Origin of the sequence: Gracilinema caldarium (assembly GCF_029265695.1) — a bacterium.
GTDB lineage: Bacteria > Spirochaetota > Spirochaetia > Treponematales > Breznakiellaceae > Gracilinema > Gracilinema caldarium_A.
Map to the genome: position 1 here is coordinate 1 of NZ_JAJUHW010000019.1, position 51224 is coordinate 51224.

Here is a 51224-nt window from a genome sequence, read left to right on the forward strand (position 1 = left end):
CCACAGCGGAATCCGGATCATTAAACGGACCGGTAAAATTGCGGATCTACGGGCTATTGTTCCATCCAATTTGGAAGGCCATTGCGGAATCGGACATACCCGCTGGGCTACCCACGGCGGCGTTACCGATATTAACGCCCACCCCCATACGGATGCGAGCGGCAAGATTGCCGTAGTGCATAACGGCATTATCGAAAATTACAGCGCACTTAAGGCTAGCCTCGAAAAGCAGGGCGTTGTATTTACGAGCGAAACCGACAGTGAAGTGCTGCCCCATCTTATTGCCCATTATTATCAGGGGGACCTGGAAAAGGCTGTCCGGCTTGCGCTGCGGCAGGTAAAGGGTACTTATGGCATTGCGGTCATACATAATGATGAGCCCGGCCGGATTGTCGGTGCCCGGTATGGTTCTCCCTTGGTTATCGGAGTCGGTGAAGGGGAAATGCTTCTTGCCTCAGATGTGACAGCCATGATTGCCTACACTAAACAGGTTGTCTATCTCGAAGATGGCGAACTGGTTTCCCTTACTAAAGACTCGTATACCATCACCGATCTGAACGATCAGCAGGTGGACAAACAGGTTGATGAAATTCAATGGGATCTGGAGGCCATCGAAAAAGAGGGCTTCGCCTGTTTCATGGAAAAAGAAATTTTTGAGCAGCCCGAATCTATTGCCAGGACCCTGAGCGGCCGGCTGGACACCGAATACGCTACCGGAAAGCTCGGTGGCCTTAACATGACAAGCCGTGAACTGCTTGCGGTGAAACGCATCAAGATAGTTGCCGCCGGCACGAGCTGGCATGCGGGGCTTGTTGGCGCCTATCTTATAGAAACCCTGGCTCGTATTCCTGCCAGTGCAGAACTTTCCAGCGAATTGCGATACCGGAATTCAGTGGTTGAGCCAGACTCCATTTATTTTGCGGTCACCCAGTCAGGGGAAACCGCCGATACGCTCTATGCTATGAGGGAACTCAAACGGAAGGGTGCCCGGGTACTGGGTATCTGTAATGTGGTCGGGTCTACTATTGCCCGGGAATCGGATGGCGGCGTTTATACCCATGCGGGGCCAGAGATTGCGGTTGCTTCTACCAAGGCATTTACGAGCCAGCTTGCGGTCTTTTATGTCTTTGCCCTCCTTATGGCCCGGATGCGGGACATGTCCTTTTCTGCGGGCCAGCGCTTTGTAAAGGACCTCCAGGGAATCAGCGAAAAAGTAAAGGAAGTCCTCAAGCAGCGGGATCACATCCAGGCATTGGCAAAAAAATACTACAAGGTTCGGGATTTTCTGTTCTTGGGCCGTGGCTTGGAATACCCCGTTGCTCTGGAGGGGGCCTTAAAACTTAAAGAAATTTCCTATATCCATGCTGAAGGTTATTCGGCAGGGGAAATAAAACATGGCCCCATTGCCCTAGTTAACGAAGAAACGCCCACAATAATACTTGTTCCCCAGGATTCACTGCGGGAAAAGGTTATCTCCAACATGAAGGAGATTAAGGCCCGTAAAGGCCCCATCATTGCGGTCTGCACTGAAGGAGATGAAGAAGTCTCAGCCATTGCCGACGACATAATACCGGTTCCATCAGTGGATGAACTCTTTTATCCCTTTGTACTCATTGTACCCCTGCAGCTCTTTGCCTATTTCTGTGCCCTTGAACTGGGCCGAGATGTGGATCAGCCCCGTAATCTGGCAAAAAGTGTTACGGTAGAGTAAAATCATGTTGTATGAAGAAAATGTGCATATCCAAAAGCATGCTGGTCATGTCTTCGGCTGCCCTGCTTGCAATCAGCTTATATGCGGCTAGCCTTTTAAGCTGCGGATATTCAGGTTTTCTTTCTCAGACCATAGAACAGGGGCTTCGGTACAGCTACGACGCCGGAGCCCCGTCTCCTGGTTTTGATCATCTTATGAGCCCAGGAGCCCCCGAACGGGGAAGCTCCGCGGAAGGGGCAATTTTAGTGCAGGGCACGAAACCGGTGCGGGGCCTCCCCGGTTTTGGCCGTAATGCCATCCCCGGTCTTGCAGGTACATACTCTATCCGCAGCTCAGATGGCAATCGTTCTTTTGCAATACCGGTTTGGGCAAGCCAGGAGCAGCTCTATTTTAAGTCCCCCATTTGGAATAAAACCACAGCGCTTCCAAAAGATGTTTCCCGCGCATGGATACAGATTATAAGGGAGGAAAGTTTTATACCGGCTTACACTCTACAACCTATAGAGTATAACTCGAATCAGGCTCGTATCCGGGCCCTTGAACTTGCTTTCCCGGGGCCGCAAGCTTCCCAGTGGACCTTGCTTGTCCTTGAGCTTGCGGACACTGCTGAGGCCCAGAGCCTCTATGATCAGTTCTATAAAAAACTAACAGAACGGTTTATATACTTTTTAGGCACCGCCCGGCGGGTCGAAGATATCAGCCTGCCCGCAGTCGTTGTTTGGTAGTATTATATTTGGGACTCCCGGAGCCCAAATTGTTCCTGCGCATGCTTGTCTTCCTCTCCTGCAGGCTCAATATGGACTACTATATCGTAAACCCCTTCCACCGAGTCTTTAATTGCCCGCTCTACCTGGCATGCAATATGGTGTGCATCCCGAACCTTCATTTCTGGATCTACTTCTATATCTATATCGATATCCCAGAGCCCGGCAATGCGGCGCATCCGAGTCCGGTGGGGATTGATGGTGCCCGGCACGGTACGAACTGCATTAAACACCGCAGTATAGGGCGCCGTATCGGAGCTTCCGTCCATCAACTCCATATTGGCTTCTAGAAAAATACTCACCGACGCTCTGATGACCCACAGCCCTACAAGGACGGCTACGATGGAATCCAAAATACCGATTTTAAAAACTATTGATATTCCAACGCCAATAAGGACGCCGGAGGAGATGACCACATCGCCGACCATGTTTTTGCCGTTTGCCCTGAGCATGGCCGAATCTGCCCGTTTGCCGAAATAGTATTGGGACCAGGCAAGACAGAACTTCCCAATGATAGAAAAACCAGTAACCGCGAGGGCTAAGGGTCCGGGAGCTTCGGGAATAGAGGATGAAAAGATGGATGAAAGGGCCCGGATAATGAGTTGGCCGCCGGCAAAAAAGAGGATGAACGCGAGTATGGTTGTAGCGATCGTTTCTGCTCGGCCATGTCCCCAGGGATGCTCCGCATCGGCTGGCCGGGCAATGATTCCCGCCACTACCAATGACATCATAGCAATAATAACATCGGTGGAAGAATCGATGCCGTCCCCCACCACCGCAAGGCTCCCTGCAAGGAACCCTACGACAATTTTAAGAATTGCGAGAATCGCATTGCCAAAGAGGGCAATAAGGGATGCGGTTTTAATCAGTTTTGTTCTATTTGTGTCCATGTTTTAACTATGACCTAAACAATAAGGTTATAGCAAGCAAACATTTTATAGGGCCTGAAAGGTATCGGTGTTGTTACGTTTTCCGAGTAAGGCTATTCTCATGCCAATCTGGTCTAGATTGTCCGTTTTGAGTGTATATCGAATAACCCCATTTTCCAACCGGTCCTTATATAGCGCTTCTTTTTCGATATAAGGCCGATTTTTGCCTTCCTGGGTCCAGTGAACAAGGGAAATGCTGCCGCCATCCAGTTCAATGGCGGTTATACCGTGTTTTCCGGTAGCGCAGCCAGAATTAAAGAGACAGGGAACCAGGAGGGCATCAGTGCTGTACAAGCTGCGGGATATTTCCTTCTTTTTACCGTTTTTACTGATCCGTTCAAGCTCGCTGCGGTAAAGGTCTATGAGTGCCTTGATTTGGATTCTCCGGTCCGCTTCGGCGACCGCATATTCGCGGAGCAGTTCTTCAATGGACCAGCGAAGACTGTCATATTTAAAAAGGGACTCAAAAAGGGGCCGGTGGGTATGGCCGGTAATCGCCAGAACTCCCAAATCCCGTGCCGCCCGGTATATCTTTCGTTCCGTAGCAAAGCGTCGTTTTGAGTGATGGGCAATGCTCGTGTTTTTGATATGCAGGGGTTTTGCCATATACCGGACGATAAACTCGGATATATAGTCAAAATTGCTGAATAGCTTTGATGCTTGGTGGCCATGGAAAATACAGATAGAAGTGTCATCCTTGTATAGTGTTAATGCATGATGGAGCGGATAGGGGTAGTCTTTTTGCTGAAGCAGGGCTAGATCATGGTTTCCCACAATTTTCCGGAGCCGGTTGTCCTGGGCAAAATGGCTAAAGAGGGTGTAGAGCTTTGGCCAGGCCTTGCGAATTTGCGGATATTCAAATTTGTTGAGATCTTCTATGTCGCCGTTTAGTACCAGCTTATAATTATTGGAAAGATAAAATTGTTCCAGGGCAGTCTCTAGAATTGCTTGGTTGTGCTTTAAATCGTCCCGGGATCCGCCGTCTCCCATATGCAGGTCGCTCATAATAACATACCGCTGTCCGGGATCGAGGCGTTCTTTAGTAGCCTCTTTAATCATGCTTTTAAAGGAAATGTAAAACTCTTTAAAACTCATAAATGTAGATTATTCGTTTTTAATGAGAAAATAGTTAATGAAGTATTTGTATTTGGTTAAATGTTTTGCCTTAATGAAACCATTTTAAAACTCGATTATTATATGGGTGAGCTAGCTGCCTTTTTAGACTCGCCTGAAAGGCGGCTAGCCCGAAAGGCGGGCTAGTCCCTGTGAGCGGCTGAATCACTGTTACTCTTCGTTTTCGTTCCAATGGCCTATTTTTCTGATTTTCTGATTCCTATAGCGAACCAGCACCGCTGGGGGACGGTTGCAGAGATCCTGAAGGTCCCTCACGAGCACCTTCTTAATGGCCATGGCAGTGGCATCCGGATCGGTATGGGCTCCACCCTCTGGTTCCTGTATGATACCGTTAATGATCTTAAATTCCAGGAGGTCCTGGCTTGTTATCCTGAGCATAGCCGCCGCATCCTTTGCGCGGCTTGCGTCCCGGAGCAATATGGAAGCGCAGCCTTCGGGGCTTATGACCGAATAGACGGCGTTTTCAAGCATGTAAATCTTGTCCCCTACGCTAATGCCGAGGGCGCCTCCGGAGCCGCCTTCACCAATAATAATGCTGATGATGGGTGTCTTGAGCTGGCTAAACTCCATAAGGTTCCGGGCTATAGCTTCGCCGATACCCCGCTCTTCGGCCCCTAGTCCGGGGTACGCACCGGAGGTATCAACAAAGGTAATAATAGGCCGGTGAAATTTTTCTGCCTCTTTGGCCAGTCTCAGGGCCTTTCGATACCCTTCGGGGTTTGCCATACCATGGTTGCGCTTCATGTTTTCCTTAAGGGTCCTGCCCTTTTGGTTTGCAATGATGGTTACAGGCTGTCCGTTCAAAAAGGCAAGGCCTCCAACAATCGCCGCATCGTCGGCAAAGTACCGATCTCCATGGAGTTCGATAAAGTTATCAAAAATACGGGTGATATAATCTAGAGCATAAGGCCGGTCTGGATGCCGTGCCAGTTCTACCCGCCGCCAGGCCATTTCGGTCTTGGATGCGGCTTTAACTTTGGATTCAAGCAGGGCAATTTCATCGCTCACGTCCAGGCCGGAAGCCTCAGCCAGCTTTTTTAGCTCCTCAATTTTTTTGGTAAGTGATGTTGTGTGGGACATGTCTAGGCTCCTTTCTTAGCAGCCCCGTAGGGACGGTGCAGATCGATGAGCAGAGAAAGCAGATGGCGCTGTTCCTGCCTGCTTGCGATAATGTCCACAAAGCCCTTTTCCAGCTGAAATTCGGCCTTTTGGAATCCCTCCGGCAATTTCTGCCGTATGGTGCCTTCGATAACCCGGGGACCGGCAAAACCGATCAGAGCCCCCGGTTCAGCGATGATCACATCTGCCAGCATTGCAAAGCTGGCGGTAACACCGCCGGTGGTAGGATCGCAGAGAACCACGAAGTAGGGTACTTCTGCCTTGGCAAGCTCTGCTACGGCGCTGGATGTCTTGGCCATCTGCATGAGAGAAAATATCCCCTCCTGCATCCGGGCGCCGCCTGAGGTTGTATAAATAATGACCGGTTTCCGTTCCTCCGCCCCTTTAAGGAGCGCCCGGCTTACCTTTTCGCCTACCACCGAGCCCATGGAACCGCCCATAAAGTTAAAAGACATAACCGCCAGTACCGCAGGTTTCCCTTCTATGGTACAGGTACCGGTAATCACCGCCTCTTTCATGCGAGCCTTGGCTTCTGCTTCCGAAAGCTTTTCTTCATAGCCTTCAAGGTCAATAGGGTTCAAAGAACGGAGATTGGCCGAAAATTCCACAAAGGATCCCTGGTCCGCCAGGTAGGCGATCCGTTCAGCTACCTCCATGCGGTAGTGATAACCGCAGGACGGACAGGTTTTAAGTGCCGCCTCAATGCTTGCCTTATCGTGGACCGTGCCGCAGGACGGACAGGGTGTATCAGTGGACATGTTCCACCTCCTTTTCTATTTCGCCGTAATAGGCCGTACCGAATTGTCCTGAACGGAATTTTTCATGGTTGATGATCCACCGCTGTTGGCTGGCATTGGTCTTGATTCCCTCTATGACAAGCTCCTGCAGGGCCCGGTTCATGCGGGCCAGGGCCCGTTCCCTGGTAGGTCCGTGTACAATAAGCTTGGCAACCATGGAATCATAGTGGGGCGGCACGGTGCAGCCGTTATAGAGGAAGGAATCGAAGCGGACTCCGGGGCCTCCCGGTACTTCGAGCCGGCTTACCTTGCCGGGGGTCAGGGCGTTAATACGGCATTCGATGGACCAGCCGTTCAGACGCACCGAGGAGGGCTCAATTTCGAGTTTCCCTTCGGTGCAGGCCAGAATTTGCTGGCGGATGATATCCACACCGGTTACAAATTCGCTTACCGGATGTTCTACCTGGACCCGGGCATTCACTTCCATGAAATAGAAATCCTTCCCGGATACAAGGAATTCGATGGTTCCCGCCCCGCGGTATTTGAGTTCCCGGAACATACGGACAGCCCCTTCGGCCATTCGATTCCGCATGGATTCATCAACCCCTGGGGATGGGCTTTCTTCTATCAGTTTTTGGTGCCGTTTCTGGACCGAACAGTCCCGTTCTCCCAGGACCAGCACGGTGCCTTTACCGTCTGCGATGATCTGAAGTTCTACATGCCGGGGGTTTTCAAGATACCGCTCAATAAATACCGTGCCGTCTGCAAAGTTTGCCAGGGCTTCGCGGCTTGCGATTGTCAGGTTCTCTGGCAATTCCGCAGCGGATCGGACGATACGCATACCCTTGCCGCCGCCACCCGCAGCGGCCTTTATAATTACGGGAAAGCCTAGCTTTTCCGCCGCAGCGATGGCTGCAGCCGGATCAGAAACCGCCCCTTCAGTTCCTGGAGTGATTGGCAGTCCGTATTTTTTTGCCGTGTTCCGGGCCTGGACCTTGTCACCCAGGAGATCAATGACATCCGGATCGGGACCGATAAAAATGAGCCCCTCCTTCTGGACTGCCCGGGCAAAATCAGCATTTTCCGAAAGAAAGCCGACCCCTGGATGTATGGCCTGGCAGCCTGTTCTGAGGGCTGCCATAATAAGGTTTTCTTTAACCAAGTAGCTTTTTGCCGACGGCGGCGGCCCGATACAAACCGCCTGATCCGCCAGCTTTACATGGAGATTATCTTTGTCGGCGGTGGAGTAAACTGCTACGGTTTCTATACCCATTTCGCGGCAGGTACGGATGACCCGGACAGCGATTTCTCCCCGATTCGCAATCAGAATTCGTTGTATCACCGGACACTCCTAAAGCCGTTTTACTTCGAAAAGGGCCTGGCCGTATTCCACGAGAGAACCATTCTCGGCTTTTACAGAAAGAATCTCACAGTCAAACTCCGCTTCCAGGTGGTTCATCATTTTCATGGCTTCGAGAATACAAAGGGTCTGGCCGGCCTTGACCTTGCTGCCCACTTCTACGAAGGGCGGTGTGTCGGGTGATGCGGCCCGGTAAAAGGTAGCCACAATGGGACTGGTGATAATTTCTCCGGTAGCGGCGGGGCTTCCCGCATTGACCGGTAGTCCCAGATGTACCGCATGGTCAGCCTTATGTGCCTGGGACGGAGCAGCTGAATGACCTGTATCCGATGCCGCCTGATGGGCCTCTGCAGCAGCCCCGCCGATTGAGACGCCGTCTAGGGCGGTCCGGATAGCACTTTCTTTGCGAAGCACCAGGTGCATGGAGCCGTCATTTAGTTCAAGTTCCGCAAGCTGGCTGGAACCAAATTTTTCTACCAAAGTAATCAGTGTTTTATCGTCCATTATTGTACTCCTGTTATATAGTCGAAGGATCTACATCGGCCTCGTAATCGACGCCGGCCACATCAAAACCATGGGCTTCCAAAAAGTCGTGCTTAAAGCCCTCTACATCCGCTAGGGTAAAGAGGTTTTCTTCAGTAATTGCATCCATGCGTGCCTTGGTTTCCTTTTGGACGTCTTCACGCATTTCCCAGTCGTCGATACGGATGCGCCGGTCCGAATCAGTGGGGACCTTTGCCGGATCTACCGCGGCAGGTCCAGCATACAGCCGGTCCTTGTAGAGCCGCACAAGTTGTTCAATACAACCCTCATGGAGACCCTTTTCTTTCATCACTTTAAATAGGGCAGAAATATATAGGGGAATGATGGGGATTACAGCGCTGGCCCGGGTTACCAGGGCCTTGTTCACCGACACCCAGGCTGCACCGCCAGTTTGAGCGAGCCGTTCATGCAGGATGTGGCTCGTTTTTTCCAGGTGTTCCTTGGCTTTGCCGATGGTGCCGTTTTTATAGATAGCCCAGGAAAGCTCTGGCCCGATATAGGTATAGGCCAGGGTCCGAACTGTTGGGGATAGCACCCCCGCCTTGGAAAGGGCATCGATCCAGAGTTCCCAGTCCTCTCCGCCCATAACTTTTACCGTATGGGCAATTTCTTCTTCCGTAGCAGGATCAGCGCTGGCAATAGACAGTTTCCCGGTCAGCATATCCATAGTCTTGCCCGAATAGGCCTGACCTATGGGTTTGATGACCGAACGGTACATGACACCGTCCCGGGGGTCGGTACGAACCGGGGACGCTAAAGAATAGATAACCAGATCTACCTGGGCGGGAAGGCCTGCCTTGGCAGCGACCTCACGGATTGCCGCTATCGCTTGATCTTTCATTTCGTTAGAAAAGGCGTCTCCGTCCAATGTTTTGGACACAAGGCCAGCCTTGGCAGCCTCTGCATCAAAGGCCAGGTTATCGTACCAGCCAGGGGTCCCCGGTTTAGTGGGAGTACCGGCCTTTTCGAAGGAAATACCCACGGTAGCAGCCCCATAGCCAAAGGCGGCTCCGATCCGGCTTGCAAGGCCATAGCCGGTGGAACAGCCGATCACCAGAGCAAGCTTTGGGCTCCCTTCGGTTCCTGAAAGTCCCGCCATGTTCCGGCGGACATAGTCTATCTGGTTCTGAACCATTTTAGCACAGCCCTTGGGATGGCTGTTCAGGCAGATATTGTTTCGTATCATCGGTTTAATTTGCACAGTAAGCTCCTTATGTTTTATTAGCAGCGCTTTAGCCCCAGTAGCGCTTTAGCCTGCAGCGCTGCCTACCAGGCACAGCCACTCTGCTTCGGCGGCAAGTTCGGTTCCCACATAGGCCTTGCCGGCCTGCTTAATCATTTTGCCCGAAACCCGAAGATTTTCGATTTCCAGGCGTACTTCTTCGTTGGGGCGGACCTGCCGGCGGAACTTCGCCTTGTCTACCGTGGCGAGGAAAAAGAGGGCATCCCCGCCGAGCACACCGGATTTTCTGAGCCCCGCGCCGCCGGCCTGAGCCATGGTTTCGATCAGGATGACCCCGGGAACCACTGGATATTGGGGAAAGTGGCCTGCGAAGAAAAACTCCGTCTCCTTAAAAATATGCCGGGCCACAATACGCTCTTCCGTAATTTCATCGATCACATCGACAAATAAAAAGGGCGCGCGGTGGGGTAAAAGCTGCTCAATTTCGTTCATTTGCCGTACCTCTTAAAGACCACAACCCCGTTGTGCCCACCAAAGCCAAGGGAGCCCGAGGCTGCTGCATCAATGGTGCCGTACTGTACCTTGTTGGGCACATAGTCCAGATCGCATTCAGGGTCGGGGTTTTCCAGGTTAATGGTAGGCGGATAGTACCCTTCGGTTATGGCCAAAATACATGCGATAGCTTCGAGTCCGCCGCCGCCAGCGATACAGTGGCCGGTCATGCTCTTGGTACTGGAGACCTTCAGCTTGTAGGCATGGTCGCCGAAGGCGAGCTTAATCATTTTGGTTTCGGTGGGATCATTTATCTCCGTACTGGTCCCATGGGCATTGTAGTACTGGACCTCTTCAGGTCTTAGCCCCGCGTCTTCCAGGGCTGCCTTAATTGCCCGGGCTCCTCCCTCCCCAGAGGGATCTGGAGCGGTAATATGATAGGCATCGGCAGTGGCACCGTAACCTGCAAATTCGGCTAAAATCTTTGCTCCCCGCTTTTTGGCATGTTCTTCGCTTTCCAGAATAAGGATACCCGCTCCCTCGCCCATGACAAAACCGTCCCGGTCTGCGTCAAAGGGGCGGCTTGCCTTTTCTGGCTCGTTGTTCCGTTTGGTAGACAGTGCCTTGAGCATCTGGAAGCCGCCAATAGCAAAGGGCACAATAGCCGCCTCGGTGCCCCCAGCAATCACCACGTCGCAGCGGCCCGCGCGGATTAAGTCTAATGCTTGACCTAGGGCGTCTGTACCGGAAGCACAGGCCGTAACCTGGGTAAAGGCCGGCCCCTTAGTCCCGTAGATCATAGAAATGTTGCCCGCCGCTTCATTGTTAATCATAAGGGGAACCGTTAAGGGCAGCATACGGCGGGGGCCGGAGGCGATCATTTTGCGGAACGATTCTTCTACCACTTCCCAGCCGCCAATACCGTTGCCGAGCACAATGCCAGTTCGTTCGGGCGTGGTTTTAAGCCGCGGCTTTGCCCCCTCAGCGATCCCGTCGGCTGGGGTGGGCTCTACAAGACCTGCCTGTTCCAAGGCCTGGGCTGCCGCTGCGACGGCAAACTGGGTAAAACGGGCCATTTTTCGAGCGTCTTTTTTATCAATCCAGCGGGAAGGATCAAAGTTTTTTACTTCTCCGGCAATTTTTACGTCAAATTCGCTGGCATCAAAGAGGGTTATGGGTCCCACTCCGCTTTTGCCCGCCTTAAGGCTGACACTGAATTCTTCTACTGTATTTCCGATGGGAGAAATAGCTCCCATTCCAGTTACAACTACCTTGGTCTTCATTTTTTCCTCCTAGATAAACATACCGCCATCGACGGCAATGACCTGACCGGTTATATAGGCTGCCTTGTCCGAGGCAAGGAACAAAGCCATGTTTGCAATATCAGACGGAGACCCCAGCCGTTTAAGGGGGATGTGGTCCATCAATTTTTCTTTAGCCGATTCTGGTATCGCATCGGTCATGTCGGTAACGATATACCCCGGTGCGATGGCATTCACCCGCACGCCGCGGCTTGCCACTTCCTGAGCAAGACTTTTAGTTACCCCGATGAGCCCCGCTTTGCTTGCCGCATAGTTAGCCTGGCCCCCGTTCCCATGAAGGCCTACCACGCTGGACATATTGATGATAGAACCGGCCTTTTTACGGATCATTTCACGGCCCACAGTACGGGCAATGAGAAATGCCGCAGTCAGATTGATGTCGAGTACTTTCTGGAAATCCTCAAGGCTCATCCGGAATGCCAGGCCGTCCTTGGTAATTCCCGCGTTGTTTACCAGAATGTCAAAACCGCCAGCATCTTTTTGCACTGCTTCTATGCAAGATTCTATTTCTGAGAGTTTAGAAAGGTCCGCTGTAATCCAATGAAGTTTGCCCTTAGCCTGTTCCTGTCGCTGTGCCAAATCTTCTGGTTCCTTTGTACTCAAGCCCCAGACTTCGGCTCCTTCTGCGAGGAATGTATCCACAATAGCCTTTCCGATACCCCGGGATGCGCCGGTTACCAGGGCTTTTTTACCTTCAAGCTGTAAGGTTGTATTCATGATCTGCTCCTATAGTTTTATGGCTGTTCCAGGTTGGCAAGGGCTGCTTGTATATCCGCGAGGGTTCCTGCCCCATAACAGGGGATGGTACTGCCCGTATCTTTCCAGAGACCCTGCAATACCTTTCCGGGGCCTGTTTCAAGTACCGCATCTACCGCAAGCTCAGCAATTTGAGCTTCTTCGCTGGTCCAGCGGACCGGTTCGGTAATCTGCCGGAGGGCCAGTTTTTTTGCTTCCTGGCCGGAAAGGACCTGCTTACCCGTAACGTTAGAAAAAAGGGCAATCCGCGGGTCCATGAATGTAGTTGCTTCCAGCACCGGTGCAAAATCTTCCAGGGCTTCCGCAACTAAGGGTGAATGGAAGGGCCCTGCTACCTGCAGCCGTACTACCCGGCGGGCTCCGACGGCCTTGAACCGTTCTTCTGCCTCCGCAAGGGCGCCCGCGGTTCCCGCAACCACGACCTGTTTGGGACTATTAAAATTAGCTGCATAGAGACCACTAAGGCCCCATTCCCGCCATTCGGCAATCAGGGCATCCACCTGCTCTCCGGGAAGTCCCAGAATGGCGGCCATGCCGGGAGCTGAGCCCGCATCAGAAGCAGCAAGTCGGTCCGCTACCCTTTGCATTGCCTTGCCCCGGGCACTCACGAGCTTAAAACAGTCTTCTGTACAGATGACGCCGGAAACAGCCAGGGCCGCATATTCGCCGAGGCTAAAGCCCGCCACGGCTTCTGGCTCAATACCCTGTTCTCGCAGCACCGAGGCGGCGGCCAGGTTTGCCAAGCTTATGGTTGGCTGGCTTATATCTGTCCGTTTTAGCTCCTCCGCACTGGCTGTTTCGAGCAGGGCCTTCATGTCCATCCCCGCCGCCTCGGAAGCCAGGGTAAACAGTTCCTTTACCGTTTTGCTTGCGTTGTACAGATCCAGGGCCATTTGGGGATACTGGGCCCCCTGGCCGGGAAATAACAGGGCTATGCGCTTTTTTGTTACCATACGATAAGGTTCCCCCCATAGGTTAGTCCGGCGCCGAAACCAAGCGTCATAATCAGGTCTCCTTTTTTTAACCCCCCAGTCCGATTCAGCTCATCCAAAGCTATGGGAACAGAGGCTGCGGATGTATTGGCATATTCTTCTATGTTAAGGAAAAATTTTTCTTCCGGTATGCCGAGCCGTTTTGCGGCGGCCTGCACGATCCGCGCATTTGCTTGGTGCGGTACAATACGGGCAATATCATCAACAGAAATACCTTCTTCCTGTAAAAGCCGTTCCATAGTATCGGTTACCGCCTTTACAGCGAAGTTGTAGACCGCCCGGCCGTTCATTTCTATTACAGGACCGGCTTCCAAGGTTTCCCCCGCCTTGTAAGGATTCCGGGTTCCTCCCCGGCGCATGATGAGGTAGTCTCCGCCAGAACCGTCGGCTCCAAGAATAGAGCGGAGAAGGCCCCGTTTCCCAGGGCCGCTTGCCGGAGCATCGGTTTTATCAATAATGACCGCGCCGGCGCCGTCTCCGAAGAGAACACAGGTACTCCGGTCCTGCCAGTTTGTGATTTTAGATAAGATTTCCGCTCCGATGACCAAGACCCGTTTGCGGTCGCTGCGAACGCTCAGAATGCCTGCTGCAGTTTCCACTCCATAAATAAAGCCCGTGCATCCTGCCACCAGGTCCATTGCAGCCGCTTTGTGTGCACCGAGCCGATCCTGAACAAGGCAGGCGGTGGAAGGAAAGCCAAAAAAGTCAGGACTGGCGGTTGCCACAATGACCGCATCGAGGCTTACCGCGGCAGCTTCCAGGGATCCATTGAGACTCTTGTCCTTATCCAGAAGCATTTTTAAAGCTTCCTGCGCAGCTGCAACCGCAAGATCGCTTGTTGCGGTTTGTTCATCCGCCACATGGCGGTTTCCTATGCCAGTATGGGAACGGATCCACTCGTCGGAAGTGTCCAGAGTTTTAGCCAATTCGTCATTGGTAATCCGGCGAGCGGGTACGGCTCGTCCGGTTGCTACAATTTCAAAAGCCATAGATGCTCCTTAAAATGACAAAAATAATACATAATGTCATGCTGTTTTATATAATAACAAGAAATGTAAAAATGTCAACCTAATCAAAGTAGATGTAATAGGTCGGAATAGTTAAAAATTTGGTCGATTCATTCCTGCAAATACATGGCTATGATAGGTAAGGCGGCAAAAGACTTAGTGCAGAGCGGACTGATTCCAAAGGTCAAGAATTCTTGATTTAGTGGCGGGAATTTCTTTGGGCTGCAGATCTTCGAGCAAAACAGGAATATCAGTTTTGCCGATGGATCTCAGCCGGCGGAACAGACCCAACCAGTCGAGGTCTCCTGTTCCAGCAGGGAGTGACTTGGATTTAATCGGACCGCAGCTGCCTTCGGTTATCCGGTAATCTTTTGCATGGATAGCCACGATATGTGCTCCAAAGGAGGCAAAACAGTCATCAAGGAAACTGTCTTGGCTAACCACACCGGTTTTTCCTATCAGATTGACCGGGTCAAAGATGACTCCCAAAGAGGGAGAATCAATGTCTTTAAGAAGCCGTTGCATCAAACGGGGAGAAGAAATTGTGTGGGTATCTGCCACTGGTTCAATACCGATGATAACAGGTTGGGAATGAGCGGCTATTTGTTCTGCCCTTCTTACAAGACGGTGTACCGATTCACAAAATAGCTCGTAGGTAGCTTCTGTTGCGGTATCAGGATGAAAGGAACAGTCAGGATTGCGGGAGCCAGTTTCTGTTCCCACGATAGTGCAGTGAAACTCCGGTGCAGCTTGGATATGTTGTTCGAACCGGGTCAATTCCTGCTCTCGAGTTTCGGGGTCTGGATGAACCGGATTAATATAACAGCCCAGTACAGCAATACCAATTTGATGCTGCTCAAACGCTTTGGTTACGGCATGTACATCAATATCCGCAGGATAACGCGGTGCATCGGGCAAGGCTTTTGAGATTGCAAGCTGAATACACTGGACCCCTGTTTCGGCGATACGGTTTGCCAAAATCTCAGCAGGCAGCCGCCCGAAATCGTGAGCCCTGGCTCCAATAGTTATCATGGAATCACTATATATTGATTTTGAAAGGTTGGGAATATGGTAATAGCACTTTCTGGACACGAGGCTAATGATAAAAATCTTTATGACGATACGGTGAATCTTCAATCCGCGCTCGACAAAATTTCTCTGCTGGGAGGCGGACAGGTACTTTTAAAAGAAGGTGTTTTTTACTCGGGGCCCCTCAAACTTCGTTCAAACGTCCATGTTCATATTGAAAAGGATGCGACCCTTTCTTTCATTTTTGATCTAGAACGGTATCCTCCAGTATGGACCCGCTGGGAAGGGGTTGAATGCTGGGCGATGCATCCGCTTTTGTTTGCACAAAACAGTCATCATATTATTCTAAGCGGTTCTGGAACTATCGACGGAAACGGGCAACCCTGGTGGAATATGCTAAGACAGGCAAAGGCAGAAAAACGGTCCGTACCGATCCATCCGGTTGAGCTTCAGTTTGCGGCACTGAATCCGGGCTATCGGGAACAACCGTCCGGTGGCGGTGGCAGGGAAATTCAATTTTTAAGACCTCCCCTCGTACAATTCTTACATTGCTCAGATATAGAAATACGGGAACTTACCCTGCAAAATTCACCTTTTTGGAACACCCATTTAGTGTACTCTCGTAATATACATGTGGTGAACGCACAGTTTATCAATCCCCATGAGGGACCAAATACAGACGGGTTAAATATAGATTCCTGTATAGATGTTACCATAGAGGGTTGTTCTTTTGATGTTGGAGATGACTGCCTTGGTCTAAAATCAGGAGCTGGTGAGGATGGCCTGCGGGTCGGAAGACCCACAGAACATATAAAGATACAGGGATGCTCTATGAGAGGCGGCCATGGTGGCGTTGTGATTGGTAGTGAAACTGCCGGCGGTGTGAGGGATGTGCGTATTAAAAACTGTAACATGAAAGGGACCGACCGGGGCTTGCGGATTAAGACCCGTCGGGGCCGTGGAGGTGTAATAGAAGATATCAGTCTTAGCAATTGCCGTATGGAAGGTGTTATCTGCCCAGTTGTACTGAACTGTTACTATGGCCCTGGGGGACCTACTTCAGATTCTCCGGTATTTAGCCTTACACCGCAACCGATAGAATCCACGACGCCTCGTATGCGCCGAATTGAGATTTCCCATCTTGAAGCTGTTGATTGTAAAGCCGCAGCAGCTTTTATCGTTGGCCTCCCTGAACAACCTATAGAAGGTGTTCGTATATCAGACAGCTCATTTTCTTTATCATCGGATCGGTCGGTTCCATCAAGCGAAGCTGCCATGTACCGGGGCTTGCCAGAACCGCGGGGCAGAGGGATCCGAATACGAAATGTAAACGGGCTTACCCTCTCTAGAATCACGGTCAACTTCCCGGAAAAAAGCAATGAACTTAAGGATGCCCTGCTACTGGAGGATGGTGTTTCCCGCTATCAATTTTTTACTAAATGAACTGCAAAGCCGCCTATTTCTTTGTCGAGGTAAATGACCTTTAATCGGCCTTTTTCGTATTTTGCAGTTTCTTCTACACCGGCGAATCCAAACTGACCAAGATAGGTGAGGGCCCGTTCAACATTGTTGCAGCTCAGCGCGAGATGCCCCTTTGTGCCTCTGCCTGGACTTTTCATGATTTCCAGTGATTGACCTGAAAAAATGGATGATGTGCCTTCTCTTATTGTAAAACCCAGGTTGTTAAAGAATGATGCGGTTGTCTGTGCTTCCGCATCGCTTGTTTCGTTAATGCCTATATGGGCAAAGGCAAAGCCCTGCAGTGCGAGCCGGGACTGTATGCACAGGGCGGTGATTTTATCCCATTGTTCGTTGGCTATTAAATCTTCTTTGACCATCCAGGACCCGCCGATGGCTGCGACCGAAGGTATTCTTGCATAGGAACCTATATTCTCTAGATCGATTCCTCCGGTGGGCACAAATTTGATGGAGCTAAAGGGAGCAGAGAGTGATTTTACCATAGCCGGTCCCCCAGATGCCTCTGCGGGGAAAAACTTAAAGGTCTCAATTCCCAACTCGAGCCCAGCTTCTATAATTGATGGATTGTTCGCGCCAGGAATAATGGGTAAACCCTGACTGCGGCAATATTCAATGGTCGAAGCATTAAAGCCCGGCGAAACGACGAACTGGGCTCCCGCATTCCGAGCCCGTTCGGCCAGATTACGGTTGATAATAGTTCCTGCACCGACGATAAGCTCTGGGCATTCAGCATGAAGCCGGCGTATGGATTCTTCCGCAGGCAGGGTGCGGAAGGTAATTTCTGCCACGGGGATGCCGCCAGCGATTAAAGCCCTTCCTAACGGAACCGCTTTTTTAGGGTCTTCTATGGTAATAACAGGCACGAGGCCAATGTCTTGTATCTTTTCAAACACCGATTCCATGGTATTTACCTCCATGCACACTATAGCATATAAAAATAAAAAATGGAATAATGTTTCAAAAATAATTGACGAAAAAATCCAGTAGTGTATAATAAAAGTCGGACTTGAGGAGGAATGAAATGCATCGGATCATAAGCTTTGGCGAAATCATGCTTCGTTTAAAATCTCCGGACCATGAACGGCTCTTTCAATCTCCGGTACTCGAAGCACGTTTTGGCGGAGGGGAAGCAAATGTGGCGGTCTCTCTGGCTCTTTTTGGAGAATCTGCGGCTTTTGTTACTGCCCTGCCGGATAATCCTCTTGGGAATGCTGTGGTTCAGGAGCTACGAAAATATGGGGTCGATACAAGCATGATAAAACGGACAAGCGGCCGCATGGGGATCTATTTTCTTGAAGCGGGAGCAAACCAGCGGCCTTCCAACGTTGTGTATGATCGTGAGGGATCCTGCATTTCCCGTGTCCAAGCCGGTGATTTTGACTGGCTTCGTATTTTTTCTGGGGCCTCCTGGTTCCATATCACGGGGATTACTCCAGCCCTTTCGCAATCTGCAGCGGATACTGCTTTGGAAGCAATGCAACAAGCAAAAGTTTCAGGTCTACAAGTGTCGATAGACCTCAACTATCGGAAAAAATTATGGAACTATGGGGTGAGTGCTCCGCAGATCATGCGGCAATTGGCGGCCTACGCGGACGTTATTATTGCCAATGAGGAAGATATCCAGGCTAGTTTGGATATCAAAGCTCATCAAATTGATGTAAAAACCGGTGTTTTGGACAAGGAAGTCTATCGAACACTGGCTGTTCAGGTTAAGGAAGCGTTTCCTTCTGTTCACACGGTTGCGATTACCCTCCGGGAGAGCCATTCGGCGGATTACAATGGATGGTCTGCGGTGCTGCACGGTAAAACTGGATTCTATCAATCTCGTTCATACGAAATAACCGACATTGTCGACAGGGTTGGCGGCGGAGACAGTTTTTCTGCAGGACTCATATACGGGTTACTTAATTTTTCTGGGGATGAACAAAGAGCTTTGGAGTTTGCTGCAGCCGCATCGGCCCTGAAGCATTCAGTAATCGGCGATTTTAATCTGGTGACCCTTGCTGAAGTGGAGCAGCTTCTTAAAGGGGATGGCTCAGGCCGGGTTCAGCGCTAAAAAGTACGCAGAGGAGTCTACTATGGAATTACATGTTCGATATTCGAACCATCCAGAAGATGCAAAGTATTATGATACGGAAACACAGCGGAAACACTTTTTGGTGGAGGCTGTGTTCGTGCCTGGGAAACTGCAGCTGACCTATACGCATCAGGATCGGGTCATTTTTGGAGGAGCTATGCCGACGGGAAGGGCCCTCAGTCTTGAAGCGGGCAAAGAGCTTGGGAGTAGTTTCTTCCTTGAACGCAGGGAACTGGGCTGCATCAATATTGGTGGGACTGGTACGGTCACCGCTGACGGACGGAGCTATACCCTTAAGAAGGGTGATGGACTATATATCGGTATGGGAACGAAGGATGTGAGCTTTGCTTCCGAAGATCCCTCGCTGCCTGCTAAGTTTTATGTAGTAAGTTCGCCGGCTCATCAAGCATATCCGACAGTACGGATTGAACAAAAGCAGGCGAATCCCCGCAGACTTGGCAGCCAGGAGACATCGAACGAACGGACCATCTATCAATATGTGCATCCTGCGGTCTGCAAGAGCTGCCAGCTAGTTATGGGGATGACGGTCCTTGAAAAGGGCAGTGTCTGGAATACGATGCCCTGTCACACCCATGAAAGGCGGATGGAAGTGTATTTCTATTTTGATATGGTCAGCGATACCAGGGTGTTCCACTTTTTCGGTGAACCCTCTGAGACCCGGCATCTTGTGGTGGCGAATGAGCAGGCGGTAATATCTCCGAGTTGGTCCATCCACTCTGGGGTCGGAACGGGACAATATACCTTTATCTGGGGGATGGCAGGGGAAAACCAGAATTTTGATGATATGGATTTTGTAAAACCAGAGGATTTACGCTAGGAGGGGATATGGGCGGAATATTAGAATCTTTCCGATTGGATGGAAAGGTTGCGATTGTTACCGGCTGCCATAAAGGGCTGGGCCAGCGGATGGCGACCGCCCTTGCCGAGAGTGGTGCAGATATAGTGGGGGTGAGCTTTTCATCTGAAGCAGCGGAAACGAAGGCTGCTGTAGAGGCTGCGGGCCGGAAATTTGTTTATGTTTCGGCGGATCTTAGGTCTACCAAGCCCATACAAAACATTATTCAGACCGCCCTTGATGCGTATGGGCGGATCGACATTTTAGTAAACAATGCGGGGATTATTAAACGGAATGATCCCCTTGAGTTTTCTGAAGATGACTGGGACGAGGTTATGTCGATTAACCTGAAAACTCTCTTTTTCCTGTGCCAGGCCGCAGCCCGGCATTTTGTGGCCCAGAAAAAGCCGGGTAAAATTGTTAATGTGGGGTCCCTGTTGAGTTTTCAGGGCGGCATCCGGGTACCTTCCTATACGGCAAGCAAATTCGGTGTCCGGGGTCTTACTATGCTGCTTGCCAACGAATGGGCGAAATATGGCATTAACGTGAATGCAATTGCACCGGGCTATATGGCAACAGATATTACTGTGCAGCTCCGGGAGGATCCTGAGCGGAGCAGGGCGATTCTGGAACGGATTCCTGCAGGCCGCTGGGGAAAGCCGGAAGACCTCGCAGGGGCGGTGGTGTACCTTGCTTCTCCCGCTTCGGATTATGTGAATGGTACTACCCTCGCGGTAGACGGGGGCTGGCTGGCCCGCTGAAGGAGCAAAAGCTGAGGGAGACTTAGCTGAGGCTCTGTCCCCGGCGGGTTTTTTGCCCCGGGGCAGCTGTTCCTGCGAATGGCTGTTCCCAGCCTAAAATTGCTGATATCTCGGCAGCAGCTGCTTGTATTCTTTCGATATACATAGCTTTTTTTTCTTCTTTGAAGCGGAATATAGGCCAGGATACGCTGATGGCGGCTACCGCCTTGCCTTCATAATTGAAGACCGGCGCTGCGAGACAGGTTATACCTTCCTCATGTTCCTCCCGGTCAGCAGCAATACCGCTCAGGGCAATGTCATGCAGTTCCAACTCGAGACTCGTCTTGTTTTTTATAGTATGGGGCGTAAAGGGTACCAGGGAAAGCCGGGAGATATGTTCCTTTTGTTCGTCCTTGTCCATATAGGCAAGCAAGGTTTTCCCAATGGCTGTGCAGTACAGGGGAATCCGTTTACCAAGCCGGGAATACATGCGGATAGTATATTTTGACTCAATCTTGAGGATATAAATGGCATCGTTCTCGTCCAAGACCCCCATGTGCACCGTTTCCCCCAGATCGGCGGAAAGCCGCTCCGCAATGGGCCGGGAGACTGAGGGTATATCAATGTGATCCAGCGCCCTGGCTCCTAAACTAAAAAGTTTCAGGGTTAAAAACCAGCGGTCTCCTTCGTCCTTTTTTACATAACCCAATTCTTTTAAAGTTTGCAAAAAGCGGTATACCGTTGGTTTTGCAAGTTTTGTCTTTTTTGCCAGATCTTCCAGATTTATACCCGACACCGACGACAGGGTATTTAAAATTGTAAAGGTCCGGTCGACAGCGCTGATTCGTTTTGGTGCACTCATGCCGAAAAATAACGCTCCGCATTCCTAAAGGATATATCTGCAACAATGCGATCCAGGAGTGAGGGCTCATTGGGGATTTCCCCCGCTTCCGCCCAGGACCCGATCAGGTTGCAGAGGATCCTGCGGAAATATTCATGCCGCGGATAGGAGAGGAAGCTGCGGGAATCGGTCAGCATGCCAATAAAACGGGGCAAGAGGCCAAGATTCCCCAGAATTTTCATCTGTTCTTCCATACCATCCCTGTGGTCGCAGAACCACCAGGCGGATCCAAGCTGTATCTTACCAGGAATTTCATCCCCCTGGAAGCATCCCATGAGGGTTCCGAGTACATAATAGTCCTTGGGGTTCAGGCTGTAAAGGATCGTTTTAGGGAGGGCCTTCCGGCTTTCCATGAGGTCTAAGAGCTTTGAAAGGTTAGCCGCAATATGATGGTCATGAACAGCATCAAAGCCGGTGTCCGGTCCGAGGCTGTCAAATTTAACAGCATTGTTGTTTCGGATAGCTGCCAAATGGAGCTGCATGGCCCAGCCATTTCTTTTATACTCTCCAGCAAGGAACAGGAGGAGGTAGGTCCGGTACGAGTCAGCCTCTTGCTGGCTGATTGGATTTCCATTCAGGGCTTTAGTGAAGACCTGGTTTACTTCTCGTTCCCACTCAGCGCCGGTTGCGCCGTTTTCTGCCACTGCGAAGGGAGGGTATTCCAGGGCATGGTCTGATGCTCGGCATCCTAAGCTGTTAAAATAGGTAATACGGTCAGATAACACTTCGCGAAGATCCAGAATGCTCTTTATTGGCTTTTTTGTCGCATCTGAAAGTTTTCTGATATATTCTGCAAAGCCTGCGAGGTGTATATTGAGTGCCTTGTCGGGTCTAAAGGAAGGCAGTACTTTAGTCTCCGTGTCTTGTGCCTTACCGATAGCTTTGTGCCACTCGAGGCTGTCCGCAGGATCGTCGGTAGTTCCCACCGCAAAGACATTGAATTGCTTAAAGATGCCATGTACTGACAGCTCAGACCGTTCCGCAAGCTGCCGGTTTGCCTCTTTCCAGATGAGGGGCGCAGTTTCTTCGTTCAAAACCTCATGTATGTTAAAATAGCGCTGTAATTCGAGGTGTGTCCAATGGTAGAGCGGATTTCCCACCAGGTAGGGAACGGTCCTTGCCCAGGCAAGGAATTTATCGTAGGCTTCAGCTGATCCTGTTATATAGGTTTCCGGTATGCCGTTGGATCTCATGGCACGCCACTTGTAATGATCCCCGCCAAGCCACACCTCAGCAAGATTCGTGAACCGTTTGTTTTCGGCTATCTCCCGGGGATTAAGATGGCAATGGTAATCAAAAATAGGTTGATGAACGGCCACCTCGTGATAGAGCCGTCTACTCGTCTCGGTGGTAAGCAGAAAATCCTTGTCCATAAATGGTTTCATGGCAGTCTCCTCGCATGGATTGGTTACAGTATAATCGGTGAATGATATTCATAACAGATTTTTGTCCTGCTGTTGTCGTATATTGTCCGGAGAACCTAATAGCACTCTGCCAGAAATCGCCGCAAGGGTTTGCTGAAAAATCATGCCTAAAATTGCGGGTACTGCAGCTTTTTCTGGGAAAAAAGCAATGGCAAGGGTCGCCGCTGCGCTAATATTTCGCAGTCCGACTGAAAAAACAAGCGTCCGTTCTACCGGGGTTTCACATTTTCCGACAATACCGGCAATCTTACCTAATAAAAATCCAACTAAGCTCAAAAATATTCCCTGTAAAGCAATGATCCATAGACTTTTCTGGAATAGATCTACTTTTGGAGCAACGGCAGAAGTGTTTGCAGCAATGACAAGGAGCAAAAATAACTTGGAAAATACTCCCAACAATGGGCTCGTCCGAGCGGGAATACGGCCTTGACTGAGTTCATTCAGCCAAACACCTATTATGGTGGGAACCACTACCATTCCGGATAAAGAAAGCATCATTCCCCGGCTATCGATATGTACTGCAGTTCCTAATAACTGGGTTACTGTAAATGGAACCAAAAATGGCGCTAATAGGGTATCAAACAGAATGAGACTCAGTGATAGTGCTCCGTGTCCTGAAAAGATTGAATTCCAGATAAAACCTGAGACTGCCGTAGGGATCGCAAAAAGGAGTATGAAACCTGCGGTTATTTCATGATCCAGGGGATTCCAAATACTTCCCAAGAGGAGCGCGAGACCGGGCATAATAATATGAGCGGTGATAAAAAAAATGAGAATAGGGAGGGGATTTTTAATAGTCTCTTTCATCTGTGAAAACCGGAGTTTCAAAGCCCCTGAGAGGGTCATAAACCCAAATAATACCGGGACATAGGGTTTAAGAATAATGAAAGCATCTGGAAACAGATAACCAGCAGAGACTCCGACTGGTGTAAGCAGGGGCATGGTTTTGTCTAAGATACCATTTAAGGTGCTAAACCATTTTTGTACGCTGTGTTTTCCAGCCGATATCATATGATATCCTTGTAAATGAAATATTGTTTCAATATTACGGGCTTTCTGTATAAAGTCAAGGCTATAGATTAAATTATCTATTGTCAAAATTAAAATATTGTTCCAAAATATTAAGGGGTATCATAGTGGGTTGTAAAAATAATAGAAGAATTGGTTTCCTGCTCGCAAATATTCATTCTGGGGCTGCTCTTAAGTTGTGGCCTCCACTTATCGATGAAGTTAAAAAAGTATCCGCAGAACTGTATTTGTTTCCTGGAGGGCGGTTGAATGCTACTGATCCAGAAGAGACCTTAAAGAACACTATCTATAAATACGTAGCAACCCATGTTGATGGAATTATAAGCTGGGCTTCCAGCCTTGGCGGTTTTGTTTCAATGCAGGAATTGACTAATTTTCATAAAAAAGAATTCGATTCAATTCCCTTGGTTACCATGGCACATGCAATACCAGGGGTTCCCAATGTTGAGATCGATGCTTATCATGGAATGTATCCTTTGCTGGACCATCTATATCTCAAACATGGATACAAAAAAATCGCATATCTGCAAGGTCCGATTGAACACAAATCAGCTCAGGATCGTTTTCGTGCGTTTAAAAATTATTTTATACAAAAGGGTATAAAGCTCGACGAAAGACTTATTTCTTCTCCTCATGCATGGAATGAAGGAGCTCGTGCTATAGAAGAATTGATAATAGAGCGTGCACTAATTCCAGGAAAAGATTTTGATGCCCTAGTAGCAGCCAGTGATATGCAATTGTATGATGCACTACAAGTTCTTCTTGAACGGGGTGTCCAGATTCCTCAGGATATAGGAATTGCTGGGTTTAATGACTCGATTGAAAGCCGTATTGCTGTCCCATCCTTTACCACGGTTCGTCTCCCCTTTGAAGAACAGGCATTAACAGCTTTTCGAGATCTCATAAAAGTGCTAAACGGGCAAAAGGCTGTAAGTGATAAGATTCTCGAAGGCCGACTTGTTATTCGGAATTCTTGCGGATGCTCTCTTGTAAATGATGTGGGAAAATTATCTTGTTTTGGTACAGGCTTCGATAATTCAGAAACTTGTGAGAATATAGATGAACAGATTGAAAAGGCAAAGAAAGTAATAAAATTAGAAATAGATGGATATTTTTTTGGAAAAGACGGGCCGGAAATAATAGCAGATTCATTCTTTGTAAGTGTAACTAAAAATACAGATGTTTTTTTTAAGGAATTTTCATCAATTCTAAATGTTCTAATAGAAAAAAAATACAATATTGCCCTATGGCAGGATGTAATTTCATCAATTATGTATAAAACAAAAAATTTGCTGCCTGAAACATTACGTGAAAGGGCGATTTTATTGCTAGATCAAGCCCGACTTATTGTGGCAGATGCGGTTGTTCGGGTTCAGCAGATGCAACAGTGGATGTCTGAAAAACAATGGACTATTATACGAGACCTGGAAAAGAGTCTTATTAATGTTCAAAACCGACATGAAATATCTACTATTGTTGCAAGATGGCTGCCATTGCTTAATATTTCATCAGCCTATATTGTCGAGAAAAGACAAAAAGAAGATTTGTATGAACTGATAGCTGGATTTGGTGAAAGTACGATTTTTTCATTTGATAAACCCTTGTTATGTGAACAAGGTGAACTTGTTCCTAGTTCAGTATTTCAATCCAAGCCAGGTACCGTATGGATTGTTGAACCATTGTGTGCAAAAAAAACGTTCCTTGGTTGGATTGTACTTAGTTTGGGATTTCCGGTAGGGACAATTTATGAAGAGATTCGAGTAGCAGTGTCTAATTGTATACTGAATCTACAAGCTATAGATCTAATTCGGAAAGCACAATCTCAGGCTGAAACTGCAGAAAAAATAAAATCAAAATTTTTAGAAAATATAAGCATCGTATTCTTTAGACCTTTGCAACAGATTGCCGAGATTACCCATGACATTGAAGTAAGTATAAACGGAACGTTCAATAAAAATATAATAAATAAAATAAAAGCTTTAAAATTATTATCTGTAAAACAATTATTATATTCACAAGATATTATTGAATTAGCTAAAACTGAGGCTGGAGACCTTGAGCTTGATACCTATCTTATTCCGATAAAATATATACTTAAAGAAGTTTCAAAAAATGATGCTGTAAAATGTATAATAGTTCCACAATATGATCTTCCGCTCTTGCTTGTTGATCCAGATAAGTTAAAAAAAATATTTGCAATTATTTTTAACCATTATAAAATTAGCAATGTCGTATATAAAATACATAGAAATTATTTTATTTGCATATTTAATGTCAATAAAAATGAATCACAAATACTTCCAGCATTAGATCCACCGCTTTTATTAGCGCAACGGCTTGCTGCAGCCCATGGTGGCTTACTTGAGTATGAGAATAGATCAGATGATTATGCATTCTGGTTACTGAAGCTTCCGTTACCCTGTTCCGTAGGTGAAAACGCTGATTTGAATGTAAAAGAGGGAGAAATAATATATATTAAATCGGATAAAGAAGTAAAAACAGTTAATGAATTGTTTTCAGATATTAAAAATGGGATACAATTTCTGTCGCCCGTTGCAATTTATTCAAATCTTAATGCGCTTAGGAATGCCGCAATGATAATTTTAGATCAAGATGAGTCAAAGGATACCCTTGTTGGTGTTATAAATAATATATCGAATAATCCTATAGCTAAAAATATTCCAATTGTTTTTCTTGTACGAGATGAAGTTCGTAACAAGAGAGTAAAAAATATTTCAAATTATTTTGGAAAAAATGTTGATGCTCACAAAGAATACAATATTGTTATTATTAATCAAAATGCTTCTCATTTAGAAAAGTATATGGCTATATCTTCAAATAATGAAATAATTAATATGTTGGTTCTTAATAGTATTGAAGAGATAAATGATTATGTAAATAAGGGTTTAAAGATTAATGCAGTAATGTTATTCGATATTAACGTGATGGTAATATCGAGTATAAAGAAAATATTCCCTGTTAATTTTAGACCTACCATAATAGGTATTTTTACCCATTTAATTCGTGAACAAGACTTAAATTGTATTAAAGATGAAAATAATATTATTGTATTTAATGATGGTGTTTATAACAATACTGAGCTTAAATCATTATTGTATGAGGTGGTAGAAGGGAAAAAAATACTATCATCTTATACGAATATCATTGTAAAAAAATCATTATACTATCTTAATGAACATCTTTCTCAGCAAATAATGCGCTGGAAACTTGCAGATTACGTTTCTGTAAACGAAGATTATTTAACAAGGATATTCAAAAAAGAACTAAGCATTTCACCTTGGGATTATTTAATTCGTTTAAGAATTACACAATCTAAACATTATTTGCTTACTACATCAGAGACAATAGCTCAAATTGCCTCGAAAACAGGGTTCAGCGATCAGGCTTACTTTTGCAGAGTGTTTCATAAAATGGTAGGTGTTTCACCTCTTGTTTTTAGAAAATCAGGTTCAGAAGGAAAGTCGGAATAATACAAAAATATTTCGTTTTATTTTTTTTAGTATATGTATAATAGAATTAATACAATTATAATTTAGGAACTTGATGTAATGAGTATACAAGATTTTAGACCAATAGAGTTATCTAAACTTATTGCCCTATCACAGATTAAAAGGAATCCTGTAGGTTCTTTAATATGGAATTATGAAACAGGATTATTTTTATCATCTTTATGGAGACTCGCAAATAAACTTGATGATAAATATTTATTGTCCTATGTTATTGAACATGCCGATTACTTAGTATCTCATGATGGAACTATTAAAGGATATAAAGAGGATGAATATAATCTTGATCAAATAAATACCGGCAAGGTATTACTTTTGATATACGAAAAACTAGGAATAAATAAATATTTACTTGCAGCGGAACGTCTACGAAAACAGCTGGTGAATCAGCCAAGAACCATAAGCGGTGGTTATTGGCATAAAAAGATATATCCATACCAGATATGGTTGGATGGTTTATATATGTATGGTCCCTTTGCGGTAAAATGGGGGCTAATTAAAAATGAACCACTTCTTATAGAAGAAGTGATTCGTAACATGGTGCATATTTATAACAAAACACGGGATGAAAAATCTGGTCTCCTTAGACATGCATGGGATGAAAGCAAATCTCAACGATGGGCTGATCCAACAAATGGTCAATCTCCCCATATGTGGGGAAGGGCAATGGGGTGGTATGTAATGGCCCTGGCTGATATATTAGAAATGCTTCCGGATACATACAATATAAATGGCCACAATAAAAAAGAATTAATTGATATATTCAGCACAATATTGAATACATTAGTAACGTACCAAGATTCTAATGAAAAAATGTGGTATCAGGTATTAGATCGGGGCCATCAGAACGGAAATTACCTTGAGACTTCCTGCTCGGCTATGTTCTGTTATGGATATGCCCAAGCTGCAAAGATGAAAATCGATCTATATGTAAATCCACTTGTAGTAGCAGAAGATACATTTTGGGGGATCTCAAATAAATATCTTAAATTTGAAGATGATGGTTCGGTCAATCTTCACGGTATTTGCAAAGTAGCAGGATTAGGAGGAAATCCATATCGTGATGGTAGCTATGCTTATTATATTAATGAGCCTGTTATCGCAAATGATTTTAAAGGAGTTGGTCCATATATTCTTGCTGGCACAGCACTACAGTGAATCATACTGCACGGTTTTTCTGTATTTATAAATAATTATTTGAACAACTATTAATGCACTGACTCCCATCATCATATTACTTATCATCATTGCGAGTCCTAATCCCTCAGTTTTTAAGTTTGTAAAATGCTGAAAATACCATAGAGGAGGAATTCTAAATGCAAAAAGGCGAAGAAGATTTAAAATCATAGCAGTTCGAGTGTATCCAAAACCATATAATAACCCCATAACAGAACTTGAGATAGCAAGTAAAATTGATGCATACCGTTCATATTGATATACTCGGCTTATCTCATTAGCAAAAGTAACGTCACCTTTTGCAAAAAGATTTACAAGCCAATCTTTTCCGATACTCATCGCAAAGAAAATAATAAGACCAAAAATGAAATTAATAATAAAAGTGATTTTATAAGCCTCTATCGCTCGTTTTGTATTTTGGTTTCCAAGGTTTTGGCTAATGATGGTAGCTTCCGCTTCCTGGAATCCAATAGGTGGCATTGTTGCAATACCCCCTATGCGATTAGAAACACCTAAAGCACCAATTGCCATACTGCCATAAGCGGCGCTCATGGTATTAACTACTGCTTTTCCATAATTAAAAATAAATTTTTCAAGGAATACAGGTAGTGAGAGTGTTAATATCTCGTGAGCGGCAACATAATTTAAACCTTCTGTTTTAATTATTCCAATTATTTTTTTCCCTTCGTTTCTCATAAAAGATAGAACCGCTATAATGGATACAATCGCCTGTGCAACGAGGGATGCTAATGATAAAGATATAGCTCCTAAATGAAAGTAATGTAAAAAAATCAGTGTTGCAACAAGCTTTATGATAAGAATCAAAGTGTTAACCCAGAATATTGTTTCTGAGTTTCCCCAAGAACGTTCAATTGTAAAATAAAAGGTGTTGATAAAGATAAAGACTAGACCGATAAGCTCAAGTCGGAATAATTCAATCCCTGGATGCAATAGATCTTGAGGTATTTTAAATAATTGCAGAATCCAAGGTGCAAGCGGCAGAGCTGTGACAAGTATTAGAATAATGAAACCTGTAATGAGAAATAAAAAGGTTGCAATATAACGTTGCATATGCTGGTAATCCTGACTGCCAATTTTTTTAGCAATAAGGACTCCACCGCCAACCCCAAGGCCGGCACTTACCGCAGCAAAAAGTGACTGAATCTGGGAAATAAAAGATACAGTCGAAACGATTCGGGCACCAAGTGAAGCAGCAATTAATGTATCAATTATTCCAAATAGCTGGCTAATACTATTGTAAAATACTAATGGTAAGCCAATATTAAAAATAATAGTCCAGAGGTTCCCATGAAGGATAAATTCTCGCCGAATGGAATTCTTATGTTTATTCTGTCGGTGCATAGATCTTTTATACCAATTTTTATACTTAAATAATGTGCAAATATTGCAAATATTTCAAAAAAGTATTCATATATTGACATGTTTGCTCTAGATATGCGTATAGAAGACGAAAGCTGTAATCTTCGGTTTATTAAAAAAAATCAAGCTGGTAACAACCCTGAACGACATGTACACCATTCATGGGAGATTCTGTATATAGCATCTGGATCACGTACCTTTTTTCATCGGAGTGAGACCTATTCTATGAATGAAGGTTCTATTGCGCTGATACCTCCGGGAATACTACATAGAGGGCTAAATCGGGGTGCCGATTTCTGTGAGTTAATCAATCTCTATGTGCTGAATCAGTATGATCCCTTATTTTCTTCGAGCTATCATTTATTTAAGGCCTGGGCTGATCAATATGAACCGGTTATTCATTTTGATGAAAAAAATAGATATGAAATCGAGGCTCTTTTTAATCAGATTGGGACTGAGCTGACCGAGAAAATGCCATGGTATATTGAAACCGTATGGTCCCTTATAAATAGTCTCATATTACGAACATTACGGTGTGCTGAAAACCAAACAATTGGCCATATGCATCGGAAGGCAGAAAATACTAGTGTTGAATATGCAATTAATTGGGTTAATACCAATTTTTCAAAACAAATTGATCTAAATGCAGTTGCTCGGGAAATTCAGCTGAATCCCTCTTATTTTTCACGGCTTTTTTATAAAGAAACACAAATACATTTTAAAGAATACCTTTCGTATATACGGATAAATCATGCATGTACCTTATTGGCTACTACTCGAGAACCGGTGTATCGTATAGCTGAAAAATGCGGCTTTGGCAGTATAACTCAGTTCGGCCGTATGTTTAAAAAAATAACTGGGCAACTTCCCTTAAAATATAGAAAAAAGACAAATCTTGCCTATAAAAGATAAAGCAATATAAAGTATGGTCGGAAAAGTACAAAAAACAATCTGCATTTTATAGCATTGTTACATATAATTATAATAGTCATCTATGCATATGGTTGTCATAGAAGGATCCCATATCAGAAGGAAATAGGATGAATACGGATCAGAAGATTTTGCAGAATAAAGAGTTAAGTCATTCCCCTGTCCGAAAGAATGTGATAAAGGAAATTAAAAGACATATTCCAATTTATCTTTTAATGGCTATACCCCTTTTGTATTACATCATTTTTAAATATATACCGATATGGAACAGCCAGATTGCTTTTAAAGATTTTATGGCTTTGGATGGTGTTTTAGGTTCAAAATGGGTTGGTTTTGAAAATTTTAAGACTTTTTTTGGATCCTTTTACTTCTGGGAATTACTTCGAAACACCATCTTTTACAGTTTTGGGAAATTATTAGTGGGGGTTCCCACCGCAATTATGCTTGCCATCATGATTTATGAAACTAACCATCCCAAGTTTGGGAAACTTGTACAAACCCTCTCTTATTTACCCCACTTTCTATCTTGGGTAATTGTATATGGAATTCTCTTAGTTTTGCTTGCTCCTGGTGATGGTATTATTAACGATTTAATAAAATTTTTGGGTGGAAAACCGATCGACTTTTTAACAAATAAAAAAACATTCCCAGCAATCGTTATTCTCTCTGATGCATGGAAAGAAATGGGCTGGAGTGCAATTATATTTATAGCTGCTCTTATGGCAATAGATCCTTCATTATTCGAGGCTGCTGCAGTAGAAGGTGTTTCTGCATGGCAGCGGGTATGGTATATAACCCTTCCTTCGATCAAGCCTGTCATCATAATGGTCGTAATATTAAAATTAGGAACAATCTTGGATGCAGGCTTTAATCAAATCTTTATGCTGTATTCTGTGCCTGTATATAGCGTTGCGGATATTATAGATACATGGGTGTATCGGCAAGGTTTACTCGAATTTAAATTCGGGCTTGCGACTGCGGTAGGTCTTTTTAAGGGAGCTATCGGTATGACCATGGTTTTACTTTCAAATTATATGGTTAAACGATTATCAGACTCTTCGGTTATTTAAGGAATGGGAGATAGAACATGGCTTTTGTACATAAACGATCAAATAAAATAAGGCTTTCAGCTTCAGATTCTTTTTTTTATTTTGTTGTAAATACGCTTTTGTTTTTTATTCTCGTTATTGTAGCCATTCCCATGTGGAGTACCATTAGCCTTTCTTTTAGACCCAATCATTTTATTGGTACCAATCTCGAAGGGATTTTTCTCATGCCATGGAAATGGTCTACTGCTGCCTATAAGGCTCTTTTAGGCAACAGAGGATTTATCATGGCTTTTGTCAATAGTTTTAAAATACTGTTGATGGGAGTTGCAACAGCACTTGTACTGAATATTCCGCTCGCCTATGGCCTCTCGATTAAATCTTTGCCGGGAAGAAAGTTATTTAATATTTTTATTATTATCCCCTATGTATTTAATGTAGGGCTTATTCCAACCTATCTCGTCGTTACCGGTGTTGGTCTTACAAACAAACTCGCTGCTGTATTCGTTCCTGTTGCGATAAGTACTTATAACCTCCTTATTATGAAGCAATTTTTTGAAGGTATTCCAGAAGAGCTCAAAGAATCTGCCAGGATTGATGGCGCTTCAGAAGCCTATGTATTGTGGCGTATTATACTGCCTTTGTCTAAACCGATTCTCATGACTATCGGGCTTTATTATGGTGTTGCATTCTGGAATGATTTCTTTCACGCAATGATTTATTTAAACAAGAGTTCATTACAGCCGCTACCAATTCTTTTGAGAAATATTCTCATGGCTAGTGGTATGAATGAGTTTGTGGAAGTCAATGCTTTTGGTGAAGCATCTATACAATCAATTAAAGCGGCTAGTGTTTTTATGGCTGCTATACCAATGATTATTGCATATCCTTTTATTCAAAAGTTTTTTACAAAGGGCACGCTCCTTGGAAGTATCAAGGGTTAATTGGTTATAGAATTATAAGGAGGTTTTTATGAAGAACATGGTAAGAACAGCATTAATAATATTGATGTTGTTTGGTTGTGCTTTGTTTGCGTTTGCAAATGGTGAAAGTGAGACCCAGCAAGGAAGCAGTAAGGCTGGTCCAGTTACCATCCATTTGTGGTATGGCGCTGCAGTAACAGAAGCGGGACCGCCGCCTGCGGATTGGGAAGCCTTAAAAATTATCAAAGACAAACTTAATATCGATCTGAGGCTTACCGCATTACCTTCCAACAACGAAGATCAGGATGTTAAGATTAATACCGCAGCAGCTGCTAATGCTCTGCCAGATCTATTTATGGTGCGGCGAGAAGTATGGACTAACCTGATAAAACAAGGGCTCATCGCCCCTGTTGACCAACTCTATGCTCTTATGCCCACAAGAACCCAAACTCATTATGATGAAGATTCAAGGGCGTTTACCATGGTGAACGGAAAATCCTATGGCTTGGCTGACCCAGGGTCAATAGCTAAGAATGAAGGCTTGCTAATCAGGAAGGATTGGCTAACAAAACTTGGGCTCAAAGTTCCGACCACGACTGACGAACTTTTCGAAGTAATGAAAGCCTTTACTTTTAAAGATCCAGATGGAAATGGAAAAGATGATACCTATGGGTACGGTGCTTTCATAGAAATAAATAACTATGAAGAAGGTTTAGGACGTCGTTTTGATCCCATTTTTGGAGCCTTTGGAGTAGCCGGTACTTGGAACATGACTAAGGCAAATGCTGGTCTTAATATTCATAAACCAGAATATTATGATGCCCTTGCATATGTTAAACGGATGGTGGATGAAAAGGTGATTGATCCGAATTGGGTTAGTTATAAAAAAGATGATTTTCGCGCCGCATGGAAACAGGGACGCTTTGGCATTATGAGAGAACAGAATGCCGCTTATGCAGCAGAATCAAACTATGCACCTTTTGACAAAAACTTTCCCTACGGTGAATGGATTGTTATAGATCCACCCAAGGGCCCGAAGGGAAAACAATCGGTCGGTGTTTATACTCAGGGGTATCGAATTTATGCTGTTTCTGCAAAGGCTGCGAAAGCGGGGAAAGGCCCCGCGATTGCAAAGCTCCTTGAATGGATGGCCAGCGATGAGGGGTATTATCTACTGGGCTGGGGCAAAGAGGGAGTAAACTTTGTATTTGATGCCAATGGTGTTCCTACGGTAAAAGGTTTACCTGACGAGTCCAAAGGATTTTCTAAACCAGAGATGCAACCTATTACACAGCTACGAAATATGGTGTTTTACAATGGAGATATCGAACTTAAATCGAGGTATCCGACCTATAAAACAGCCACCTCTGGTAAGACCATGAGTGCGTTAACGGTCCTGCGGGATATGCAAAAACGGCCATGGACTCCTGCTATCGGTTCTGATACACTGCCAAATCCATCTGCTGATCTGAAACGGTTCTATGAACAGGGTATTATAGAATTTGTTATCGGTGCCCGGCCTCTGACTAAAGAAAATTGGTCTGCTTGGCTATCGGAATTTGATAAACTTGGCGGTACTGAATGGGAAAAAGCTGGTGTAGCTCAGGCTGCCGCTTCAGGCTATTTAAAATAAGGTACGTGTTTCTACAAAGAAGCTAATAAACGGCTAAAAAAAGGAAAAAGCCGTCCGGAACGCCGGACGGCTTTTCAATATAACTACCCTATCTCTTTCCACCTGCGGCAGGCATGGAAGTGGCCATTGCCGCTATCCTGCAGTTCTGGCTCAGCCTGTTCTGAGCAATCCTTGGTAGCGTAGGGACAGCGGGTATGGAAGCGGCAGCCCGAAGGAATATTGGCGGGACTGGGGATTTCGCCTGAAATGGGGAGTTCCTTAATCTGGTGTACTTTCCCTGGTTCCGGTTCTGGAACCGCCTCGATAAGGGCCTTGGTGTAGGGGTGAATGGGATTGTCGATAATATCGGCGGCCCTGCCCATTTCTACAATTTTCCCTAGATACATGACAGCAATACGGTCAGTAAAGTAGCGGGCTGTCGATAGATCGTGAGTAATGTAGAGGTAGGTAAGACCCAGGTGCCGCTGAACATCCTTCATCATATGGAGGATTTCCGCCCTGGTAGAAAGGTCAATCATGGAGACCGGCTCGTCGGCCACGAGAAGCGACGGGTTTAAAATTAAGGTCCTGGCTGTGGCAACTCGCTGCCGTTGGCCACCAGAGAGCATATGGGGCCAGCGGCCCATAAATTCCTCTGGGGGATTCAGTTTAACTTCCTCTAGGGCCTTCTTAATCATCTCTTCCCGGGCCTGATGATTCCCGTTGACTTTATGGATAAGAAGCGGCTCTTCCAGAACGTCCTTAATCTTGAACCGGGGATTCATAGACGCGTAGGGATCCTGAAAAATCATCTGCACCTTGGTCCGGTACTGCCGACTTGCTTCTTTACCCAAATGGGTAACATCATTGCCGTCGAGCCAAATGGAACCGCCAGTTGGCTCAAGCAGTTTCATGACAAGCTTTCCGGTGGTGGTTTTCCCAGAGCCCGATTCGCCGATAAGCCCAAAGATTTCCCCCCGGGCAATTTCAAAAGAAATGCCGTCTACGGCCCGTATAAGACGGCGGTTTTTTTGACCCGCCAAAGCCTGGGTAAATGACTGATGGGGCTGAAAATGTTTAGTGAGGTTTTCAACCTTTAGAATAATGTCTTTGGAAGCTGCCATTTATTTACCCCCCTTGCAGTGCCAGCAGGCCGCAAAATGCCCCGGTTCAATTTCCTTAAGGGGCGGTTCCGCTTCCCGGCATTCTTCAGTTGCCCGGTGACAGCGGGGATGAAAGCGGCAGCCCTGAGGCGGATTGATGAGATCCGGCGGCGTACCCGGTATATACTGGAGATTTTCCACCTCCTGGTGGAGCCGCGGAGTGGCAAGGAGCAGTTTTTCCGTATAGGGGTGACTTGGTCCTTGTTTGCCGTAAATCTGCTCGTTGGTTCCCAGTTCCACGATTTTCCCTGCATACATGACACAGATCCGATCCGAGACTTCGGCTTCTAGGGCAAGATCGTGGGTGATAAAAATAAATGAAAGATTGAATTGCTGCTTTAATTTTTTTAACAAATTGATGATCTGGGCCTGGACTATGACGTCCAAAGCCGTTGTAGGCTCATCCAAAATGACAATCTGGGGCTTAAGAAAGAGGGCCGTGGCAATAACCACCCGCTGTTTCATCCCCCCTGATAACTCATGGGGATACCGGTTCATCACTTCTGCTGGAAGCCCCACATGGCCAAGGTATTCCTTAATGAGGTCCTCAGCCTCTTTTTTGTCCATCGTTCGGTGTTCCTGCAGGGTTTCCATCATCTGGCGCCCTATGGTATAGACCGGGGTAAGACAATTCATAGCCCCCTGGAACACCATGGCAATCTGCTCCCAGCGGACCTGTTTGCGTACATCCTTGTCTGCCATGGGCAGTATGTCCGTGCCGTTAATCAATATACGGCCCCCCTCGTAGCGGCCCGGAGGTGTCGGCATCCTGAGGATGCTTGTTCCAAGGCTGGTTTTGCCGCAGCCCGATTCACCCACAAGACCAATGGTCTCTCCGGGGTACAGGCTAAACGAAATGTCATCGATAGCCCGGACCGCACCCTTGGATGTGTGATAGTACATTTTAAGGTTTTCTACCTTTAACAAAGTTTCCATTTCAAACCTTCTTCTGTTGTAAGACTTACCGGGTTCTCAGCTTGGGATGCAGAATCCTGTCCATAGCAAACCCTAGGAACGCAAAGGTCATGCCCATAATGGCGATAGCCAGTCCTGGCGGTATGACCCACCACCAAAGGCCATTCAATATGGCATTCCCCAGCATCGCGTCATGGAGAATCTGTCCCCAGGTAACAATGGAAGCATCTCCCAAGCCGAGAAGGGAGACAGAAGACTCGTACACAATAGCACTCGGTACCGAAAGAGCCATGGATGCAAAGGAATAGGGGATCAGGAGGGGCGCCATATGATTAAAAATAATGCGCCGGTGTCCCGCTCCCAGAGCCCGGGCGGCTTCGATATAAGTTTCTTCTTTTATCTGGAAGGCCATGGACCGGACTGTCATGACCGAACCGGGCCAGAAAAAGATAACCATGACACCGATGAGGAACCAGATGCTGGGCTTGAACACCGCAGACACTACGATAAGAACCGGAAGGAGCGGAATGGACACAAAAATCTGGTAGATGAACTGCATGATGGTGTCTACAATACCGCCAAAATAGGCCGACATAATGCCGTAAAAGACCCCAATAAGAACAGAAACGGCGGATGTAAAAAGTCCGATAAAGAGGGCCCATTTAAGGCCCGCCACAAGGCCTGAGAAAATATCCCGTTTCATGTTATCGGTGCCAAGGAGCCCCGAAACAGAGCCGGTTACTACGAGGCGGGTATCATCCATGGAAAATTGTTCACGATTCAGTACCTGGGCCTTGATTGTGAAGCGGTAATCTCCTTTCAGAGATTCAAAGGACGCAGCCATACCTTCCCGGGCCTTGTTAAAGAGGATTTCTGTGCTGCGGATGCTGCCCGAGGAGATACGGGACAAGTTCGCCTGAGCTTCGTGGAGCTTGAGGAACGCAAAAAGGCTGTCCTTACTGTCATTGTTTACCGAGAACCGCACAGGGGTAGGAGAGTCGTATTCAACATACCTCTGGGATATCTGGAGGGTAGTCCCATCGGGGCGCTGGACTTCCACCGTCAAGGGTACGGAGCCTGCGAGGGTGCTGTGCACTATAATATCCAGAGGAGCCTTGTCGGCCTTAAAGTGATATACAAAACTCTCTGTAACAAAGGTTTCGCCTTCTGCGTTGGTAAGTTCCTGTCTCGTTCCCCGTTCTAGATTGGCGGTTCTGGCAGCCTTTTTCGCAGCAAAGAGATTAGTCCAAACCGGCGGCGCATTGATAGGATTGTCCTGCCAGTAGGTGATATCCCGCCAGCGGGTATTTGCTTCTTTGAATGGAAGCAAGGGATTTTCGAAAATAGTAACGAGTAAAAAGAGAATGAGGAGGGCAAGCCCTACAAGTCCGGAACCTTCCCGACGAAACTCGGCCCAGAAATCCCGGAACCAGAAGCCCAAATCTTTTAGTTTCATGCTTTGCCTCCAACTTTGATGCGGGGATCCAGGAATCCGTATGTCAGGTCCAAAATGACAAGGCCTGCCTGATAGAGGCCAATGGTGATGGCCAGGTCTCCCATGAGAACCGGGATGTCATTTTGTTGCACCGCGATCCAGTAGAGGTTTCCGAGGCCAGGCCAGGAGAATATACCTTCGAAAATAATGGATCCTGAAATAGAGCCCAAGAGGGATAAGAGAGACATGGTTATAAGGGGCGGGGCTGCGGTTCTTAGGGTGTGCCCAAAGAGCACGCTGTTTTCTGGAATACCCCGCGCCCGGGCGGCCATAATGTAATCTTCCTGGAGTATACCGAGCACAATGTTGCGGACTACGAAAGCTAGCCCCCAAAAACCGATGAGTACCAGGGTTAGCAGGGGCAGGGCGGTATGCCACAGCATATCAAGTATATACATAAACCCTTCAGGGGGCGGAACCGAATGAACCCCGCTGGAAGGGAATAATTTCACCACATAGACAAAAAACATGATAAGGATCATGGCAAGCCACCAGGTCGGCATGCCGTACACAATCATGGTAACGAGGCTTGTTGTTTTGTCGAGACTTCCGCCAGGCTTTTGAGCTTTTTTAAGGCCAAGGAAAATGCCAATAAGAATCTCAAAGACCGCCGCTACGGTAAACAATATGAGCGACCGAGGAATAGCTTCTGCAATGATTGTTAACACATCCCGTTCACCACGAGATGACTTAATAATAGTAGATTTCCCAAAATTAAAGGTGATCGTATCGATAGCGCGATAGAAAATCCGTTCCCAGATGGGCCGATCCAGTTTGTATTTTTTTATAAGTAATTCCCGCCGTTCGTTTTGGAATTTTTGCAAGGCAGGTGCGGTAAAGTTTTTGAGCCGCATCGATTCAAGACGGACCTGTTCTTCTATCTGGGACCGCATAGTGGTCTCTACGACGGAGTTGAACAGGGCTGACATAATAAAAATTAAGAGCGCATACATGAAAAGTCCCTTTAGTATGCGCTTGGTGGCAAACCACTTGTACATAAAAACCTCTTTGAGCGTGCCGTGTATTGGTTATAAACAGAAAAAGCCAGGGCTCAAAATATCAGTTTTTTTACCCTGGCTCAAGTCCTTGTAATTGTGGGGATGTCCCATAAGTTTAGGACATCCCCATTAATAAAAGTGTTATGGCAGTAGTACCAAAGAGGTCGGAACCACCGAGGGAGCTTCGGTGCTGAAGGCAGACTGGATAACCAGGGTATAACTACCCTCTTTGAGAGCGCCGAGGTCCTTGGCGGGAATGACAGCCTGGAAGGCTCCATCCTTAACATGTTTGGCCGTATACACCTTTTCGGTGCCGTCTGCCAAAACAAGGGTAGCGGTTACCTTGGCCTTACTGTCTGCAGCGGTAGCGATGTCAGCCGGATACTGGACAGCGGAGACCGCCACATCAACGGTGACATCCTTGGCTTTGGATGCGGTGGCGGGCACCTTTACTTCATCAATCCGGGTAAGGGTGGTCTTGAGCTTGCTGGGCCAGTAGTCAGCCTTGTAGGGATAGCTGTCCCGGAAGGCAGAGAGTTCTACATAGTTCGCGTTGTAGTCCACCTTGCTGATGAAGAAGGGACCGTTAGAAATATAGGCGTTTCCGTAGGTATCAATAAATTTAATAGCCGCATTGTACCGGGCAACCGCTTCTTCGGGTTTTACCCATTGCTTAATGCTGTCGGGCACATATTTAGCTTCCACAAATTCCTGGAGCTTCGCCTTGATATCTGCGACGCAGGTAGGATTGATCACATCCACTTCGGTAAAGGCCGGATCGGAGCTGAAGGAATAGACCGTGCCACTCTTGGAACCGTCTATAACCAGTTTTGCCAGAGCTTCGGTAATTTCCCAAGATACAAGGGTCTGCCGTCCAGGGTTACCAGCTTTGGGACTCGGTACTCCGTTGGCGGCAACACGGGCAGCGTCCATAGGCCAGTTAAAGTCGTAGAAATTAGTAAAGGAACCATCCTTGTTGACTACTCCTCCTTTACTGATGGGAAGGAATGCTTGGTACTGGGCTGCATAGGCTTCATCATAATACCGGTCGTCTTCGCTGTCCTTGTTAGCCCATTCATAGGTAAAGGCTGAAGCATACATCAGGTCCGCGATAGTAACGGGCTGTCCAGAATGCCATTTGCCATATATGTAGGTGCTTGTTGCTTGCGAGTAGGAAGTAATGTTGTCGTTCTTTACATAGTCATACTTGCCATCCCCAACATCCTTGTATTCTACACCGGATTCCCATTGTTTTGTCTTGGAATTATAAATCATTGCTTCCTTTGGAACAACAATCTTTCCAACCGGTTTACCCTCAGGACCAACCTCTACTTTGGTAGCTACTTTTTTCTCATCCCACTTTGCCCGTAGCGGAGTGTCTGCTGCGTCGTTCGGAGCTTCGAAAGTAGAAGGATCAGTACAGGCTTCGATAATGGCTGCACTATAGACATCACTAAATCCATCTACGCCAACAGGGTCCCAAGCGCTCATAAAGAGTCCGCCACGGGCGGAATACTGAGTGATGCGGAGGACTTTTTCACCCTTATCATTGGCTTTTACATCGGCAGAGCGGACCGACCAGTTGTTAAGACCGTCTCCGAGTCCATAGAGCATGCGGCTGTTAAAGCGGTCCTTATTAGCGACATAGTATTGCATCTGGCTCACGAGGTAGATACGGACTGCGTCTTCAAGGCCTAGTTTAGTCGCCTTAAGATTGTCGGTCCAGTATTCATCGCTGGTCAGGAACCAGCCGTTGTAACTCTTCTGGGCAAGCCGGTCAATTTCATCGTTTTTATAGTTCCAGAAGCCTTCGGTTGCACCACCAGGCATATAGCCGTAATAGGGAGCATACATCTGGGAAATAGTAACATCCCACCAGCGGCGGGTAGCGCCAGCGCCCCAGCCTTCGGTATACATGGTCCATTCATAGTCTGCAGGGTCGCCGCCGTATACAAGTTGGCCTGCTTTGGAACGGTCATAGAGGAGCCGCTCTACCTTAAAGCCTGCTTTTTCGAGCTGATCGGCGATATAGTTACCCGCTGGGAGTCGACCGGTTGGATCATCAACACGGATTACAAAACGAATAGTAACGGGTTTCCCTTCGTAGGTCCAAAACTGGCCGGACTTAACAAGCTTGCCTTTGTTTTCGGGGAGAGCCGCTGCGGCTTCCATTGCTTTGGTAATGTCCTCCATTGCTTTTTTCTCGTTGCCCTGGGCGGTCATGCCGAGATTGGCTGCAACCAGATTGTATTTATAAGTACCAGGCTGACCGGGCGTCATGGGGGTCATCATGGGTTCCCCTGTACCCTGGAGGACTTCATCGACCAATTTTTTCCGGTCGATAAGCCAGTTCAACGCATAGCGAACTTCCCGGATAGCCAAGGGGTTGAACACCTTTTTGCCGTCCTTAGTGGTATGTACATAGGGCGCAGCATTGGGAATGGGGTTGGTAAGGAGTGACCAGGATCCTGAAGGCACCGCATAGACGTCTAGTTTGGCAAGATCTGCCTGGTCAATTCCTTTGTATGTGCTGCCGTTAAGTCCGGTAAAGAAAACGTCGGTTTTCCCTTCTGCCGTATCCTTAATAGCCACGGTTTGATCCATAACAACATTGTAGATGACCTTATCTACAATGGGGCCCATTTCTTTGCTGCCACCGGCGGTTCCGGCGCCGCCGCCTGAACAGGCTGCGAGCACTACCGCTGCAGCGCCAAGGGCTGCGAACAACCTTTTCTTCATGTTTTCCTCCTGTAAAGCTTCAGATTCTCTCGAATATTCATCAAGATAAATCTGTTAATCTATTTTGTAACAATACTTTCAAAATGTAAAGAATAGACACAGAATTTTAATGGAAACAGGTCTTGGGAATCCTGACAAAAGTATTGTTTTATATCATACTGACAGTATGAACGAGCATTTTAGACGGTTTAATTCTGGACGGGCTAATTTCTTTCTGGTCGCCTTTATCGCCCTCGTACTGGCCGGGGCGGTGCTCAAAATTACCGCATCGGTGGTGCTTCCTTTTATTGTCGCAGTGCTTCTCGCCTTTGTTCTGGATCCTATTGTACGGCTTCTTGAAAAACTTAAGATTCCTCGGGTGCTTGCCATTATTCTCGTTATCGCAGGCATTGGTGGCGGCCTCTATCTTGCGGGGCTTATCCTGTTCAGTTCCGGAAAAACCATTCTTTCCCGGTACCCTCGGTATGAAAAGCGGTTTCTGGAAATTTACAGCTGGATTGCGGGGCTTTTTGGGCTGCCCTATGACGAACACCGGACCTTTGTAGAAAACCTATGGGGACAGCTTGGCTTCCGCAATAGCATACGGGATTATACCCTCTCTATAACAAATGGGTTTATAGAGTTTTTAAAGAGCCTCGTAATGGTGCTGCTTTTTATGGTATTTCTGCTTCTTGAGTCTTCCCATTTAGAAGAAAAGATTGCCCTGGCGTTTGAAAATCGATTTTCTGGCAAAATTAGGAGCATCGTAGATGCTATTGTAGATCAGGTCAGCCGCTATCTCACCATTAAGTTTTTTGTTTCCCTTGCAACAGGTATTTTCGTTGCCCTGGGGCTCGCCCTTCTTAAGGTTGATTTTTGGCTTATCTGGGGCATTATTTCCTTTATACTTAATTTTATTCCCACTATCGGGAGCCTCGCTGCCGGAGCAGGGGTTACCCTCTTTGCCCTTCTTCAGTTCTGGCCCCATGGCTGGCCTGTGGTCGGGGCTTTCGCAGTTATGCTCCTGGTGAACTTTGTCATAGGCAATATTCTTGAGCCCCAGATACAGGGGGAGAATTTGGGTCTTTCTCCCTTTGTTGTTCTGGTATCACTTCTTGCCTGGGGCTGGCTCTGGGGCTTTACGGGCCTCGTAATTGCGGTCCCCATGACTGTGATTATCAAGATTATCTGCGAACATGTGCCTATCCTTGAGCCCGTTGCGGTGCTTATTGGGTCCTACAAGGATATGCAAAAATATAAAAAAAATAAGGAATTGTTATTGTCCGATCAAAATTCTCAATCAAATGAAGAACGCTAGCTTGAAAACATTAGTTGATTATTATTGTAAAAGAAAAATCATTTTTATTAATAGTAATACTTGTGTTTTTTATTTTAATTTAAATAAGGAAATTGAATGTTCTTTTAATTCTATTTTAAAATTAGGTGTTCAAAATATATCTTTGTGTGAACGGGATCAATTAAAAATATCTTCTATAAAAAATGATGAGGCACGAAACGTATTTATTCTACAGCGTTTGCTTTTATATGAAGTTTTATCAATATATGGACAAATTCATTATAAACAAAAACAACCTTATCTCCCTGATATCCAAGTAGATAAAAATGGTAAACTATATTTTAAAAATGATTCGATATCATTTAACATCTCACACTCCGGAGAGCAATATATCATTGCAGTCGGATCAAATACTTCGCAAATTGGAGTCGATATAGATACTATTTCTAAAATTCGGGATCCTGTCAGATATTCATCAATTTTATTTAAAGATCTCATAATTAAAGATCCTCTTGTTCTATTAAATACTTGGACTATATTCGAAGCTTATTCAAAATCAACAGGAATGCCTTTAACAAAATTATTTAAAAGTGATTTTTCATCCTTTGCTGCAGATCTTGCTTCGAATAATAAAAATAATTTTTATAATAATTATAAGTTTTTTTCTTTTGAATGTTCACATAATGTAATCGCCACAATATGTGAAAAGATTCTCAGATAGTTTAATTAGTTTTAATTCAATTAAAAATATTTAGTATAGATATATCAATGATATTCAATATTAAAGATTCAATATGACAATATGACATATTTTTATAAAATGTTGTTGACAAATATATTTTTGTATGCCTATAATTTTTTTCAATAAATCTATTTGTTTAAAATGTGAGGAAAAAAGTGATAGATTCATGGTTTGTAAGTTCAAATGATTCTGTTAAATTAATAAAGATTTAATAACCAGCACATTGAATCTTATTAATTATTTTTTTTAATTCGAATTGTAATTTTCCTCAAAAGATAAATTAAGCATACGTTTTATTGGTATGGTTATTTAATTAAGAGTAGTAATAGGTTTTAGGTTTATAAAGTTACTCTAAGGAGGTTTAAATGAACCCAGTTGTTTCTGGTGGTAGCAGGGGTATAGGAAAAGCAATTGTAGAAGAATTAGTAAACGAGGGATATCATGTTACGTTTACATATAATTCACGCGAACAGGAAGCGCAAGATTTAGTATTACAACTTGGTGCAGATAAAGTACGAGCTGTAAAATGTTCAATTACAGATTTAAATGATATTGAAATGTTATACGGGTGTGTTTGTGAAAATAACGAAACAATAGATTTAATTGTTAATAATGCGGGGATAACGAAAGATAATTATTTTGCTCTTATGGGAATTGATGCATTTGAGACTGTAATTGATACAAATCTTTTAGGGGCTGCACGTGTTACACACCGGTTTATAAAAAAAATGATAGCACAGAAATTTGGAACAATTATTAATATATCATCAATCGGCGGTATAATGGGCCCTGAAGGACAAACCAATTATGCAGCAAGTAAAGCGGGCTTAATAGCAATGACTAAGTCTCTTGCGAGAGAAATGGGTAAATATAATGTGCGGGTGCTTGGTGTTGCTCCAGGGTTTGTAAAAACAGATATGTATGCAAAAATTCCAAATCAAATGAAGGTGAAGCAATTAGAGGCTGTTGCTTTAAAAAGACCTGCAGAACCAAAAGAAATTGCTTCTGTTGTCGCTTTTTTAGCCAGTCCAAAAGCATCATATATTACCGGTACAACTATAGTAGTTGATGGAGGTTTGTCTTGATTAGCGCTGAAGATAATACTGAAGAAATAAGCAAGATGACTTTTTCTGCAATTCAAATACAACAAATGCTGCCTCATAAGTTTCCGTTTCTTCTCATTGATGAAGCTTATGATGTTATTCCTGGAATATCAGGTTGTGGGAAAAAATACTACACGCTTAATGAATGGTTTTTTCAAGGGCATTTCCCAGGGGAACCAATTGTTCCTGGTGTTTTATTGATTGAGTCACTCGCACAGTTGACCGCAATTATTTATCTCTCTGAAGCACTAAAAGAAATAAAATCTTTAAATCAAAATAATATTGATTTGAATAATTTGTCATCGAGAGTAGGGTATTTAGTGAAATCTAATGTTAAGTTTATGAGTCCTGTTCGTCCAGGAACAGTTCTCGAAATGTCAGCAAAAATAATCAGAAAAATGGGTAATTTATCAATGGTAAGCGTTAAAGGTAAGAATGGTCGTACGGTTGTTGTTGAGGGAGAGCTTTCTGTTTCAGAGAAAGAGGGTTTTTAATTTTTGTCTTATAAGATTTTTTAAAATCTTTATATATTTAGGAGGATATAAGCTATGATTGATACAAATGAAAACCTTAAGACATTAAATGATGCTAAAGAGTATAATAACAGACGACAAGAAATATTGGATAGAGTAAAAAATGTGCTTATTCATCGGCTCAATCTAGAGATTACGGCAGATAAAATTGATGATGATTCTCCATTATTTGGAATGGGGCTTGGTCTTGATTCAATAGATTCGCTAGAACTTGTTGTTGGAGTAGAAGAAGAATTTGGAGTCAGTGTTCCATCTGATAATCTTGAAGTTTTTCTTTCTATTAATACATTAACTGATTTTATTTTAAAAACGGTTGAACGTTTGCCTGTTGTGGAATTTGATACTGCCCCTGAAAAATTGCAAACATACCCATGGCTTAAACCGTATAAGGCTTTGCGTGAAGGATGCCTTATGTATAAAGCTGATTCAGTTATACTTGAAATGCCTGAGCAAGAAGGGGGGCTGGAGTTTATTAGCTGGCTTGTTGCTGGTAATGATATAATCCTTGAACCTCATCGTGCAATGCATGCACTATTGTTAGACAACGAAAGTCGAATTATAGATTTAATTTATATCTTGATGTTTGATGATAAATATTGGCTGCTTCCTACTCCAAATAACCCAAAGAGTATAAAATGGATATTTGAAAAGGCATTAGAAAAAAACATTGAAATGAATGATGTGTCCGGTTCATACCAACAAGTAGTTTGTGAAGGTCCTTACTCATGGAAAGTGGTCAAGCCTCTTGCTGGATTTGAAGTAACAGGACTCTCATATCTCCGTTTTATGTTTGCAGAATGGGAAGAAAATCAAATATTAATTTTGCGTGCTGGTAAAACAAATGAATATGGTTTCCGTATGTTCGTTTCTTCTGATAAAGCGTTATCCCTTTGTGATTTCTTAAAAAGAAATACCGAAAATATATTATTTTATGATGAAAATAATAAATCAATTCTTGAATCTTGTCTCGAAACAGCATCACGTGAAGTACGATTTCCAATTATAGATATAACTGTTAAGTTTGGCTCATCTCCGGTGCCAAACGAAATACGATGGATGGTGGATACAAGAAAAAAAGATTTTATTGGAAAAGATTTTGTTTTAAAAGATTTTACAGATGCATCTACAAAAATTCTAGCTGTTGTCGCGGATACAACTGAACATTAAAATGAACAAGATTTGTTTGAATCGGATGTGTTTATTGGTCAAGATAAAATTGGAAAAGTAATTATTTCGTCATATTCTCCTAAGCTTGATAGATGGTTTGGCTATGTTGAGTTAAGTAAGGAATATGGATATGCAGGAAATCCATATTACATAATTGATGGGAAAGATGGAAAAAAAGTGAAAATAATTACTATGTCTACACCTCTTTTCCTCACTACAAGCGCTCTGGTTCAGATGGAGTAGAAAATGAAAACTTGTGATATTGTTGGACTTGGTGTTATTTCTGTTGCCGGACTTAATCTTAAAGAAAATTGGGAAGTTCTATGTAAAGGTGAAAGCTGTATTCGTGAAATACGTGAAATCAATACAAATGATCTTCAAACTAGAAATGCAGGTCAAATATATCTAAGCGATGATGAATTGAGAGCTCTTGTTAATGATCGTATAGGAAAGCTTAAAAGCGACAAAAGATTACCTGCAGAACGAGCCGAATTGTTATTGCTTCTTGCTTTTGAAGAGGCTCGAATTGATGCCGGTATTTCAGTATATGAACTGCAAACCAAGCGAGTTGGTCTTTTTGTAGGTACTTCTCTTTCTGGTTTTACAAGGCTGGAAAAAGAGTATCAATTATTTTATGAAAGAAATCGCCATATACGGCCTAGTTCTTTTTTAACTTATCCGTTACATGTATGTATAGATCGCCTGGCTTATGAATATTCGATATCTGGTCCGCGCTATTTATTTTCTACTGCTTGCTCTGCTTCATTGCATCCTTTTGTAATTGCAAAAGAATTGTTAGAACATAATAAAATAGATATTGCTATTATAGGTGGTACTGATCCATTAAGTATGATGTCACTTGCTGGGTTCAGTTCCTTGAAATCGCTCGCAGAGGAAAAATGTTCCCCATACAGCAATAAAGAATTAGGAATTAGTATAGGAGAAGGTGCTGGTGTTGTAATTATTAAATCTGAAGTAGATCAGCCAAAATATGCGAGCATATTAAATGTTGCTGGTACATCAGATGCCTATCATCCTACTGCATCAAATCCGACTGGTGAGACAATCCGGATTTGTATTCAAAAGGCAATGGATTTATTTGACCATTCTGAAAAAGATTTCTATGTTATGTCTCATGGGACTGGTACTGCTCATAATGATTTAGTAGAAACAAGATCAATAAAACAAGTTGAAGCTTTAAAAAAATCATGGATATCTGCTGCTAAATCAGTTATTGGACATACTCTTGGCGCTTCAGGTGCAATTGAGTTGGTTTATCTGACACAAGCATTAAGAGAACAAAAAGCATTACCTATTGCAAATTTTACAGAACCTCGCCCAGGGTGTGATCTCAATTATGTTAAAAATGATGTTATTCCTGTAAATAATGCAATAGGAATAAAAAATGCATTTGCTTTTGGTGGAAACAATGTTTCTATTGCAATCGGAGCGCAAAAAATAGCAAAAAAAATTATAAACCATTCTAATGTCTCTTCTAAAGTTGTTATTACAGGCATTGGGATTGTAAGCCCTATGAATGTCTTTGAAAATGAACAAATTATCGAAAAGTTTTTTGAAGGTAAAACATATATAAAAGAGATACCTCCTGTAAGAGGATTTAACAGACCTGTTAATGTATCGAGTGCTGCGCTTATTGAAGAATCGCTTCTAGAAAATCTTTGTAATACACTGAGAATTAAAAATACTAGAAAAATGGATAGAATTTCTCAGCTTGCTTGTGCAGCCAGTGCACTCGCATTAAAGGATTCGGGATTAAAAGTTACTACCGCTAATGCTGTTGATATTGGTTTAATTTCAGCAACTGGTACAGGTGCTTTAGCTTCAGTTAGTGAATTTTATATTAATATGCTTGAAAAGGGCGTTAAATTTGCAGATGCAAACATTTTTCCAAATACAGTGGTAAATGCTCATCTAGGATATGTTTCAATTGAACATAAAATTAAAGGGTATACAACTGTTATAGCTCAAGGAAGTTCAAGCCCCTATGCTTCTTTAAATATTGCAAAATATCTTCTTGAAAAAGGTGTCTGCAAAGCTGTGCTTGTGGGCTCTGTCAGTGAATACTCAGAAACATATCATAGAGCTTTAATCGATATTGGTTATGTTAAGGATACTAAATCTTTAGATTCATATTCAAATGAATTAAATGGAAATGTATTAGGAGAAGGATCAGTTTTCTTCACGCTTGAACGTGAAGATTATGCTGTAGAAAGAGGCGCTCCTATTAAAGCATATTTAGAAAAAGTTGTTTTAGATTCAGAGCCCTCATTTCCTTCAACATATCAAATGGATAGGAATCCTTTAAAAAAAGTCTTGTATGAATTTAAAAGTCAAGGATTTTTACCTTCTTATATTGCAGGTGAAGGTAATGGTTTGGAAATAGAAAATAAATTAGAAACTGAAGCATTCAAAGAATATTATGAAGATGTTTCAAAAACAAGTGCTAGCCCATATTTTGGAATGGCTAGCGGTGTTGTTCCTTTCTATAATTTAGCATTATTTTGTTTGCTTTCAAAACATAATATTGTTCCTGGAGTACCTCATAACAAAGAAAGTAATTCTGGAAGAATTCTGTATGGTTTAGTGAAACAAGAAAGTCTTAAAAGTATACTTGTAGGTACCGTTTCAGCCGGTGGTTCAGCAGGAGCATTGTTTGCAAAGAAGGCTAAAACATGAAATGGGTTGTTATTCCAATAGAGCCAAGATTTTATGAAATAGATAGCTATCAAATTGTTAATAATATGTTTTATTTATCATGGTTTGAAATGGGTCGTTTCGCTGTTGCTGAGAAGGCTGGCTTGATATGTGATAGATTCCATGATGAAGGTTTATCTTTTGTCGTCAAACATATAGATATAGAATATAAAAAATCGGTTTTATTTCGTGATAAAATAAAATGCGAAACCATTATTTCATTATGGACTGCAGCAAAACTGGTATTTAATCATCGCATAAGAAATGCCATTAACAATGAAATACATTCAGAGGGTCATAGTGAAGTAATACTTTTAAAGAAATCGAAAATGCAATTAAATATGCCGGTTTGGGTAGAAGAATGCATTAATAAATATCTTAATGATTATCAAGAAGGGCTACCAATATGAAAAAAAATTTTGTTGCCAAACGTTTGCCGGTAACGTTTGGATTTGTTGTTTTGTTATGTTTTTTATATGTATTTTTTATCTATGAACATAATAAAACTATCAGTATAAAAAATTCAGAGCTATCGGTTCTTGCACATTTTGAGCAAAACTGGATTAAGTGGATAAAGGATGAAAGAAATAAAAAAGGAAATACTCGGTTTCCTGAAGTTCCCTTAGATAATAAGGGGACTCCTCTTTTATTCCCAGATTCTTTGGTTGCATGTGCATTTGGAGTCGAAATTTCCAGTCTATCTGAAAAAATTAGTAATGCAGAATTGGCTTTGTTAAATATTTATTTATTTTTTATTCCGTTAATGAGTTTAGAATCAGAACCATTTCCAACTGCACATGTTGTTTGGGAGGATTTGCCTTATAATATTAAAAAGCTTGAATCATCGCTCCCATCTGCTTTAATTTATAATTATATTTCTGCAAGTATAGCATGGAATTTATTAAAAATAAAAAATCGTATTATTCCTTCTTCATCTGTGCTGTTATGGATGAGAAAGCAAGCAACAGTCCTTCTTGGAGATGGTTATCGAAGAGAAGGTTTAGCTTTGCTTAAATTACTTGCTCCGTATTTATCAGAGAAAGATCCTGAGTTTGATGCATGGATGGGATCCGCTATTATTATGCAAGCTTTAGATGCTGTGACAGGTATGGAGAAAATACAGGTTGTTGAACAGGGAATGCAAATATTAGATAAAGCAGTTTTGAAGGCAGATAAAAATATTAGTTGTTTTTATATTCGAATCAATACGTATCTATCATTGCCTGAATTTTACCAAGCTCAGCACGAACAAGCTCTTAAAGATCTGGATTTATTAGTCAGTGCTTTTGAGAATAATAATAAATTAACATATACGAATGCAGAATTAACTCAAGAACAAACAGAAGTAGATTTAGAATATCTTATTGAAATTGTTGAGTGGGCACAAAAAAATAAAAACATATCTTCTAATTTCCAAAGATCATTAAAAAAAATGGCTGATCGTATTAATGCCGTTAAAACTAAGAAAGGAAACAGTTTATGATATTGACGATTGCAGCTTTTATCCTTCCATTTGCTTTAATAATATTTGCAGACCTTGAGATTTATATTGCTACATGTGCTTTTATTTATGGAATATTGATATGTTATAGATACGCTAGAAACGAGTATTCAATACTGGATATTTTATTATTCTTGACATACTTAACACTAACGTTATTACAATTTAATATTGGTTTAGATCGTTTTATACCTTATACTGGAACTATAATATATGGGATACTCGCAATAGTTTTTTTCTTTGCATCGTTAGGTTTGCCTCTTACAAGCGCTTCTAAAAATACATGGCAGCCAGAAATTATATTTGAACGTAGAATAACAAATCTATTGCTTGCAATAATGAATATTACAGCTTTCATATTATCCATTGTACTATTTCCATCATTATTATATATAATAATACCTCTTTTTATAACAGTAATTAGTATTCCAACAGCTATTTATTTTTTGCCATTTTTAATAGATTTTTTTGTGAAGATTCATGCATCTTTCTTTATGTCTTCGGAAGAAATTAAAAAATTAAAGAAGATATTTGGAAATATTAGAGGTCTTCGTTGGGTATCAGATAGCTTATATGCCAAGGAAGTATTGAGTGAATATGAAAGAGAGATGTTTTTTTCGGTATTGGAAAAAGGTTATTATAATATCTATCAAAAATCTCAAAATAAAACTAAAGGAACTTATTCTGATTTTATTCAAG

The 51224-nt window shown here is 44.2% G+C and carries 45 protein-coding genes; 22 read left to right on the top strand and 23 right to left on the bottom strand.

Going from position 1 to position 51224, the window contains the following annotated elements:
* Together glmS and Q7P68_RS07690 are read left to right on the top strand one after the other, a co-directional pair.
* The coding region (gene glmS / locus Q7P68_RS07685; RefSeq protein ID WP_304224540.1) for a glutamine--fructose-6-phosphate transaminase (isomerizing) at window positions 1–1711 on the top strand (1711 nt) is incomplete at its 5' end.
* Between the two features lie 11 nt (window positions 1712–1722).
* Window positions 1723–2436 carry a hypothetical protein gene (locus tag Q7P68_RS07690; protein ID WP_304224541.1) on the top strand — a complete coding sequence of 238 codons (714 nt, stop codon included), beginning with the start codon at window positions 1723–1725 and terminating at the stop codon, window positions 2434–2436.
* Window positions 2437–2438: 2 nt separating this feature from the next.
* Here Q7P68_RS07690 and Q7P68_RS07695 read toward each other — a convergent pair whose 3' ends face one another.
* The 13 genes from Q7P68_RS07695 to Q7P68_RS07755 all read right to left on the bottom strand — a co-directional run bounded on the left by Q7P68_RS07695 (window position 2439) and on the right by Q7P68_RS07755 (window position 15081).
* Window positions 2439–3365: a cation diffusion facilitator family transporter gene (locus Q7P68_RS07695; protein WP_304224542.1), complete on the bottom strand. Its 927-nt coding sequence runs from the start codon at window positions 3363–3365 to the stop codon at window positions 2439–2441.
* 45 nt (window positions 3366–3410) lie between these two features.
* Window positions 3411–4499 (bottom strand): metallophosphoesterase, encoded by a 1089-nt coding sequence (locus tag Q7P68_RS07700; protein WP_304224543.1) that lies wholly within the window; start codon window positions 4497–4499, stop codon window positions 3411–3413.
* A gap of 189 nt (window positions 4500–4688) precedes the next feature.
* A complete protein-coding gene (locus Q7P68_RS07705) occupies window positions 4689–5618 on the bottom strand; it encodes an acetyl-CoA carboxylase carboxyltransferase subunit alpha (RefSeq protein ID WP_304224544.1) in 930 nt (309 codons plus the stop codon).
* Window positions 5619–5620: 2 nt separating this feature from the next.
* Window positions 5621–6415 carry an acetyl-CoA carboxylase, carboxyltransferase subunit beta gene (gene accD / locus Q7P68_RS07710; protein ID WP_304224545.1) on the bottom strand — a complete coding sequence of 265 codons (795 nt, stop codon included), beginning with the start codon at window positions 6413–6415 and terminating at the stop codon, window positions 5621–5623.
* Window positions 6405–7736, bottom strand: coding sequence for an acetyl-CoA carboxylase biotin carboxylase subunit (locus tag Q7P68_RS07715; RefSeq protein ID WP_304224546.1), 1332 nt, complete (start codon window positions 7734–7736; stop codon window positions 6405–6407). Before Q7P68_RS07715 ends, accD begins: the two co-directional genes overlap by 11 nt.
* Window positions 7737–7745: 9 nt before the next feature.
* Complete coding sequence (accB, locus tag Q7P68_RS07720; RefSeq protein ID WP_304224547.1) at window positions 7746–8258, bottom strand: acetyl-CoA carboxylase biotin carboxyl carrier protein; 513 nt, start codon at window positions 8256–8258, stop codon at window positions 7746–7748.
* A gap of 13 nt (window positions 8259–8271) precedes the next feature.
* Window positions 8272–9498: an enoyl-ACP reductase FabV gene (gene fabV / locus Q7P68_RS07725; RefSeq protein ID WP_304224548.1), complete on the bottom strand. Its 1227-nt coding sequence runs from the start codon at window positions 9496–9498 to the stop codon at window positions 8272–8274.
* Window positions 9499–9546: 48 nt separating this feature from the next.
* Window positions 9547–9972 carry a 3-hydroxyacyl-ACP dehydratase FabZ gene (gene fabZ, locus Q7P68_RS07730; RefSeq protein WP_304224550.1) on the bottom strand — a complete coding sequence of 142 codons (426 nt, stop codon included), beginning with the start codon at window positions 9970–9972 and terminating at the stop codon, window positions 9547–9549.
* On the bottom strand, window positions 9969–11255 hold the full coding sequence (gene fabF, locus Q7P68_RS07735; protein WP_304224551.1) for a beta-ketoacyl-ACP synthase II: 1287 nt from the start codon (window positions 11253–11255) through the stop codon (window positions 9969–9971). Before fabF ends, fabZ begins: the two co-directional genes overlap by 4 nt.
* 9 nt (window positions 11256–11264) lie before the next feature.
* Window positions 11265–12011 (bottom strand): 3-oxoacyl-[acyl-carrier-protein] reductase, encoded by a 747-nt coding sequence (gene fabG / locus Q7P68_RS07740; RefSeq protein WP_304224552.1) that lies wholly within the window; start codon window positions 12009–12011, stop codon window positions 11265–11267.
* Between the two features lie 17 nt (window positions 12012–12028).
* Window positions 12029–13003 carry an ACP S-malonyltransferase gene (locus tag Q7P68_RS07745; RefSeq protein WP_304224554.1) on the bottom strand — a complete coding sequence of 325 codons (975 nt, stop codon included), beginning with the start codon at window positions 13001–13003 and terminating at the stop codon, window positions 12029–12031.
* Window positions 12997–14031, bottom strand: coding sequence for a beta-ketoacyl-ACP synthase III (locus Q7P68_RS07750; protein WP_304224556.1), 1035 nt, complete (start codon window positions 14029–14031; stop codon window positions 12997–12999). Before Q7P68_RS07750 ends, Q7P68_RS07745 begins: the two co-directional genes overlap by 7 nt.
* Before the next feature lie 174 nt (window positions 14032–14205).
* The gene (locus Q7P68_RS07755) at window positions 14206–15081 is read right to left on the bottom strand and encodes a sugar phosphate isomerase/epimerase family protein (protein WP_304224557.1); all 876 of its coding nucleotides are present in this window, start codon (window positions 15079–15081) and stop codon (window positions 14206–14208) included.
* 36 nt (window positions 15082–15117) lie between these two features.
* Between Q7P68_RS07755 and Q7P68_RS07760 the strand changes: the two genes are divergently transcribed.
* The gene (locus Q7P68_RS07760) at window positions 15118–16521 is read left to right on the top strand and encodes a glycoside hydrolase family 28 protein (RefSeq protein WP_304224559.1); all 1404 of its coding nucleotides are present in this window, start codon (window positions 15118–15120) and stop codon (window positions 16519–16521) included.
* Here the strand turns inward: Q7P68_RS07760 and Q7P68_RS07765 are convergent.
* The gene (locus Q7P68_RS07765) at window positions 16503–17459 is read right to left on the bottom strand and encodes a bifunctional 4-hydroxy-2-oxoglutarate aldolase/2-dehydro-3-deoxy-phosphogluconate aldolase (RefSeq protein ID WP_304224561.1); all 957 of its coding nucleotides are present in this window, start codon (window positions 17457–17459) and stop codon (window positions 16503–16505) included. The genes Q7P68_RS07760 and Q7P68_RS07765 overlap by 19 nt on opposite strands.
* A 119-nt stretch (window positions 17460–17578) precedes the next feature.
* Here Q7P68_RS07765 and Q7P68_RS07770 point away from each other — a divergent pair, with 119 nt between their 5' ends.
* The 3 genes from Q7P68_RS07770 to kduD are packed head-to-tail and all read left to right on the top strand — an operon-like array spanning window position 17579 to window position 20251.
* Complete coding sequence (locus tag Q7P68_RS07770) at window positions 17579–18613, top strand: sugar kinase (RefSeq protein ID WP_304224563.1); 1035 nt, start codon at window positions 17579–17581, stop codon at window positions 18611–18613.
* 22 nt (window positions 18614–18635) lie between these two features.
* Window positions 18636–19472, top strand: coding sequence for a 5-dehydro-4-deoxy-D-glucuronate isomerase (gene kduI / locus Q7P68_RS07775; protein ID WP_304224564.1), 837 nt, complete (start codon window positions 18636–18638; stop codon window positions 19470–19472).
* Window positions 19473–19480: 8 nt separating this feature from the next.
* On the top strand, window positions 19481–20251 hold the full coding sequence (kduD, locus tag Q7P68_RS07780) for a 2-dehydro-3-deoxy-D-gluconate 5-dehydrogenase KduD (protein WP_304224565.1): 771 nt from the start codon (window positions 19481–19483) through the stop codon (window positions 20249–20251).
* A 22-nt stretch (window positions 20252–20273) separates the two neighbouring features.
* On the opposite strand, the gene Q7P68_RS07785 is transcribed toward kduD, so the two are convergent.
* From Q7P68_RS07785 to Q7P68_RS07795, 3 genes are read right to left on the bottom strand one after another with little or no spacing between them, the layout of a single operon-like run.
* Window positions 20274–21092 (bottom strand): IclR family transcriptional regulator, encoded by an 819-nt coding sequence (locus tag Q7P68_RS07785; protein WP_304224567.1) that lies wholly within the window; start codon window positions 21090–21092, stop codon window positions 20274–20276.
* Window positions 21089–22516, bottom strand: a complete 1428-nt coding sequence (uxaC, locus tag Q7P68_RS07790; protein ID WP_304224568.1) for a glucuronate isomerase — start codon at window positions 22514–22516, stop codon at window positions 21089–21091. Before uxaC ends, Q7P68_RS07785 begins: the two co-directional genes overlap by 4 nt.
* Window positions 22517–22564: 48 nt before the next feature.
* Window positions 22565–23566 carry a bile acid:sodium symporter family protein gene (locus Q7P68_RS07795; protein ID WP_304224570.1) on the bottom strand — a complete coding sequence of 334 codons (1002 nt, stop codon included), beginning with the start codon at window positions 23564–23566 and terminating at the stop codon, window positions 22565–22567.
* A gap of 125 nt (window positions 23567–23691) precedes the next feature.
* Here Q7P68_RS07795 and Q7P68_RS07800 point away from each other — a divergent pair, with 125 nt between their 5' ends.
* Together Q7P68_RS07800 and Q7P68_RS07805 are read left to right on the top strand one after the other, a co-directional pair.
* Window positions 23692–27075, top strand: coding sequence for a substrate-binding domain-containing protein (locus Q7P68_RS07800; protein ID WP_304224571.1), 3384 nt, complete (start codon window positions 23692–23694; stop codon window positions 27073–27075).
* Window positions 27076–27153: 78 nt separating this feature from the next.
* Window positions 27154–28269, top strand: coding sequence for a glycoside hydrolase family 88/105 protein (locus tag Q7P68_RS07805; protein WP_304224572.1), 1116 nt, complete (start codon window positions 27154–27156; stop codon window positions 28267–28269).
* Here the strand turns inward: Q7P68_RS07805 and Q7P68_RS07810 are convergent.
* The gene (locus Q7P68_RS07810) at window positions 28261–29649 is read right to left on the bottom strand and encodes an MATE family efflux transporter (RefSeq protein ID WP_304224574.1); all 1389 of its coding nucleotides are present in this window, start codon (window positions 29647–29649) and stop codon (window positions 28261–28263) included. The two genes, Q7P68_RS07805 and Q7P68_RS07810, sit on opposite strands and share 9 nt — an antisense overlap.
* Before the next feature lie 93 nt (window positions 29650–29742).
* Here Q7P68_RS07810 and Q7P68_RS07815 point away from each other — a divergent pair, with 93 nt between their 5' ends.
* The 4 genes from Q7P68_RS07815 to Q7P68_RS07830 all read left to right on the top strand — a co-directional run bounded on the left by Q7P68_RS07815 (window position 29743) and on the right by Q7P68_RS07830 (window position 34199).
* The gene (locus tag Q7P68_RS07815; RefSeq protein WP_304224576.1) at window positions 29743–30579 is read left to right on the top strand and encodes a helix-turn-helix transcriptional regulator; all 837 of its coding nucleotides are present in this window, start codon (window positions 29743–29745) and stop codon (window positions 30577–30579) included.
* A 128-nt stretch (window positions 30580–30707) separates the two neighbouring features.
* Window positions 30708–31667: an ABC transporter permease gene (locus Q7P68_RS07820; protein ID WP_304224577.1), complete on the top strand. Its 960-nt coding sequence runs from the start codon at window positions 30708–30710 to the stop codon at window positions 31665–31667.
* A 17-nt stretch (window positions 31668–31684) separates the two neighbouring features.
* Entirely contained in the window at window positions 31685–32587 is a 903-nt protein-coding gene (locus Q7P68_RS07825; RefSeq protein WP_304224579.1) for a carbohydrate ABC transporter permease, read from the top strand.
* A gap of 28 nt (window positions 32588–32615) precedes the next feature.
* Window positions 32616–34199, top strand: coding sequence for a type 2 periplasmic-binding domain-containing protein (locus Q7P68_RS07830; RefSeq protein WP_304224581.1), 1584 nt, complete (start codon window positions 32616–32618; stop codon window positions 34197–34199).
* An 83-nt stretch (window positions 34200–34282) separates the two neighbouring features.
* On the opposite strand, the gene Q7P68_RS07835 is transcribed toward Q7P68_RS07830, so the two are convergent.
* The 5 genes from Q7P68_RS07835 to Q7P68_RS07855 form a co-directional block, all read right to left on the bottom strand.
* Entirely contained in the window at window positions 34283–35302 is a 1020-nt protein-coding gene (locus Q7P68_RS07835; RefSeq protein WP_304224582.1) for an ABC transporter ATP-binding protein, read from the bottom strand.
* On the bottom strand, window positions 35303–36277 hold the full coding sequence (locus Q7P68_RS07840) for an ABC transporter ATP-binding protein (protein ID WP_304224584.1): 975 nt from the start codon (window positions 36275–36277) through the stop codon (window positions 35303–35305). It lies immediately after the preceding gene.
* 25 nt (window positions 36278–36302) lie between these two features.
* Window positions 36303–37712: an ABC transporter permease gene (locus tag Q7P68_RS07845; RefSeq protein ID WP_304224586.1), complete on the bottom strand. Its 1410-nt coding sequence runs from the start codon at window positions 37710–37712 to the stop codon at window positions 36303–36305.
* Window positions 37709–38749 (bottom strand): ABC transporter permease, encoded by a 1041-nt coding sequence (locus Q7P68_RS07850; RefSeq protein WP_304224588.1) that lies wholly within the window; start codon window positions 38747–38749, stop codon window positions 37709–37711. Before Q7P68_RS07850 ends, Q7P68_RS07845 begins: the two co-directional genes overlap by 4 nt.
* Window positions 38750–38890: 141 nt before the next feature.
* Window positions 38891–41488, bottom strand: coding sequence for an ABC transporter substrate-binding protein (locus Q7P68_RS07855; RefSeq protein WP_304224590.1), 2598 nt, complete (start codon window positions 41486–41488; stop codon window positions 38891–38893).
* A gap of 166 nt (window positions 41489–41654) precedes the next feature.
* On the opposite strand from Q7P68_RS07855, the gene Q7P68_RS07860 reads away from it, so the two are divergent.
* From Q7P68_RS07860 to Q7P68_RS07905, 10 genes are all read left to right on the top strand, one after another.
* Window positions 41655–42785 (top strand): AI-2E family transporter, encoded by a 1131-nt coding sequence (locus Q7P68_RS07860; RefSeq protein WP_304224591.1) that lies wholly within the window; start codon window positions 41655–41657, stop codon window positions 42783–42785.
* Complete coding sequence (locus tag Q7P68_RS07865; protein ID WP_304224593.1) at window positions 42772–43485, top strand: 4'-phosphopantetheinyl transferase family protein; 714 nt, start codon at window positions 42772–42774, stop codon at window positions 43483–43485. Before Q7P68_RS07860 ends, Q7P68_RS07865 begins: the two co-directional genes overlap by 14 nt.
* A gap of 386 nt (window positions 43486–43871) precedes the next feature.
* The gene (fabG, locus tag Q7P68_RS07870) at window positions 43872–44591 is read left to right on the top strand and encodes a 3-oxoacyl-ACP reductase FabG (protein ID WP_304224595.1); all 720 of its coding nucleotides are present in this window, start codon (window positions 43872–43874) and stop codon (window positions 44589–44591) included.
* The gene (locus tag Q7P68_RS07875) at window positions 44588–45103 is read left to right on the top strand and encodes a 3-hydroxyacyl-ACP dehydratase FabZ family protein (RefSeq protein ID WP_304224597.1); all 516 of its coding nucleotides are present in this window, start codon (window positions 44588–44590) and stop codon (window positions 45101–45103) included. The genes fabG (Q7P68_RS07870) and Q7P68_RS07875 overlap by 4 nt, the downstream gene beginning before the upstream one ends.
* A gap of 54 nt (window positions 45104–45157) precedes the next feature.
* Window positions 45158–46309 carry a phosphopantetheine-binding protein gene (locus tag Q7P68_RS07880; protein WP_304224598.1) on the top strand — a complete coding sequence of 384 codons (1152 nt, stop codon included), beginning with the start codon at window positions 45158–45160 and terminating at the stop codon, window positions 46307–46309.
* Between the two features lie 12 nt (window positions 46310–46321).
* A complete protein-coding gene (locus Q7P68_RS07885) occupies window positions 46322–46552 on the top strand; it encodes a hypothetical protein (protein WP_304224599.1) in 231 nt (76 codons plus the stop codon).
* A gap of 3 nt (window positions 46553–46555) precedes the next feature.
* The gene (locus Q7P68_RS07890; RefSeq protein ID WP_304224600.1) at window positions 46556–49006 is read left to right on the top strand and encodes a beta-ketoacyl synthase N-terminal-like domain-containing protein; all 2451 of its coding nucleotides are present in this window, start codon (window positions 46556–46558) and stop codon (window positions 49004–49006) included.
* A complete protein-coding gene (locus Q7P68_RS07895; RefSeq protein ID WP_304224601.1) occupies window positions 49003–49434 on the top strand; it encodes an acyl-CoA thioesterase in 432 nt (143 codons plus the stop codon). Before Q7P68_RS07890 ends, Q7P68_RS07895 begins: the two co-directional genes overlap by 4 nt.
* On the top strand, window positions 49431–50507 hold the full coding sequence (locus Q7P68_RS07900; RefSeq protein WP_304224602.1) for a hypothetical protein: 1077 nt from the start codon (window positions 49431–49433) through the stop codon (window positions 50505–50507). Before Q7P68_RS07895 ends, Q7P68_RS07900 begins: the two co-directional genes overlap by 4 nt.
* Window positions 50504–51224 (top strand): hypothetical protein (locus Q7P68_RS07905; RefSeq protein ID WP_304224603.1); only part of this gene is annotated, 721 nt, incomplete at its 3' end. The genes Q7P68_RS07900 and Q7P68_RS07905, both read left to right, overlap by 4 nt.

What these genes read in the sequence shown, in the direction of transcription:
- Q7P68_RS07795 (WP_304224570.1), bottom strand. Translation starts at nt 23,566, where the DNA reads ATGATATCGGCTGGAAAACACAGCGTACAAAAATGGTTTAGCACCTTA.
- kduD (WP_304224565.1), top strand. Translation starts at nt 19,481, where the DNA reads ATGGGCGGAATATTAGAATCTTTCCGATTGGATGGAAAGGTTGCGATT.
- Q7P68_RS07745 (WP_304224554.1), bottom strand. Translation starts at nt 13,003, where the DNA reads ATGGTAACAAAAAAGCGCATAGCCCTGTTATTTCCCGGCCAGGGGGCC.
- Q7P68_RS07770 (WP_304224563.1), top strand. Translation starts at nt 17,579, where the DNA reads ATGCATCGGATCATAAGCTTTGGCGAAATCATGCTTCGTTTAAAATCT.
- Q7P68_RS07835 (WP_304224582.1), bottom strand. Translation starts at nt 35,302, where the DNA reads ATGGCAGCTTCCAAAGACATTATTCTAAAGGTTGAAAACCTCACTAAA.
- Q7P68_RS07695 (WP_304224542.1), bottom strand. Translation starts at nt 3,365, where the DNA reads ATGGACACAAATAGAACAAAACTGATTAAAACCGCATCCCTTATTGCC.
- Q7P68_RS07850 (WP_304224588.1), bottom strand. Translation starts at nt 38,749, where the DNA reads ATGTACAAGTGGTTTGCCACCAAGCGCATACTAAAGGGACTTTTCATG.
- Q7P68_RS07855 (WP_304224590.1), bottom strand. Translation starts at nt 41,488, where the DNA reads ATGAAGAAAAGGTTGTTCGCAGCCCTTGGCGCTGCAGCGGTAGTGCTC.
- Q7P68_RS07810 (WP_304224574.1), bottom strand. Translation starts at nt 29,649, where the DNA reads ATGCACCGACAGAATAAACATAAGAATTCCATTCGGCGAGAATTTATC.
- fabG (WP_304224552.1), bottom strand. Translation starts at nt 12,011, where the DNA reads ATGAATACAACCTTACAGCTTGAAGGTAAAAAAGCCCTGGTAACCGGC.
- Q7P68_RS07765 (WP_304224561.1), bottom strand. Translation starts at nt 17,459, where the DNA reads ATGGAATCGGTGTTTGAAAAGATACAAGACATTGGCCTCGTGCCTGTT.
- Q7P68_RS07820 (WP_304224577.1), top strand. Translation starts at nt 30,708, where the DNA reads ATGAATACGGATCAGAAGATTTTGCAGAATAAAGAGTTAAGTCATTCC.
- Q7P68_RS07840 (WP_304224584.1), bottom strand. Translation starts at nt 36,277, where the DNA reads ATGGAAACTTTGTTAAAGGTAGAAAACCTTAAAATGTACTATCACACA.
- Q7P68_RS07860 (WP_304224591.1), top strand. Translation starts at nt 41,655, where the DNA reads ATGAACGAGCATTTTAGACGGTTTAATTCTGGACGGGCTAATTTCTTT.
- Q7P68_RS07825 (WP_304224579.1), top strand. Translation starts at nt 31,685, where the DNA reads ATGGCTTTTGTACATAAACGATCAAATAAAATAAGGCTTTCAGCTTCA.
- Q7P68_RS07760 (WP_304224559.1), top strand. Translation starts at nt 15,118, where the DNA reads ATGGTAATAGCACTTTCTGGACACGAGGCTAATGATAAAAATCTTTAT.
- kduI (WP_304224564.1), top strand. Translation starts at nt 18,636, where the DNA reads ATGGAATTACATGTTCGATATTCGAACCATCCAGAAGATGCAAAGTAT.
- Q7P68_RS07755 (WP_304224557.1), bottom strand. Translation starts at nt 15,081, where the DNA reads ATGATAACTATTGGAGCCAGGGCTCACGATTTCGGGCGGCTGCCTGCT.
- Q7P68_RS07690 (WP_304224541.1), top strand. Translation starts at nt 1,723, where the DNA reads ATGAAGAAAATGTGCATATCCAAAAGCATGCTGGTCATGTCTTCGGCT.
- Q7P68_RS07785 (WP_304224567.1), bottom strand. Translation starts at nt 21,092, where the DNA reads ATGAGTGCACCAAAACGAATCAGCGCTGTCGACCGGACCTTTACAATT.
- accB (WP_304224547.1), bottom strand. Translation starts at nt 8,258, where the DNA reads ATGGACGATAAAACACTGATTACTTTGGTAGAAAAATTTGGTTCCAGC.
- Q7P68_RS07865 (WP_304224593.1), top strand. Translation starts at nt 42,772, where the DNA reads ATGAAGAACGCTAGCTTGAAAACATTAGTTGATTATTATTGTAAAAGA.
- Q7P68_RS07845 (WP_304224586.1), bottom strand. Translation starts at nt 37,712, where the DNA reads ATGAAACTAAAAGATTTGGGCTTCTGGTTCCGGGATTTCTGGGCCGAG.
- Q7P68_RS07830 (WP_304224581.1), top strand. Translation starts at nt 32,616, where the DNA reads ATGAAGAACATGGTAAGAACAGCATTAATAATATTGATGTTGTTTGGT.
- fabZ (WP_304224550.1), bottom strand. Translation starts at nt 9,972, where the DNA reads ATGAACGAAATTGAGCAGCTTTTACCCCACCGCGCGCCCTTTTTATTT.
- Q7P68_RS07900 (WP_304224602.1), top strand. Translation starts at nt 49,431, where the DNA reads ATGAAAAAAAATTTTGTTGCCAAACGTTTGCCGGTAACGTTTGGATTT.
- Q7P68_RS07880 (WP_304224598.1), top strand. Translation starts at nt 45,158, where the DNA reads ATGATTGATACAAATGAAAACCTTAAGACATTAAATGATGCTAAAGAG.
- Q7P68_RS07895 (WP_304224601.1), top strand. Translation starts at nt 49,003, where the DNA reads ATGAAATGGGTTGTTATTCCAATAGAGCCAAGATTTTATGAAATAGAT.
- accD (WP_304224545.1), bottom strand. Translation starts at nt 6,415, where the DNA reads ATGTCCACTGATACACCCTGTCCGTCCTGCGGCACGGTCCACGATAAG.
- fabG (WP_304224595.1), top strand. Translation starts at nt 43,872, where the DNA reads ATGAACCCAGTTGTTTCTGGTGGTAGCAGGGGTATAGGAAAAGCAATT.
- Q7P68_RS07805 (WP_304224572.1), top strand. Translation starts at nt 27,154, where the DNA reads ATGAGTATACAAGATTTTAGACCAATAGAGTTATCTAAACTTATTGCC.
- fabF (WP_304224551.1), bottom strand. Translation starts at nt 11,255, where the DNA reads ATGAAGACCAAGGTAGTTGTAACTGGAATGGGAGCTATTTCTCCCATC.
- Q7P68_RS07750 (WP_304224556.1), bottom strand. Translation starts at nt 14,031, where the DNA reads ATGGCTTTTGAAATTGTAGCAACCGGACGAGCCGTACCCGCTCGCCGG.
- Q7P68_RS07700 (WP_304224543.1), bottom strand. Translation starts at nt 4,499, where the DNA reads ATGAGTTTTAAAGAGTTTTACATTTCCTTTAAAAGCATGATTAAAGAG.
- Q7P68_RS07705 (WP_304224544.1), bottom strand. Translation starts at nt 5,618, where the DNA reads ATGTCCCACACAACATCACTTACCAAAAAAATTGAGGAGCTAAAAAAG.
- Q7P68_RS07890 (WP_304224600.1), top strand. Translation starts at nt 46,556, where the DNA reads ATGAAAACTTGTGATATTGTTGGACTTGGTGTTATTTCTGTTGCCGGA.
- uxaC (WP_304224568.1), bottom strand. Translation starts at nt 22,516, where the DNA reads ATGAAACCATTTATGGACAAGGATTTTCTGCTTACCACCGAGACGAGT.
- Q7P68_RS07815 (WP_304224576.1), top strand. Translation starts at nt 29,743, where the DNA reads ATGCGTATAGAAGACGAAAGCTGTAATCTTCGGTTTATTAAAAAAAAT.